The organism is Rhodococcus sp. 66b (genome assembly GCF_002076325.1).
In the GTDB taxonomy this organism is placed as follows: domain Bacteria; phylum Actinomycetota; class Actinomycetes; order Mycobacteriales; family Mycobacteriaceae; genus Rhodococcus_F; species Rhodococcus_F erythropolis.
Window position 1 is genome coordinate 1 of record NZ_MUZB01000015.1, and the last position, 57,671, is coordinate 57,671.

Consider the following 57,671-nt stretch of genomic DNA (forward strand, 5'->3'; position numbering starts at 1 on the left):
GGGTTGGTGTGGATGATGATTTCTTCGGGTTGGGTGGTAATTCGCTCAATGCGACCAGACTTGTCAGCCGCATCAACCAACACGCCGGTACCGCGTTGCCGCTTCGCACGTTGTTCGATCACCCTTCTGTGGCGGAACTTGCTATAGCACTGGACAATGCAGAGCGTGCCGACAGGCCTGCCCTCGAGATCCAGACACGCCCGGAGCGGATCCCGCTTTCACTTGCACAGAATCGGATGTGGTTCCTCAATCAGTACGATGTCGAATCTGCGGCATACAACATCCCGTTGGCCATCCGACTCGCCGGCACCGTTGACGTTCCGGCGCTTCGCCGCGCCTTCGGTGATGTTCTGACGCGCCATGAGTCGCTGCGAACAGTGTTCCCCGACAACGGCGACGGCCCCGTCCAGGTGATCCTGACACCCGAGGACGTCGAGTTCGATCTGAGCCCGATCGACGTCGACCGTGGCGACCTCGACACTCGCATACTCGAGGTCATGTCCGAAGGTTTCGACGTCACGGCTTCCGTGCCGATTCGCGTGAAGTTGTACCGCGTCGAGGAATTCGAGCATGTACTGGTGATGTCGGTGCATCACATCAGTGCGGACGGCGTGTCCATGACGCCGTTGGCTCGCGACGTCATGATCGCCTACTCGGCACGGTTGACCGGCCAGGCCCCCTTCTGGGCGCCGCTGGAGATCCAGTATGCCGACTTTGCGCTGTGGCAGCGGGCGCTCCTCGGTGACGAGGCGGACTCGAAGAGCATCGCATCGACTCAGATCGATTACTGGAAATCAACATTGGACGGTATTCCGGAACTACTGGAGCTTCCGGCCGATCGACCGCGACCGGCTGTGGCCACCCAGAACGGTGCGATGGTTCGATTCGACATCGCGTCCGAGATCATGGATCGCGTTCGTGAGATCGCCGATCACCACAACGCAAGTGTGTTCATGGTGATTCACGCTGCGTATGCGGCACTGTTGGCGAGAGTGTCGGCGAGCACCGACATCGTCGTCGGCACGCCTGTGTCCGGACGAGGCGAAGCGGCTCTCGAGGATCTCATCGGAATGTTCGTCGGGACGGTCGTCCTGCGAACGGATGCCGACCCCGCACTGACGTTCGCGCAGTTGGTCGACCAGGTGCGTGACCGAGATCTGAGTGCGTTCGGCAACGTCGATGTGCCTTTCGAGAGACTGGTGGACGCTCTGCAACCTGTTCGCTCACAGGCTCACACACCGCTGTTCCAAGTCACGTTTGCCTACGAGTATATCGAAGACGCCACGTTCGAGCTTCCTGATCTGCGGGTGTCCGCCGTCGAATTCGACGTCACTCCAGCTCAATTCGATCTTGCCTTGACGTTGTTCGAGACCACGGAATCAACCAGCGGCGCAGACACCGAGTCGGTAGCGGTGAGTGGCTCGCTGACCTACGCGACGGATTTGTTCGACCGTTCCACGGCTGCGTCGTTCGCCGACCGATTCGTCATGATGCTCGAGCAGCTGACGCGGGATCCCGCGAGAGTAATCGGGGATATCGACGTTCTGAATCGGGACGAGCAGAACCTACTGGTGCCGGTGCGAGGACTTACGGCGGCGCATCCCGCGACTCTGTCCGAGCTGATTTTTGCTGCGGTCTCGTCGAATCCAACGGGGATCGCCTTCCTGTGGAATGGCCGCGCCGTCACCTATACCGAGGCCGACGAACTCTCGACCCGCCTCGCTCACGTCCTGCTGCGACGCGACATCACACCGGAAACATTTGTGGCGCTGGCTCTTCCGCGATCGCTCGAATCCGTCCTCGCAGTCTGGGCGGTTGCCAAGACGGGTGCCGCATATCTGCCGGTCGACCCGAGTTATCCGGCCGATCGCATCGACCACATTCTCGAAGATTCTCGAGCGCGGTTGGGTGTGACGATCGCCGAGCAGCGTCAGTTCCTACCCGACGACGTCGAATGGTTGGTCCTCGAGGACATCGCCGAAGAACTGGCGGCAGCCCCGGCGAGCGCGAGCTGGCCGCCGGTGCGGATCGACAATCCGGCGTACATGATCTACACGTCGGGTTCGACGGGCAAGCCCAAGGGCGTGGTTGTCACTCATTCCGGTCTCGCCAACTTGGCGGCCGAACGGCGTGAGCACTACCAGATCACGTCCGACGCCCGGTTCCTGCACACCGCGTCACCCAGCTTCGACATGGCTGTCGGCGAAATGATCTCCGCGCTCTCTGCTGCAGCAACATTGGTGATCGTTCCGGTGACCACGATCGGTGGTGACGACTTGGCCGAGTTGTTGGACTCGCAACGAGTCACCCACGCTCTGATCACCCCGGCCGTTCTGAGCACGATCGCCCCCCACGACCACGAACATCTTCGCGTTCTCGGTGTGGGCGGTGAAGCGGTATCCGCTGAACTGGTCGATCGTTGGCAGCCAGGGCGAACGATGCTCAACGGCTACGGACCGACCGAGGCGACCGACATCTCCACAGTTGCAGACCTCGAAGCGGGACAACCTGTCACGGTCGGTAAACCTGTGCGCGGATTCCGGACCCTGATCCTGGACACTCGACTGCGACCGGTGCCGATCGGTACGCCTGGTGAACTGTACGTGGCGGGGCCCGCTTTGGCTCGCGGTTACCACAACCAACACATTCTCACCGCAACACGATTCATCGCCGATCCCCACGGTGATCCAGGACAGCGCATGTACCGGACCGGCGACATCGCTGCCTGGACGGCCGATCTCACCATCGAGTACCGCGGACGGATCGACAGTCAGGTCAAGATCCGAGGTCAACGCATCGAGCTCGGTGAAATCGAGACGGTAGCAACACAATGCGACGAGATCGCGCAATCCGTGGTGCTTGTCGTCGAGACTGCACTGGGCAAGCGGCTGGCGGCATACCTGGTGCCGCAAGCTGGGCGCGTGATCGATACCGAGTCCGTAAGGCGTTATCTGGAGTCCGCGCTGCCACGACCGATGGTGCCCGACGCGTATGTCGTGCTGGACGCTCTACCGGTGACCGTGAACGGAAAGCTCGACCGCAAGGCTCTTCCCGCTCCGACGTTCTCCGCGTCGAAGGTGCGCTATCGAGCACCCGCGTCCGAGACGGAAGAGATCCTCGCTTCGCTGTTCGCAGACCTGCTCGGTGTCGAGGCGGTGAGCGTCGACGATTCGTTCTTCGGGCTCGGCGGCGACAGCATCGCATCCATCCAACTGGTCTCCCGAGCGAAGGCTCGTGGTCTCGTGATGACCCCACGAGACGTCTTCGAACAGAAGACCGTTGCCGCGCTGGCACAGGTCGTTTTGCGATCTGACGCGCCGGCGCAGATGTTACTTGCCGAACTGCCGGGCAACGGTGTCGGAGAGTTGCCGCTGACGCCGGTGATGCGCATGGTGCTCGGCAGCACCGATCACTTCGATCGCTACTCACAGTCGATCGCACTGGATCTGCCAGTCGGCGTCGATCAGGCGGGGATCGTCGCCACGGTGGCCGCCGTCGTCGATCACCACGACATGCTTCGGTCGACCTTGCACAGCAAAGCTTTGCACGTGGCCGAGCCCGGAAGCGTGGACGTGGCCGCACGTGTGCGGAAGGTCGACTTCGATCCCGCTGCCGTCGACAGCGCGGAAAGCTTGACCGAATTGGCACGATCCCAAGTGGAACTGGCTCGACGAGAACTTGATCCGCGCGGCGGTGTGATGTTCGCGTGCGTCTGGCTCGCGCCGGTGGGTGACGCGGAAAAGGCGACCGGGCGACTGCTCGTCGTGATGCACCATCTGGTCGTCGACGGAGTGTCGTGGCGAATCCTGGTGCCGGACTTCATGACCGCGTGGGCACAGATCTCCAATGGTGCGCCGGCGCAGCTGGCACCTGTCGGCACGTCGATGCGTCGCTGGGCACATGCGCTGCAGGACAGTGCAGTTGGGGCGACGGCAGACCTGCCGACGTGGCGGGCAATCGTCGACGGCGAGGACCCGGATCTGGGATCGGCGCGCTTCGACCCCTCGCTCGATCTGGTCGCCACTGTCCGCGACATCGAGGTGCGCGTCGACGCGTCGACGACTCAGGCACTGCTGACCGAGCTTCCGGCCGCATTCCGTGGCGGCGTCAACGACGGTTTGCTGACAGCTCTGGCGCTTGCAGTCACTCGGTGGCGTCGCGAACGAGGCGTGCACACCACATCGACGCTCATCCAGATGGAAGGTCACGGGCGAGAAGAGCAGACTGCACCCGGTGCTGACCTCTCGCGTACCGTCGGTTGGTTCACCAGCGTCTATCCCGTGCGCCTCGAACTCGGTGCGCTCGACATCGACGACGCCATGCGCGGCGGCGTCGCGGCGGGTCGGGCCGTGAAGTCGGTCAAGGAACAACTGCTCGCCGTGCCCGGTCGTGGCATCGGCTACGGGGTCCTCCGATATCTGACCGGCAGTGACATGTCCGGCAGTGACATGACCGGCAGCGACCCGGGTACACCACTGCCGGACGGCATGCCGCAAATCAGTTTCAACTACCTCGGTCGCGTGTCTGCCGGCAGCGTCCCGGAGGAGTTCGCCGATTTGGGGTGGACTCCGTCCGTGGATGTCGGTGACATCGAAGGTCCCGGAAACCCCGACATGCCTGCCGCCGCAGTTCTCGACATCAACGCGATAGTCACAGACATTTCGGGTGATGCCGAGTTGTCCGCGACGTTCTCCTACGCCGGACGCCTCCTGACCGAAGCGGACGTCCGAGGCTTGGCGGAGTACTGGGCGAGCGCGCTGCGGAGCCTGGTCTCCCACGTCGGCAGAGGTGCTGGGGGAGGCCTGACGCCTTCCGACGTTCCGTTGGTGACGGTCTCTCAAGAGGACATCGATGTCTGGGAAGACCGGTATCCGCTGGTCAGTGACATTTGGCCACTGTCGCCGTTGCAGCACGGACTTGCCTTCCACTCGTTGCTCGCCGTCAACAGTGCCGACGTTTATCAGACCCAGATGGTTCTGGAGCTGACAGGAACTGTCGATCCGATACGAATGAACCGGGCCGTGACTGCTCTGCTGAACCGTCACGACAACCTACGGACCGCCTTTGTCGCCGATCTGTCCGGCGAACTCGCGCAAATCGTTCTCGGTGAGGTCGATGTCCCGTGGCGTGTGGTCGACCTCGGTGCCGAGCCTGCGAGTGAGCGCGAAGCTGTCTACGAGCGAACCCTCGCGCGCGATCGATCCGAGCGTTTCGATTTGGCAACACCGCCATTGCTTCGGTTCACGCTCATCACACGAGATCCCAGTCGACACGCGCTTGCAGTGACACTGCACCACATTCTTCTCGACGGGTGGTCGATGCCGCTTCTGATGAAGGACCTGATGGTTCTGTACGCAACGCACGGCGACGAGTCGGTGCTTCCCCGCGCAGCGTCCTATCGTAATTACCTGTCCTGGTTGAATTTTCGGGAAGCTGCGGAATCCGAGTTGGCGTGGGCCGAGGCGCTGTCCGGGCTCGAGCAGCCGACCCTGCTCGCCGGGGAAGGGTCTGCTGGTTCGAGTGCCGGCACCGTCGAGTCGGTTGTGACTCAGGTGGAGCCCGAACTCGCCGAGCAGCTCGGTGCCTTCAGCGCCGACAACGGCGTCACATTGAACACCATGATGCAGGCCGGTTGGGGAATTCTGCTGGCGCGCCAGCTGGGTCGAACGGATGTCGTGTTCGGTGCAACCGTGTCGGGTCGTCCTCCCGAGCTCGATCATGTCGAGTCGATGGTCGGCCTGTTCATCAACACGCTGCCCGTCCGGGTCACGATCGACCCCGCGGAGTCTTTGCGTTCCTTGCTCTCACGGCTGCAGGCAGAACAGGCGGCGCTTCTCGAGCACCACCAACTCGGACTGACGGAGATCGTCAAGAGCGTCGGAAATGCCGCTGACTTCGACACGTTGACCGTCTTCGAGTCGTACCCCGTCGATACGGAAGGTATCGCTGCAACGAGCTCGATCGACGGCATGACGGTTACTGCGATCACCGGTGACGATGCGACCCACTATCCGTTGACACTTACCGTTGTCGCTGATGACGGCATTTCATTCACGCTCAAGTATCAGCAGGATGTCTTCGATGCGCCGACGATCGAGGTTCTGCGCGAGAGGATGCTTCGGATCCTGCGTGCATTCGTGGAGTTGCCGGACACCGCTGCCGGAATCCTGGATGTTCTGGGGCCCGACGAGCGTCGCCTGCTTGTCCCGGTATCGGGCCTGCCGGCTGCGCCCAGCGCAACCCTGGCTGATCTCATCGCTTCCGCCGTCACACAGAACCCCGACGGAATCGCGATCTGGGCCGACGGGCGTGCGTGGACATACCGTGAGGCGGACGCCTGGTCGAACCGCCTTGCTTCCATCCTGCTCGATCACGGAGTCGGTCCGGAAACCTTTGTAGCCGTGGCACTCCGGCGATCGGCAGCGTCCGTGATGTCGGTGTGGGCAGTGACGAAGACGGGCGCCGCCTACTTGCCCGTCGATCCTGACTATCCGGTTGAGCGGATCGAGCACATGATCACAGACTCCGGTGCTGTCATCGGCATCAGCCGAGGTGGGAATCAACTTCCCGATTCGGTGCGCTGGCTCGATCTGGATGCACTCGAAACCGCGATCCAAGAGCTACCCGAGTCGAGTATCGCGGGAGCGGCTCGCATCGACAATCCGGCCTACATGATCTACACGTCCGGATCCACGGGCAAACCGAAGGGCGTCGTGGTCACGCATGGCGGTCTCGCGAACCTTGCCGCCGAGCGTCGTGAGCACTATCGCGTCGACTCGCACTCACGATTCCTGCACAACACCTCGCCGAGCTTCGACATGTCGGTGGGTGAAATGATGTCGGCGCTCTCCGCGGCGGCGACTCTGGTCGTCACACCGCCCACCATCCTAGGCGGAGAAGAGTTGTCCTGGTTCATGATCGGACGTCGGGTCACTCACGCACTGATCACTCCGGCGATGTTGACGTCGATGGAACCGGAAGGGCTCGAAGAGCTTCGGGTTCTCGGTGTGGGCGGGGAAGCGGTATCTGCCGAACTGGTGAACCGTTGGCAGCGTGGTCGAACCATGCTCAACGGGTACGGGCCTACCGAGGCAACCGACATCTCCACCGTCGGTGATCTCGTCGCGGGCAAACCAGTCACGATCGGATCACCCGTGCGTGGATTCGACACTCTGATCCTCGACTCGCGACTGCTCCCGGTGCCGATCGGGACGCCGGGCGAACTGTACGTGTCCGGGCCGGCTCTCGCCCGGGGATACCATGACCAGTCTGTGCTCACGGCAACCCGATTTGTTGCCAACCCGCACGGTCGGCCGGGTGATCGTCTGTATCGCACGGGCGACATTGCCGCCTGGACACCGGAACTCACCATCGAGTACCGGGGCAGGACCGACACTCAGGTCAAAATTCGTGGTCATCGCATCGAACTCGGGGAGATCGACGCGGCGCTGCACGCACACCCGGACGTGGATGTGGCAATGACCCGCGGCAAGAGGACACCGTCCGGGGACACCGCGTTGGTCGCATACGTCGTGCCGACGCCGGGGACTGCGCCGGAGGTGAGTCAGGTCGTCGCCTTTGTCTCCGAGTTCTTGCCACGTCACATGATCCCGAGTGCTGTCGTCTTCATCGACAAGGTGCCGACGACACCGACAGGAAAGGTCGACGAGAAGGCATTGCCGACCCCTGATTTTGCGTCGAAGATCGTGTATCGGGAGCCGAGCACGCCTACGGAAATCGCTGTGGCCACTGCCTTCTCGGAGGTCCTCGAGATTGCTGACGTCGGCGCCGACGACAACTTCTTCGAACTCGGTGGGAACTCACTGTCGGCGATGCGAGTAGTGACCAAACTGCGGATGTCGCTTGCTCGCGAGATCCCATTGCAGTGGTTGATGACCGAGCCGACTCCGGCGTCGATTGCGATTCGTGTCGAATCCGGACAAGAATCTTCCGGCGCGCTGGACGTAGTGTTCCCGATTCGGACGACCGGTGATCGGCCGCCTGTGTTCTTCGTCCATCCGATCGTCGGCCTGGCCTGGAGCTATGCCGGCTTGGCGCCGTACATCGATTCGGCGACTCCGATGTACGGGATCCAAACTCCAGCAGTCTCGTCCGCGGATCCGCTGCCGGAGTCCATCGAGTTCACCGCCGCCAGGTACCTCGAGGAAGTTCGAAAAATCCAGCCTGAAGGTCCGTATCACCTTGCCGGTTGGTCGCTCGGTGGCGTGATCGCACACTCGATGGCGGTGCTATTGCAGGCAGCGGGCGAGTCGGTCGATTCGTTGGTGATGCTGGACAGCTTCGCCCATGCCGCTGAAGACGGTGAAGGTTCGGACGCTGACGACGACGCGGACATGGGACTCGAGTTCGCGCGAGCCATGGGCGAGTTGACTTCGGAAGATGTCGGCAGGCTTGTCTTCGCGGCCCGGCACAACGACACGTTGATGCAGACTCACCAGCCGGGGATCTTCGATGGCGACGTGCTGTATTTCACTGCAGCGCTGGATGATCCATGGCTGAACCGTGGAGTCGATTCATGGCGTGCGTATGTCAGCGGGGATATCGTGAATCACCCCGTCGAGTGCACTCACTGGGATATCACCTCGCCCGCCGCTCTCGAGACCGTTGGTCCGTTGATGGCGCACAACTTGGAGAGGATTCGTCGGATGTCCTGAGTCGGGCGGGCGTGTTCTCGAGACACCACCTGTGTCAGGAATGGGTGCTTTCCCAGGCGAAACCGTCAGGATCCGCGAAGGGTTCGGACGCACCGGTGATGGTGATTCGGTGCGATCCGGTGCCCTCGGGAGCGAGCCCGGCGTCCTTTGCCAGGGCGCCTCGGCCGTACAGTGCCAGCGTGACATTGTTTGCTGCGCTGGTGAATTCGACGTACTTGCGGCCGAAGCTCTTCGACACCTCGAGTCCGTGGTCGAGGTAGAACTGCTTGCTGGCCTTGACGTCTTCGGCGCCGAGCAGCAGCACGAGGCTGTCGATTGTGCGGGTGGCGGGTTCATTGTTCTTCTTCGACGACGTGGCGATCTTCCAGATCGAACCGTCCGGAGCCTGAAGGACTCCGCCGTATCCCCAGAGGGATTTCTTCACCGGCTTCAAGACGGCGGCACCGGCTGCGAGTGCGGCGCCGACGAAGGCGTCGACGATGTTCGGTTGGGAGACGACGAGCGAAAGGGTGTACCCACGAAACCCGGTTGTCGGTTCGTTCGATTCGCGTAGCTGGATTCGATCTCCGACGCCGAGAGCGTTGTAGAAGGCTTCGGCTGCGACGAGGTCGGGTACGTCGAGGATCACGGATTGCGCGGTGGTCATCCGGGCGCTCCCTGCTGATGTGTGGATTGACGACGTGTGGTCGGAAGTGGACTTCTGTGGTGTGTTCATGTGTTTCAACGTAATTGCGGGCCCCTTGGCTGTGCTTCTCGATTTCTGATCGGTTTGCTGAGACTGCTTGCAAGGTGCAGCGCTCGAGCGGGCACTAGGTGGGCAATTTGTCGTGAATGTACTGTTCAGCCGATGTTTTCTCGATAGGCTGATGAGCGCTGATCGGACGTATCTCACGCCACCATGGAACGGGGAAACCAGTGATCGCACTGCGAGGAAAGTCGTTAGCCGCAGCAGTAGTGGTGTCCATGACGATGGCGTTGGCCGCGTGTACGTCCGCTGAATCGGCGCCCGAGGTGGGCGCGAACTACGGCTCGGACGGAACCGCCGTCGACTACCGGGAGCCGGTGAAACTGAGTAGCCGAGATGGTGTTCTCGAGGTGCGCTTGTCCGCTCATCAGGGAGTGATTCCGCTCGATACCGCTTCGGCGCCCGTGTCGAATTTTCTGCTCTTCGGGTACGAGGTCATCCGCGGTACGGCGTCGGACGGATCGACCTCGGCGAGTGACGTCTATCCGGCGCCGACTCTCCGCGTCAATCCCGGAGAGCGATTGATCATTCATTACGACAACGATTTGCAGGATCTCACGATCGAGGACTTCTACGATCCGGCATTCACACCGGCGGGCGGGGGCGTGCCGATCTATCCGCCGGCGCTGACGTCGGCTCCGCTGAATCTGCACACGCACGGAGTGCACGTGAGCCCGGACGGCAATGCGGACAACGTGTTGCTCAACATTCCCGCCGGCCAGGGAAACGTGTACGACTACGCGATTCCGGGGACGATGCCGAACGGTCTCTACTGGTACCACAGTCACCGGCACACCCTCACCGCCCAGCAGACGTACATGGGCTTGGCCGGGCTCCTTGAAATCGGCCGGCCGGACGGAAATTTGCCTGTCGTGACGGCAAACGACGTTCCGATTCGCGATATGGCACTGCAGTACAACTTCGTATTCGACCGCAAAGGAAAGGGCCGACAGCTCAACGACGCGAACTGGCCCCAATTCGTCAGTACGTTGACGCCACCCGGCGGTACGGAATTAGCCGACGGGACGTACCGTCCGAGCCTTGCTCCGGTGAATTTCTCGGACACTACCGAGGGCGCACAGTATTTCACCAACTGGTACGCGGGACCGTTGTCCCCGGCCAATCATCGTGGACAGAATCAATTCGTTCCAGGCAATCTGCAGAGCTTCGTGGGTGAATCGACGAGTGTTCCGGCCGATCCCTCACTGCCGGACAACCAACGCGATGTGCAGTACACCGTGAACGGTCAGTTCCAGCCATCGCTGAAACTGAAGCCGGGGCAGACCGAGATCTGGGTGCTTGCCAACATCAGCGACTTTGCCTACATGCCGGTTACGTTGACGGAAACCGCAACCGGCACCCATCCGAAGTTCGCAATCGTGGGGCAGGACGGAAACCCGTTCGACGAGGTCAGGCCACCCGTGGACGGGGACGGAACCAGGCTGGTGATTCCGCCGGCCTCGCGCTATGCAATCGCCGTGACGATGCCGGAGTCCGGCGATCTGGTGCTGGAGATGCCACCGCTGGAAGGTGCGAAACCGGTGAGCAATCCGGGCATTCTCTACACCAACAACGGTACCGACAATCCGCCCGCCGAACTCGGAACCGTCACCGTCGACCCGTCGGTGATCAGTTACGCGGACGGATTCTTCACGTTCCCGACTCAGCAGTTGATCCGTGCGACGCCAGACGAGGGTGAAGGAAAGACGACTCCCTTCGAGTTCGGACAGAAGCTCGATACCTATACCTCGTTCGTGGATACCGCAGCGATGACGCCCGACGTGACCCGCAATCTCACAGTGTCCGGTGGGTTCGGAAACGAGAAGGCCAGCAACAGCGATCCGAAGGCCTTCACCTACGAATTCGCCGACAACACGTTCCCCAACATTCCGCTGATTCAACCGCGACTGAATTCCGTTGAGGAATGGAAGATCACGAACCTCAACAACGACGAACACCCGATGCATATTCACGTCAACGACTTCCAGGTAACGGAAGTTGTGGATCCCGTCGCAGGTACCACGACGGGCGTTCAGCCCTGGGGAATCGACAACGTGAACGTGCCTGCGCCGGTGACGGACGAGAACGAGAATGCGCTGGAACCAGCATCGGTGACGTTGCGGACGAAGTTCACCGAGTACACCGGAACCTTTGTCATCCATTGCCACCGACTCAACCACGAGGACAACGGATTGATGGCGACTGTCAACGTGATTCCAGAGGTGTCGACATACGTAGTGGCGGTACCCGGTTCGGCGGGCGTGCCCGCCAAGGTGCAGATATTCGATGCTAACGGCGACAAACTGATCACCGCTGTGACGCCCTTCCCGTCGTTCGAAGGCACCCCGAGTGTTGCGATGGCGGACGTGAACGGAGACATGGTGCTTGATCTGGTCGCTGGAACAGGGGCAGGCTCGGCTCCGGAAGTGGTGGCGTACAACGCAGTCGGCGGCGTGCCGTTCACCGACGAGTTGGCAAGATTTGCGCCCTTCGATGTGGGTTTTCGTGGCGGAGTGAACGTCGGCGGTGTCGACATCGACGGAAATGCACTGGCAGACAACATCATCGTTGCATCAGGCCCGGGGATGGAATCGCAGGTCAAGATTTACTCCACCGACCTTCCGGCGGACAAGAGGTCCGCACCCGCAGAATTCGGTTCGTTCTCGCCGTACCCGGGATCGAGTAGCGGAGTCACGTTCGCAACCGGAATGGTTGACAGTCACTCCGGTCGAGCGAGCATCGTGACCGCACCGGGTGCGGGCGAGGAGTCGTTGATCAAGACGTTCCGCTACGACCTGTACGAACCGACTGCGGCTGCGCAGGGCGGTTCGGATGAACACGCAGGTCATACGAATGGTCCGGTGACGACATCGCAGTTCTTGGCATTCGATCAGGGCTACCGCGACGGGGTGTCTCTGTCGACGGGTTGGGTGGCCGGCGCCGAGGGTGGCGCAAAGTCGATAGTGGCAGGCATGCTCGGAGGAGAAGGATCAATCCGTGTCTTTTCGAGTGGATCCAGGCTCGACGGTGCACCCGAGATGTACCTCGAGAGTCCAGATCACCATTCGACGGACGTGGCATTTCGGGAGGTTGCAGCGTTCGACCCGTTCACCGCTCCAGGGTCGGGTGTGGGAGTGGCCACGACGAGCACGACTACCGGCGCGGATCTCCTCGTCAGCGGCAACAACGGAACGGGTGCCGAAGTTCGGAAATTCACTCTCGGTCGTGCCGATCCGTCTGCGACCACATTGACACCGACGCTTGTGGGAACGCTTCCGCCCTATCCCGTCGGCGGGGGAGTTCTGCCGCTCGGTGGTCGATGATCAGGTTTTGAGATTTTCTGAAAGTAGTTACATATCAACCGGTCTCGAGTTCGATGTTTCTTGAAACCTGTCCGTTATGTCTCTGGTTATCGAAAGTATGTTCGATTAAGCTTTGAGTATGGACAGTCGGGAAGCGTGGCAGCTGGATGGTGAGGACCTCAAGGGTGAGGTTCTCGATCTGGTGCGCGCCCGGCACGAGTTGCAGTCGCGGTTGGTATTGTTGATCGTGGAGATGTTTTCCCGTGAGGTTCTCGGCGGGAAGGGTTTTCGGGCGATCGCGCAGTGGTTGCATGGTTCGACGAATTTGGAGATCGGTGAGTGCAGTCTGCTGGTCGGGTTGGCGCGGTTGTTGATGCTCGAACCTGTTGTCGCGGATGCGTTTCATCGTGGTGATGTGGGTGCGTTGAAAGCCCGTCAGGTGGCGTCGTTTTGTCAGCATCCACCGAAGAACATGACCCTGGCGGATGTGGACAAGGCTCGCGGGATTCTGTTGGGGTTGGCGTCGAAGAACATCGCGGATTGTGATGCGGTGCGGGCAGCGATTCGGCGGATCGAGAAGCAGTACGGAAAACGCGAGGATGGCGTTCCGGTCGGCGAGGATTCGGAGCGTAGCGAGTTCTGCGCCTCGAAAGGCCTGTACGGGCGGGTCACGGTGAAGGGTGATTTAGATGCTGTGAACGGGGCCCGTCTGATCACCTTGTTGTCGAGGCTGTCGGCGCCGACGCCGGAGAAGGACGGCGTGAAGGACACGCGCACGCCTGCTTTACGACGGGCGGACGGGTTCTGCGAACTGTTGCGCCGGTACGAGCGGGCGGGGTTGGGTCCGATCGAGGGCGGCGTGAAACCACACATCACGGTCACTGCCAGTGCGAAAGACATGACCGATCTGCAAGCCTTGAAAGACCTCCTGCCGTCCACGGAGGAACTCGGGTTCGCGTGGACGGATTGGGTGGGCCCGATCAGTATCGACACTGCCCGGATGCTGGCGTGCGACTGCACCGTGACGCGGATCTTGTTGGATGAGAATGGTGTTCCGCTCGACTGCGGTAAGGAAGCGAGAACGGCGACGGTGCCGCAGCGGCGGGCTCTTGCGGTTCGGGATGGTGGGTGTGCGTTTCCGGGGTGTGGGACTCCGTCGGGGTGGTGCGATGCTCATCATATTGTTCACTGGAATGATGGTGGCCCAACAGATCTCGACAATCTGATCTTGTTGTGCGGTCATCATCATCGGACGCTGCACCACACGGAGTGGCGGGTGGAGATCGGTCCGGATCGGAAGTCGGTGTTCTATCCGCCGATGTCGGTTGATCCGTATCAACAGCCGATCGGCGGGAACAGCCCACCGACGGCCGCCTGAACGGGCATAACTGGAAATGCCAGCGTATGCACCGGGGAAGAATCATGCCCCGGTACATGCGCTGGCATTTCGCGTTCTGGAGAGTTCAGGGCAGCGACCAGAACTGAGTAGTCACCAGATAGAAGACGACCACCCAGAACAAGGTCACGGCAGCGACGATCGCCACCCCTTGCGCGTTGGTTTTTGCGACAGGAATCCCTGGAGGTGGACGCAGCCAACGGTGCAGGAGCCGATTCACGTAGTACGGCATCGTGAAGAAACTCATGATGAAGCTCGACAACAGGTTGCCGATCAACAATCCGAGCCAGAGTGGCAGCTTCAGCGGTGACAGCGCCAAAGTTAGCAAGACGACAGTCGGGTAGAGACCGACCCAGACCGCGATCGAGGTTTTTGTCTCCGAAGGTGGAGGGGCCTCGTTTCCGTTCTCGTCGAAGGCAAACCAACTGCCGAACGAATTGTCCACGGTTCGCAGTTCGAAGTCGTGGAACTTGCGACCCTCGGCGAGAAGCTGTTGTCGCTCAGGGGAAGTCAGCCACGTGTCGAGATGGGCAGCATTGTCGAAGCGATACAGCAGGGTCCACTCATCCTGCACACCGTCGACTGGGCGAAACAGTTCGGTGCCGCGGAATCCGTCGAAAGCACTCTCCACCTCCCGAAGGCGATCCTGCCAGGCAAGGAACTCGTCGATACTGTCGTCACCTACTCGGTGCGTCACTACGACAGTCAGCAGCGGGTCCGGAGGCCTGATCCCGCCGCTCACTACCTGCTGCGTGGCCGGGCCGTCGAAAAACTGACGACCGCTGTCGAGGTAGTCCTGCCTCGTCGCGCTGTTGATCCACGCCTGAACATGAGCGATGGAGTCGAATCGGTACACGATCACCCAATCAGGTTGGGTGGGCGTCGGAGCCGCGATTTCTGCCCCGAGGAAGCCTGCATAATCTGCGGCCGCCCGGTTGAGATCTTTCTGCCAGACCTCGAATTCTTTCTCCAGTCCGGCACGCACTCGCTGGCCGATGATGACCGTCGCGGCGCTGTCCGCCGACGTGTTCGCGGTCATCGGTTCAGGCCTGAGTAGATGCGTTCCGGGGTGAGCGGTAGTGACCGGAATCGTGACCCGGTGGCATCCTGCAGTGCGTTCGCCAAAGCAGGGGCAACCGGATTGATGCAGCACTCCGCCATGCCCTTGGAGCGGAGTGGGCCGACGGAGTCTGATGACTCGACGAGGATCACCTCGGTGCGTGGAACATCTGCATAGGTCGGGATCCGGTAGTTACGTAGATTCGGGTTCATCATCGCGCCGTGTTCGTCCACGTGAAAGTTCTCGGTGAGGGCAAAGCCGATGCCCTGGGCGACACCCCCTTCGATCTGCCCCCGCACCTGCGCCGGATTGATGATCATCCCGGCGTCGGTTGCCTGGACACTGTAGAGGATGCGGATCTCACCGGTGACGCGGTGGACGGCGATCCGAAAGCCGTGAGTATTGGACACCACGCTGCGCGGAGATCCGTAAGCCTTCCGCGCCTCGGTGAAGCGGATCCCGCGCGGACGTGCAGCCTCGAGTATCTCCTGAAGAGTCACACGGTTACTGCCGCACACGATCTTGTCGTCGTCCATCGAGCACTGGTCAATCGACACACCGGTGTGCTGCGCGGCGAAGGCCAGTAATCGATCACGGAGCGCATTCGACGCGCGAAGTACCGCGTTCCCCGCTACAAACAGGCCTGCGCTGGCGAAAGCGCCTGTATCGAAACCGGTTCGGTCGGTGTCCGACTGAATGATTCGTACGCGTGACGGTGTTGTGCCCAGCTGATTTGCGGCGATCTGTACGTGGGCCGTAGAAGTTCCCTCACCGAATTCGACTGTGCCGATGGCAAGTTCGTATACGCAGTCTTCGCCGAGGGTGAGCCAGGCCTCGGAAATGTGCTCGGTGGGTGGCGCGGTCTCATGTAGTGAACTGGCAGTACCGGTCCCGATGAGCCAATCGTCTCCGAGCGAGGGAACCGGTTGGCGCTTCAACGCGGCGTCGATCAAATCGATGCATTGACCCAGTCCGTCTTCGGTGAAGATCACGTCGTCGGGGCCGTCTTCGAGTGCGACGAGCGAATCGCCCGGTCGGACGATATTGCGTCGACGCAGTTCGAGCGGATCCATGTTCAGCGCGATGGCCAATTCGGTCATGGCCGATTCCACGGCAAAGGCCGGTTGAGTCATCCCGTACCCACGCAAAGCGCCGCTCGGGACGTTATTGGTGTACACGGAATACGCATCGAACTTCTTGTTCGCACAGCGATAGAGCGAGACTGCCGCGCCGCCGGCAAAGAGTGTCTCTCCGCCGTGGTTTCCGTATGCACCGGTGTTCGAGACGTTGCGATAGTGGAACGCGGTGAGTGTCCCGTCCGACTTTGCTCCGAGCTTGATTGTGAGTTTCATCGGATGACGCGGTGACGCGGTGGTGAACTCTTCTTCTCGGGTGAATTCGAGGCAGACGGGACGACCGGTGTCCAGGGTGGCGAGCGCCACCAGATCTTCGCTGATCACTTCCTGTTTTCCTCCGAACCCGCCGCCCACGCGTTTGCAGAACACGCGCAGCTGATCCGGGCGGAGGTCGAAGAGATGGGCGAGTTTGACCTTGGCGATGGAGGGGGACTGCGAACTCGTGCGAACGTGAAGGCGTCCGTCTTCCATCCATGAAATCGAACCGTGCGTCTCGAGATGTGCGTGCTGCACTCGCGGCGAGAAGTAGGTGCCTTCGTGGATGACGTCGGCCTCGGCGAACCCGGCCTCGACGTCGCCCACGTGACCGTGAAGTTCGAGCAGGATGTTGTGCTCGGGATCTCGAACAAAGGGATCGTCGGATCCGTGCAGGGCTGGAGCGCCGTCGGCCATGGCCTCTTCCGGATCGAACACGGAAGGCAGGATCTCGTAATCGACCTTCACCTTCCGACGGCCTTCTTCCGCAGCGACGACGGAGTCGGCGAGGACGGCCACCACCCGCTGACCCACGAACCGCACGACGTTGTCGAGGATGTACGTGTCGTCCGGATCAACAAGGTGGTCGGTATGAATTGCCGTTGTAAAGAGCTTGCGCGGCACGTCTTTCCAGGTGTACACGCGATGGACACCGGGGACGGCGAGCGCCTCGGTGGTGTCGATGGAGGTGATGCGTGCATGCGCGTGGGGCGAGTGCAGCACTTTCAGGTGCAGCATGCCGTCGATCGCGGTGTCCATAGTGTATTCGGCTCGGCCGGTCACGACGTCGGTGGCCGCCGGCGCCCCGACGCTGGTCCCGACCGCCTGTCCGGGGAGGGCAACTTCGACAGCGCCGACACCGTTGACCGCGTCTTCGATGGATCGGTAACCGGTGCAGCGGCACAGGTTTCCCTTGAGCGCTCGCGGCAAGTCTTCTTTCTGCGCGTCGGTGAGCGCCGCGGAGGTCATGATCATTCCGGCGGTGCAGAACCCACACTGAAAGCCGGGTGCATCCCGGAACTGTTGCTGAATCGGATGGAGATCTTCGGGCGTACCGAGTCCCTCGATCGTGGTCACCGCGCGACCGTCGGCGCGAAAGGCGGGCGTGATGCAGCTGTGTATCGGCGCTCCGTCGAGCCACACTGTGCACGCCCCGCAGTCCCCGCCGTCGCAACCCTTCTTCACCCCGTGGTGTCCGAGGTGTCGAAGAAACGTCCGGAGACACTGTCCCGGGAACGGTTCCTCGTCGAACTTCCGGTCGTTCACCGTGTAGCTCATGACTGGCTCCCCGTGAGTTCGATTCGGAGCTCGTCGGCGTAGTGGCGGGCGAGGTGCAGGCGGTGGTCGGGGGTTCCGTTGGGATCGTCGAACCAACTGTCGGCCGAAATGGAGTCGACAGCTCGTCGCAGAGAGTGCTCGTCCGGCATCGTGTCGAACGTCAGCCGGATCGGATGCGTAGTGCCGGCGGTGATGGTGAGGTGAAAGTCGTCGGCTCCCGGAGTCTGCGTCGCGATCATGAAGATCGTCGAACGGCCGAGGTGCGTGAGACTGAAGCGGCGGTGGGCGTGCCGTTTGGTGAGTGAGTGCACCGGGAACTCGATGCTCCGAAGAACTTCGCCCGGCTCCAGGACATTCTGATGGTCACCGGTCACGAAGTCGCACGCGTCGACGGTCCTCACTGTTCCGTCGGTAGCCCATAGTGTGAACGAAGCCTCGAGTGCAACTGCCAGGGTGATCATCGGTCCGGCTGGAAGTGACATACAGATGTTCCCGCCTACGGTGGCCGAATTCCACACCTTGAAAGACGAGAGGAAGTACTCGCAGCTGACGCGAATAAGTGGACTCGCACGCCAATTGTCCGGCGGGACAAACGCATACAGTTCGGCAACGGTGCACGTAGCTCCGACACGGAAATGAGTCGCGCCGACCTCCAGTGGTGTCCACCCGAGCGCGGTGAGGTCGACGAGTCGACGTGTGTCGGGTTGTTCCGCTGAGAACAGCCACGTTCCTCCCGCGAGCCAGGCGTCGCCGGGACGCCACACGTCCCCTGGGCGATCCGGTGGTCGGCGTATCACGTCGGTAATGGTGGTGATGTCCATGCGCCTGCTCCCCTCGGGGGATGTGTCGTCTCGGAGTGGGACATTACCGAGGTGACGGGACACATTCACACTTTTAGTACATATCGGGCACGCGAAACATGAGCGATACGTACGTGACATCGACTGGTGGGGCGGTGCATGCGCTTGCCGATTCTGGGTACGACTGCTTGAGAGGCGCGATCAGCCTCTTGCTTTCGCGCTGTTGATTCGGACGCGGCTACGCACTCGGCGGCCGCGGAGATCATGCGGGGCGGGGCGCTGTGAAACCCTTCGAGGTAAGTCGGACCGACCCTTCTGATGAGACGCTTTTTCCGCTCTCGGCCGCCCAACGGGCAACCTGGTTCGCTCAGCAATTCGATCCCGAAGTCCCGATTCTGATAGCGCACTACGTGGAGCTGCGCGGCGAACTCGACGTCGAACTGCTCGATCGCGAAACGCGAGCAGTGGCATACGAGTTTCAATCTCCTTTGCTCAAAGTGATCGAGGTCGATGGTCAGCCGATGCAGTACGTGGACGAGAAGGCCGAAATCTCGGTCGGTTTGGTCGACTTCCGCTGGACCGAGGATCCCTTCGAGGCTGCGCTCGAGTGGATGCGTCGAGATTGCCGGACGCAGCTCGACCTGGCAGTCGACGGAATCGTCGCGACCGCTGTGCTGCGCGTGGGTGACGCGCACTATCTGTGGTACAGCCGTATCCATCATGTCGCGCTCGACGGTTTCGGTGCCATGACCATGATGAACCGCATTGCGCATCGGTACTCGGCCTCGGCGGCGAGAAAAGATCTGCAGCCGAGTCGTGCCGCGACACTGCGCACGCTGTACGACATCGACGAGCGGTACAGACAGTCGGATCGATTCGCTGCCGACCGTGAGTACTGGGCAGGGCGCAATACAGTCGGTGCCGGATCCAGCTTGGCGGAGGCTTCTGGGCCCGCACACATCGAGAGCCGACTCGAAAGCACACTGATGTCGGACCGGAGCTGTGCCCTTCTCCACGAATCCGAGAACCACGCTGCAACGGTCATCGCTGCGCTCGCGTTGTACCTCTCGCGAATGACGGCGAAAGAGGCTGTCCAGATTCATGTTCCGATGTCCGGACGGACTACGGCGGTGTTGCGGGACTCGGGCGGCATGATGGTGAACGTCGCGCCGCTGCTCATCAGCATCGCAGCCGTCGACACCGTCGGTGAACTCTTCGCCCAGGTCCAGCATGAGCTCATGGGTGCATTGCGGCACCAGCGCTGCAGCCTCGACGACATCCGTCGGGACGCAGGCGTGACGAGCGGTCTGGAAGGCGAAGACTCATATGCCGGACCCATGGTCAACGTCATGCTGTTTCGCCAGGAGGTGCAGTTGGGCGAGGTGGTTGGGGAGTATCACATCGTCACCTCCGGGCCGGTGGAAGACCTTCTGGTCAACGTGTATCCGAGCGGCGACAGGCTGCGTGTCGACTTCCGGGCAAACCCGATCCGATACGAGGAGGCGGGTTTACGCGAGCACCACCGGAATTTTGTCGGCTTGTTGGAAGAGTTGATCGCGTCTGATTCCGGTGCCGAACTCGCAGAAATTCACAGCCCGACGGCACGGGAGGGCGAGCGACGACAACGCGAAGTGCGGCAACTCGAGTATTGGAGACATGAGCTCACCGGGGCGCCCGAACTGTTGCAACTTCCCTTCGATCGACCCAGGCCTGCAACGCAATCGCTGGACAGTGCACAGGTTGAGGTCGTGATCGCCGCCGACACCCACGCGCGGATTACAGAAATGGCAAGTGATCTCGGGACGGACACACGCGCGGTCCTACATACGGGCTTCGCGCTTGTGGTGAGCCGATTGTCCGGGGCTTCGGACGTGGTAATCGGTACGCCGACGGGATCCGACGCGAACATCGTTGCCATCCGGAGTCGCATCGATCTGGAGACGCCGTTCACGGCGCTCTTGGGCAGTGTCGTCGAGGTCCGAAGTAATGCGCTGCCGCACAGTGGGATACGGCTCGAGCAGGTGGCGCAGTCGCTCGAGGTGGAGGATGTACCTGCGTATGCGCCGGTGATACAGGTGACGTTCGAGTCCGTCGCCAGCGCTGACGAGCACCCTCCCGACCTCGGCCGCTTCGATCTCGGAGTGTCTGCAGTCGAACTGTTCGACGAGGTGGGTACGCCGTCCGGAATCACGGTGACGCTCGCGTTTGCCACCGACCTGTTCGACGCCGAGACGGTACGTAGCCTCGGTTTGCGGTTCGCGCGCGTCCTGGAATCCGTCACCACAGATCCGGCAATGATGGTCGGCGACATCGACATCTTGTCCGACGACGAGCGATCCGCGATGCAGCCTGTCCGCAGTGACCCTCGCGCTTCGCACCGCACCCTGGCCGAACTGTTCGACGGTGCGGCGCGCACACACCCCGACGGCGTGGCCCTGTCGTATCTCGATGGCGAGTTGACGTATCGAGAACTCGACGATCGTTCGTCGAAGTTGGCCCGAGTCTTGATCGACCGCGGTATCGGTCCGGAAAACAGTGTGGCGCTGGGTTTGACGCGTTCGATCGAATCGGTTGTCGCGATGTTGGCGGTGACCAAAGCCGGCGCGGCATTCGTGCCGGTGGATCCGACCTATCCGGGTGAACGTGTTCGCTTCATGCTGAACGATTCCGGCGCCGTACTGGGGCTCACGGTCGTTTCCGAACTTCATCGTTTGCCGGATTCGATTTCCTGGATAGCAATCGACGACGCTGAGTTCCGTGGCCGACTTGCACGGTTGTCCGTGCGCTCCATCTCCGATGTCGATCGGGTGCACCCGATCCGGCCCGACAATCCCGCATACGTGATCTACACTTCGGGTTCCACCGGACTCCCCAAGGGGGTGACGGTCTCGCATCGCGGACTGGAAGCGCTTGCTGCCGAACAGCGTTCGCGGTTCGGTGCGGCCCAGGCTGCGCGAACATTGCACTTCTCGACCCCGAGTTTCGACGCCTCGATTTTCGAATACCTGCTGGCTTTCGGTGCCGGAGCGACCATGGTGATTGCACCGAGCACGATCTACGGCGGTGACGAGCTGTCTCGCTTCCTCGAATCCCAGCGTGTCACGCATGGTTTTGTCACTACTGCGGCGCTCGGAACAGTTTCGCCCGAGGGCCTTTCGGACTTCGGCGACGTGGTGGTCGGTGGTGAGGCCTGTCCGCCGGATCTTGTGCAGCGGTGGGCTCCCGGCCGACGGCTGTGCAATGCCTACGGGCCGACCGAGACCACCGTCATGTCGAACATCGGCGAGCCGATGGTGTCGTCGGAGAACATCACAGTGGGCGGTCCGCTCCGCGGTTTCGAGGAGATCGTGCTCGATCAGCGATTGCACCCCGTCCCCGACGGGGTTGTGGGTGAGCTGTACATCTCGGGAGACGCGCTCGCACGTGGATATCACCGGAAGTATGCGTTGACCGCAGGACGATTCGTGGCCGACCCGTTCGGTCTCCCGGGCCGGCGGATGTATCGAACGGGGGACTTGGTGCGGCGGCGCCGTGGCCGTGCACTCGAGTACGTCGGTCGCAGCGATTTCCAGGTGAAAGTTCGCGGATTCCGTATCGAGCTCGGGGAAATCGACAGCGTCGTGCAGTCGTGTCCGCAGGTCGAGAATGCAGTTACCGTGGTGCGTGCGGCTCCTTCCGGTACAACGATGATTACCACGTACGTCGTGCCTGCCGGCGGAAGTGCGCTCTCGACGGCCGATCTGACGCAGTACGCCGCGAGCCGTGTGCCGTCGTACATGGTTCCTGCGGCCTTTGTTCTTCTCGACGAGTTGCCGGTAACTCCATCGGGAAAGGTCGATCGCGCTGCCTTACCGGCACCTCGGTTCGATGCTCGGTCGGACAACTTTCGACCGCCCGAGGGCGCCGAAGAACTACTGCTGGCCGAGATTTTTGCCGACGTTCTAGGTGCCGAGGCGGTGGGTGCGGGTGACGACTTCTTCGAGCTGGGTGGGAACTCACTGATCGCCACAAAGCTGATCGCACGAGTCAACGCAGCTGAAGCAATCGATTTCGGGGTGCGGACTTTGTTCGAAGCACCGACGATCGAATCACTGGCTCTCCACGTGCGTGACGCGAAGTCCTCCGGCGTTGATCCCTCGCATTCGAAGCGTCCAATCCTGCAGGCACATTCGTACAGGGACGAGATTCCGGTGTCTCTGGCGCAACAACGCCTGTGGTTTGTCAATCAGTTCGACACGTCGTCCCCGGCCTACAACATCCCGATGGTGGTCCGACTGTCAGGGGCGTTGGATGTGGCTGCGCTGAAACTCGCGATGGGAGATGTTGTCGATCGACATGAATCGCTTCGCACCGTCTACCCGGCGTCGGTCGACGGTCCACATCAGGTCGTGGTTCCTTCGGAACGTGTGACGTCGGAGATGGCGTGGGAAGTATCCGTTGACGAGGAAGCCTTGGACAGGCGCGTCGCCGATCTCGCTCGCGAGGGGTTCGACGTGAGCGCGAACGTGCCCGTGCGCGGCTCCCTTTTTCGAATCACTCCGGACGTTCATGTCCTCGCGTTGGTGGTTCACCATATTTCGGCGGATGGAGCATCTCTCGAGCCGCTGGCCCGCGACCTGACCCGCGCCTACGCGGCGCGGGCTGCCGGTCGGGCACCGGACTGGCCGCCTTTGCCTGTGCAGTACACCGACTACAGCCAATGGCAAATCGAACTGCTCGGCAGTGACGCCGATCCGGACACGCTCCAGGCGAAGCAGTTGGACTACTGGACGTCCACCCTGTCCGGTCTACCTGACGTGATCGACCTTCCGCTGGATCGACCGAGGCCGGCGGAACGATCCATGCGCGGTGAATCGGTCCGATTCTCGGTGCCCGCAGACGTGCACAGTGACCTCCTCGAACTCGCTCGGAATCACAACGCGACACCGTTCATGGTGATGCACGCAGTGCTGGCGGTTCTGTTGGCACGGCTGAGCGCCTCGCCGGACATAGCGATCGGCACTCCGGTGGGAGGGCGCGCCGAGCAAGTCCTCGACGATCTGGTCGGGATGTTCGTCAACACGGTCGTCCTGCGAACCGCCGTTGATTCCGCCGCGACTTTCGAGGAAATCCTTTCACGAACTCGCGAAGTTGACCTGGCAGCGTTCGGGCAAACCGAGGTGCCGTTCGAGCGAGTCGTCGATGCAGTTGCTCCGGAGCGTTCACCATCTCATTCACCGCTCTTCCAGGTTCTGGTGGAATTTCAGAACACCGCAGATCCTCACCTCGAACTACCAGGACTCGGTGTCGATGTTGTTTCAGTCGACATCGGTGTCGCCAAATTCGACTTGCAATTGTCGCTCTCCGAAAAGCGTGGCAGGGACGGAATCCCGGTGGGTTTCGACGCCGCCCTCACCTATGCCTCCGATATCTTCGAGCGCACCACAGTCACCGAATTCGGGGAGCGCTTCGTCCGCCTACTGCGGTCGGTCGTATCGGATCCAACTGCCCCAGTGGGTGATACGGAGATTCTGGGTGCGCCCGAGCGTGGGTTGGTGGTGGGTGGTTGGGATGGTGTGGGGGTTGCGGTGGGGGGTTTGACGTTGGTGGATGTGTTGGATGGGCGGTTTGCTGGTGTGGGTGGTGGGGGGTTGGTGTGTGGTGGGGTGGTGTTGTCGTGGGGTGAGTTTGATGTTCGGGTGAATCGTTTTGCGCGGTTGTTGATTTCGTTGGGGGTGGGTCCGGAGTCGCGGGTGTGTGTGGTGTTGTCGCGGTCGGTGGAGTTGTTGGTGGCGGTGTTTGCGGTGGTGCGGGCTGGTGGGGTGTTTGTTCCGGTGGATGTGGGTGCGCCGGTGGAGCGGGTGGGGTTTGTGGTGGGGGTGGTGGATCCGGTGGTGGTGTTGTCGCGGGTTGGTGATGGTGGGTGTTTGCCGGTGGGGGTGGGGTTTGTTGATGTGGGTTGTGTTGATGTTTCGGGGTTTTCGGGTGATCCGGTGGGGGTGGGGGATCGGTTGGGGGTGTTGTTGCCTGAGCATGCGGTGTATGTGATGTTCACGTCGGGGTCGACGGGTCGTCCGAAGGGGGTGGTGGTTTCGCATGCGGGGGTGGTGAATCGGTTGTTGTGGATGCAGGGGGAGTTTCCGTTGGGTGTGGGGGATGTGGTGTTGCAGAAGACGCCGGTGTCGTTCGATGTGTCGGTGTGGGAGTTGTTTTGGCCGTTGATGGTGGGTGCGCGGTTGGTGGTGGCGGATCCGGGTGGGCATCGTGATCCGGTGTATTTGGTGGGTGTGATCGAGCGGTGGGGGGTGTCGGTGGTGCATTTTGTGCCGTCGATGTTGGAGGTGTTCGTGGGGGAGCCTTCGGTGGTGGTGGGGTGTTCGAGTGTGCGTCGGGTGTTTGTGTCGGGTGAGGGTTTGTCGTCGGTGTTGGCGGGGCGGTTTGCGGGGGTGTGTGGTGCGGAGTTGGTGAATTTGTACGGGCCGACGGAGGCGTCGGTGGATGTGACGTTTCATGTGGTGGATGGTGTTGTGGGGGTGGGTGTTCCGATTGGTCGGCCGGTGTGGAATACGCGGGTGTTGGTGTTGGATTCGCGGTTGCGGCCGGTTCCGGTGGGTGTGGTGGGGGAGTTGTATGTGGGTGGGGTGCAGGTGGCTCGGGGGTATGAGGGTCGTGTGGATTTGACGGTGGGTCGGTTTGTGGCGGATCCGGTGTCGGGGGTGGTGGGTGCTCGGGTGTATCGGACGGGGGATGTGGTGCGGTGGGGGTGTGGTGGGGTGTTGGAGTTTGTGGGGCGCACGGATTTTCAGGTGAAGGTGCGGGGGCAGCGGGTGGAGTTGGGTGAGGTGGAGGCGGTGTTGGCTGCTCAGGTGGGGGTGGCTGGTGCGGTGGTGGTGTTGCGGTCGGGTGTGGGTGGGGATTTTTTGGTGGGGTTTGTGGTGGGTGAGGTGGGTGTGGTGGTCGATGAGGTGGTGGTGTTGGAGGGGGTGCGGAGGTCTCTTCCGGGGTTCATGGTGCCGTCGGTGGTTGTGGTGTTGGGGGAGTTTCCGGTGACGGTGCATGGGAAGTTGGACCGTAAAGCCCTCCCGGACGTCAACTTCGAACCTCGATCGCTGCAGTATGTTGCGCCGCGAACGCCGGTCGAGGAGACGGTTGCCGCAATCTTCGATGATCTGTTGGGAACGTCGATGGTGGGCGTGTACGACGACTTCTTTGCCCTTGGTGGGAACTCTCTGAGTTCAGTCAGGTTGGTTGCGCGAGTGAATTCTGTTCTCGGCGAACGGATCGACATCCGCGACGTCTTCGATGCTTCTACCGTTGCAGCGCTGGCCGAGTTGGCGCAGAGTCGCGGAGGAGAGGGGGCCAAGCCGGCGTTGAGGCCGCGGGGTACGACGACGGATATCCCACTTTCGCCGGCGCAGGAGCGAATGTGGTTTGCGAATCAGTTCGACCCCGAGTCCGCCGCCTACAACGTCGCGTGCGCGTTGAGGCTCGACGGCACAGTGAATCTGAGTGCACTTCACGCGGCATTTGTCGACGTCGTCGAGCGGCACGAGTCCTTGCGCACTGTTTTTCCTCTCACTGACGACGGCCCGCGTCAAGTGATCATGTCTACCTCACAGGTGGTATCGGATCTCGCACCGATACTTGTGCAGGGAGAGGAAGAGCTGCGCGAGCGTTGCCGGCAGATCGTTTCGGATGGTTTCGACGTCATGCAGCAGGTCCCGATGCGCGCCACCTTGTTGCGGCGAGACGACCAGGCCCACTCGCATGTCCTGGTGATCGTGATTCACCACATCGCCGCCGACGGATTCTCCACGGTACCGCTGGCCCGAGATCTCATGAGCGCGTACACCTCCCGTGTGAGCGGTGAGGCTCCTCGGTGGGCGCCGCTCGAGATCCAGTACGCCGACTATGCGTTGTGGCAACGTGGTTGGTTGGGTTCGGAATCCGACTCTCGGTCTTTGATCTCGAAACAGCTCGCCTATTGGGTCGAGAATCTTGCGGGTGCACCGGAAGTTCTCGACATTCCGACCGATCGACCGCGCGGTGATGTGCGTTCGCTTCGACGCGGACGGATTCGGTTCGCGTTCAGTCCGGAGGTTCATGCCGGTGTGGTTGCCCTGTCGCGCAAACACAACGCCACCGTCTTCATGGTTGTGCATGCAGCCTTGGCAGTGCTGCTGGCGAGGCTCAGCGATGAGGAGGACGTAGCCGTCGGAACTCCGATCGCCGGGCGTGGGGAGCGCGAACTCGACGACCTGGTGGGCATGTTCGTCAACACGTTGGTCTTGCGCACTGCAGTGGACCGCGGCGCGACTTTCGGGGAGTTCCTCGACCAGGTCCGAAACGTAGATCTGAGCGCCTTCACTCATGCGGACGTGCCGTTCGAACGAGTCGTCGAGATAGTGAATCCTTCACGTTCGACGGCATACTCGCCCCTGTTTCAAGTCATGTTGGAGTTCCAAGACATCGAGCGACCGACACTGGAACTTCCCGACCTGCAGGTGACCGACGTGGGTGTCGAGATCGACACCATCACCTTCGATCTGCAGTTGACGGTGGCGCAGAACACTGGCACCGCCGGTGAATCGGATGGTATTCGTGCTGAATTCGGATATGCCGCAGATATTTTCGGCGAGAAAACAGTACGGGGCTTCGTCGACCGCCTGCAACGGATTCTCGAGTACGTCACCACGGATCCGCAATCGCGGATCGGAGATATCGATATCCTCGACGCCCGTGAGTCAGCCGAACTGGTACCCGTGCGAGGTGTGATCTCCACCGCTGTTCAGACCCTTCCCGATTTGCTCACGACAGCAACAGATATGGCGACCGCCCAGGATCTCGGCGCCGTCGCGCTGGTGTTCGAGGAACGTGAAGTGACCTATCTCGAACTAGACGCACAGTCGAATCGATTGGCCCGCATGCTGATCGAATCCGGAGTGGGTCCCGAAACGGTGGTGGCGATGTGTCTCCCACGCTCCGTCGAGTCCGTTCTGGCGGTGTGGTCCATTGCCAAGACAGGTGCGGCATTCCTTCCCGTGGACCCGGGACTTCCTGCTGCACGTATCGAGTACATGCTGGGCGACTCCGGTGCAGCGTGGGGGATAACGACCCGAGCTCACCACGCAGCATTGTCCGGCCTCGTGCCGTGGCTGGTCCTCGACGATGCCGGTTTCGAGGAACGGCTGTGGGCGTACTCGCCATCGAAAGTCACTGACGAGGATCGGAAGGCACGGATTCGAATCGACAATCCGGCCTATCTGATCTACACCTCGGGATCAACGGGAACACCCAAGGGTGTGACGGTCACTCATCGCGGGTTGAGCAACTTTGCTCTCCAGGAGCGCGAGACATTCGCCGCCACGACCCGATCCAGAACTCTGCACTTCGCTTCGCCGAGTTTCGACGCTTCGGTTCTCGAACTCATGTTGGCCGTTGGTGCGGGATCCACGATGGTGATCGTGCCACCGACCGTCTACGGCGGGGCGGAACTGGCGGCGCTACTGGAGCGCGAGCGCGTCACCCATTGTTTTGTGACTCCGGCGGCTTTGGCATCCGTCGCCCCAGACGGACTCACCACTGTCGGTTGTGTCGTGACAGGTGGGGAGGCGTGCCCGCCGGAATTGGTGGCCCGCTGGGCGCCGGGCAGAAAGATGTTCAACGCCTACGGTCCTACCGAGGCAACTGTGGTGTCGAACATCAGTGCGGCACTGGCTCCGAACGACCCGGTCACCATCGGCGCACCTACTCGCGGATTCAGCGAGGTAGTGCTGGACTCGCGTCTGAGAGCGGTACCGGTAGGTGTCGCGGGAGAGTTGTATCTTGCCGGGCCGGCTCTCGCTCGCGGCTATCACCGGCGATCCCCGTTGACCGCCACGCAGTTTGTCGCAGATCCCTTCGGTGCGCCGGGAACGCGGATCTATCGCACGGGCGATCGCGTGCGGTGGACGCCCGACCGACAGCTGGAGTATCTCGGGCGCACCGATGCCCAAGTGAAGGTCCGTGGGTTCCGCATCGAACTCGGGGAAGTCGAGGTGGCACTGCAGACGCACCCGCGCGTGGCCCAGGCGGTGACGGGCGTCTGGAACGGCGACGGCAGGGATCGGTTGAACGGCAGGGATCGGTTGATCGGATACGTGGTTCCCGGTCGCGGAGCGAGTGTCGATCCGCGAGACGTCCTTGCGCATGCAGGCAAGCGTCTGCCGTCGTACATGGTGCCTGCGGCGGTGGTGGTGCTCGACGCACTTCCGCTGACGGTTCACGGAAAACTGGACCGCGCAGCGCTTCCCGCACCCGATTTCTCGTCCACGGCCACACCCGACCGGACACCGCGAACGGAAACCGAGAATCTTCTTGCCGCTGTGTTCGCGCAGGTTCTCGGCCTGGACACCGTAGGAGTGCACGATTCCTTCTTCGAGCTCGGCGGAGACAGCATCATGTCCATCCAATTGGTGGCCCGCGCTCGCGATGCTGGTGTGATCATCTCGCCCCGAGACGTATTCGACCACAAATCTGTTGCTGCGCTTGCCGAGTCGGCGCACGTGGAGCAGGACGGTCCTGATGTGCTCGTGGAGCTACCCGGATCCGCTGTCGGAACTATTCCACTGAGCCCGGTGGCGCAGTGGATGCTCGACCGCAGCAGTGGCGGGCTGCGTGGCGGCGAATTGAAACGGTTCTCCCAGGCGCTCTTGCTGACAGCTCCCGCTGATCTCACCCAGGATCTCCTTGTCCGTGGTCTCCAGGTGTTGCTGGACCGCCACGGAATGCTTCGAGCGCGCTTGGGCGAGAGTGACCGGGTCATGGAAGTCCTACCACCCGGCTCGATCTCGGCCGAAGGACTGATCCATCGAGTAGCTGTCGGTTCGGTGGACGACGAAGGTTTCAGGGCCTTGGCGTCGGGAGAGCTCGAGGCCGCTGCCGACAGCTTGGATCCCGCCGCGGCCGACATGGTGCGCGTGATCTGGTTCGACCTGGCCGACATCCCTGGCTTGCCGAACAAGCGGGGCCGACTACTTGTGGTGATTCATCACCTGGTTGTCGACGGCGTCTCGTGGCGCATTCTGGTCACCGACCTGGCGACGGTGACAGCACAACTCCAGGCCGGTGTCACGCCCGAACTGCCACAGATCGGAACGTCGTTCCGGCGATGGGCGCACGGGCTTGTCGAGCACGTGGGCGACCGGGGCGTCGAACGGGACATGTGGAAAACGATCCTTGACGGCGATGACCCGCTGATCGGTTCGCGCCCACTCGATCCCACGATCGACGTCGACGGCACGGTCGACACCGTCACAGTGGACATCCCGCCTCCGGTGACCACGAACCTACTCACCACGGTTCCTGCGGCATTCCACGCCGGCGTGAACGACGGACTCCTCACTGCTGTTGCGTTGGCCTCGATCGAGTGGCGACGACGCCGCGGTATGGATACCGCTGCCGCCCTGATCACGCTCGAAGGACACGGCCGCGAGGAAGGAGCGGTTCCTGGCGCAGACCTCGCGCGCACCGTTGGTTGGTTCACCACGCTCTACCCGGTGCGCGTGGACCTCGGCGGACTCGACGTCGACGACGCGCTGGCAGGTGGCGCCGACGCCGGACGGGCTCTCAAAGCCGTCAAGGAATACGTGCGTGCGATCCCCGATCATGGAATCGGATTCGGGATGTTGCGCTACCTGTCGGGTGGGAGCGAACCACTCGGCCGATTCCGTTCTCCTCAGATCAGTTTCAACTATCTGGGCCGGATCAGCTCCTCTGACGGAACACAGGACTGGCTGCCGGTGGAGGGCAATCGAAAGCTCGGCGGAACCCAGAATCGGTCCATGCCTGTGGCGTCCGTGATCGACATCAACGCGGCGGTTGAGGACCACGTCGACGGGCCCTGCCTGACAGCATCTTTCACCTTTCCCCGCGGAGTGCTCGACAGGTCTGACATCGCGGAGTTCGCGGAACTGTGGCGTCGTGCGCTCGACGGACTCACCGCGCACGCGTCGCGACCTGATGCGGGTGGTCTGACGCCGTCGGACATTCCCCTGGTCTCGGTCGACCAACAACAGATCGAACGCTGGGAGAACGACTTCCCCGGATTGCGTGATGTCTGGTCGGTGTCGCCCCTTCAGGCCGGGCTGATGTTCCATGCCTCACTGGCGGCGACGTCGACGGACGTCTACACAGCGCAGTTGTGCGTCGAGCTGGAAGGAGCGGTTGATTCCGAGCGTTTGCGCGGCGCTGCTGCCGGACTACTGGCAATCCACCCGAATCTGTGTGCAGCGTTCGTCTACGACGCACACGGCCTACCGGTGCAGTTGATTGTCGACGATGCAGTGATTCCCTGGACCGAGGTCGACCTGAGTGATTGCGGATCGGCAACCGAAGCAGAGCTGGAGCGCCGCCTCGACGAGGATCGCAGTGCACCCTTCGACCTCGCCTCGCCGCCGCTGCTTCGGCTGACGTTGCTGCGAACCTCGCCGGCGAGGTGTGTGTTGGTGGTGACAAACCATCACATCGTTCTCGACGGTTGGTCGATGCCGTTGTTGGTACGCGAACTGCTGATGAGATACGCGGACGACAGTCTCCCGGTCGAGAGCGTCCCGGCCGATCAGCCCCAGACTCCGTCGTACCGCACCTATCTGGAATGGTTGGCGCACCGCGACATCGAGACCTCGCTCGCGGTCTGGGAGGACGCCATGGAAGGCGTCGACGAGCCGACGTTGTTGGCGGCTTCGGCGCCGACCGCCGATCAGGTGGTACCCGAAGAGGTCACCGTGGATCTGCCCGATTCGGTGCTCGACGGACTCGGTGGGCTGGTTCAGCGGAGCGGGATCACGATGAACACGGTGATCCAAGCGGCGTGGGGTGTCCTGTTGTCTCGAATGCTTTCCCGTGAAGACGTAGTCTTCGGCGTCACAGTCTCGGGCCGCTCACCTGAATTGCCTGGTGTGGAAAACATGATGGGGCTGCTGATCAACACATTGCCTGTCCGGGTGCAACTGGATCCGGACGAGACGTGTGCACAGCTGTTCGCTCGACTACAGGGCGAGCAGACAGATCTGCTCGATCATCACTATGTCGGACTCGGCGCGATTCAATCTGCCGTAGGGACAGGCAATTTGTTCGACACACTGTCGGTCTTCGAGTCGTATCCGATCGATACCTCGGGGATGGACGGGAACACCGACATAGCCGGTATGCGCGTCACCGCTGTGAATGCCCGCGACGCCACGCATTACCCGCTCACCGTGCTGTCGGTCGCGGAACCGACGCTGCAGGTGAGCCTGCGGTATCAGCCGGCGGCATTCGACCGCGCCGCGGTCGGCACCATTGCACAGCGAATGTCGCGAATTCTTGCCGCCTTCGCAGCGAACGCGGATACACCGGTCGGTGAGGTCGACGTGTTTGTCGCGGGTGAGCGTGGGTTGGTGGTGGGTGGTTGGGATGGTGTGGGGGTTGCGGTGGGGGGTTTGACGTTGGTGGATGTGTTGGATGGGCGGTTTGCTGGTGTGGGTGGTGGGGGGTTGGTGTGTGGTGGGGTGGTGTTGTCGTGGGGTGAGTTTGATGTTCGGGTGAATCGTTTTGCGCGGTTGTTGATTTCGTTGGGGGTGGGTCCGGAGTCGCGGGTGTGTGTGGTGTTGTCGCGGTCGGTGGAGTTGTTGGTGGCGGTGTTTGCGGTGGTGCGGGCTGGTGGGGTGTTTGTTCCGGTGGATGTGGGTGCGCCGGTGGAGCGGGTGGGGTTTGTGGTGGGGGTGGTGGATCCGGTGGTGGTGTTGTCGCGGGTTGGTGATGGTGGGTGTTTGCCGGTGGGGGTGGGGTTTGTTGATGTGGGTTGTGTTGATGTTTCGGGGTTTTCGGGTGATCCGGTGGGGGTGGGGGATCGGTTGGGGGTGTTGTTGCCTGAGCATGCGGTGTATGTGATGTTCACGTCGGGGTCGACGGGTCGTCCGAAGGGGGTGGTGGTTTCGCATGCGGGGGTGGTGAATCGGTTGTTGTGGATGCAGGGGGAGTTTCCGTTGGGTGTGGGGGATGTGGTGTTGCAGAAGACGCCGGTGTCGTTCGATGTGTCGGTGTGGGAGTTGTTTTGGCCGTTGATGGTGGGTGCGCGGTTGGTGGTGGCGGATCCGGGTGGGCATCGTGATCCGGTGTATTTGGTGGGTGTGATCGAGCGGTGGGGGGTGTCGGTGGTGCATTTTGTGCCGTCGATGTTGGAGGTGTTCGTGGGGGAGCCTTCGGTGGTGGTGGGGTGTTCGAGTGTGCGTCGGGTGTTTGTGTCGGGTGAGGGTTTGTCGTCGGTGTTGGCGGGGCGGTTTGCGGGGGTGTGTGGTGCGGAGTTGGTGAATTTGTACGGGCCGACGGAGGCGTCGGTGGATGTGACGTTTCATGTGGTGGATGGTGTTGTGGGGGTGGGTGTTCCGATTGGTCGGCCGGTGTGGAATACGCGGGTGTTGGTGTTGGATTCGCGGTTGCGGCCGGTTCCGGTGGGTGTGGTGGGGGAGTTGTATGTGGGTGGGGTGCAGGTGGCTCGGGGGTATGAGGGTCGTGTGGATTTGACGGTGGGTCGGTTTGTGGCGGATCCGGTGTCGGGGGTGGTGGGTGCTCGGGTGTATCGGACGGGGGATGTGGTGCGGTGGGGGTGTGGTGGGGTGTTGGAGTTTGTGGGGCGCACGGATTTTCAGGTGAAGGTGCGGGGGCAGCGGGTGGAGTTGGGTGAGGTGGAGGCGGTGTTGGCTGCTCAGGTGGGGGTGGCTGGTGCGGTGGTGGTGTTGCGGTCGGGTGTGGGTGGGGATTTTTTGGTGGGGTTTGTGGTGGGTGAGGTGGGTGTGGTGGTCGATGAGGTGGTGGTGTTGGAGGGGGTGCGGAGGTCTCTTGCGGGGTTCATGGTGCCGTCGGTGGTTGTGGTGTTGGGGGAGTTTCCGGTGACGGTGCATGGGAAGTTGGACCGTAAAGCCCTCCCGGACACTACTTTTACAGCCGCGGACTATCGGACGCCGAGCACACGAGCCGAAGTTATGGTCGCTCGAGCCATCGCCGAGGTGCTCGATCTCGACCAGGTGGGCGCCGACGACAATTTCTTCGAATTGGGTGGAGACTCGCTCAGCGCCACTCGCGTCGCAGCGCGCATCAGATCCGAATCGAGCACGAATGTCGGTGTGAAGGCCTTGTTCGACACTCCCGTGGTCGCTGATCTGGCGGCATCGATCGATCAGCTACAAGCTGTGCTGCGAGGTTCGGGGCCGGAAGGTTCGGGGCCGGAAGGTTCGAGGATTTCAGAAATCGCGGGTAAGACCCGGCCAGAACACATTCCGCTATCGCTCTCACAGGCGCGCATGTGGTTCGTCAACCAGTTCGACACCTCGTCTCCGGTTTACAACATCCCCGTCGCACTACAACTGGACGGCTTCCTGGATTCGGGTGCGCTCCAAGCCGCACTGGGTGATGTGGTGGAACGGCACGAAACCCTTCGAACGATCTTCCCGACGTCCGCGAACGGGCCCCACCAGGTGATCGCCGAACCAGCGCTCGCTGCTCCTCGAATCCACCCCGTCCCGATTTCCGGCGAGCGGCTTTTTACGGATTTGCACGCGTTCTTCGACGTCGGATTCGATGTGGCCGAAGAGTTCCCGCTGCACGTGAGGTTACTCCGAATCGGGCCGGAGCAGCATGTTCTTGCGATCGTCGTCCACCACATCGCCGCGGACGGTTTCTCGATGGCGCCACTGGCACGTGACCTGATGCGCGCCTATACATCCCGTGCTCAGGAGCAGAATCCGGACTGGGAGCCACTGCCCATCCAGTATGCCGACTACAGCCTGTGGCAGCGGGAGATCCTCGACGCAGAAGTTGGTCCGGGAACGTCGACGTCGGATGAATTCGATTACTGGACAGCGAAGCTGTCGGATATTCCAGAAGTCTTGCCGCTCCCTCTCGATCGACCACGAACGCCGAAACGGTCTACCGAGGGCGCGGTGGTTTCGATGGACTTCTCACCCGAGATCCATCGAGTTTTGACCGACCTCGCACACCAGAATGGTGCGTCCCTGTTCATGGTGATGCATGCGGCGCTCGCGGTGTTGCTGGCACGGCTTTCGGCGTCGGACGACGTAGTGATCGGCACTCCGGTCGCAGGGCGCGGTGCCTCGGTGTTCGACGATGTGGTCGGGATGTTCGTCAACACGCTCGTGCTTCGCACACCCGTCGAATCCGGAGCAACCTTTGCCGAGGTGTTGGCCGCGGTGCGGTCAACGGATCTCGGTGCACTCGACCATGCAGACATTGCCTTCGAGAGGTTGGTGGATGACCTCTCGCCCGACCGTTCCACCGCGCATTCACCCCTCTTTCAAGTACTCCTCGAATTCCAGACCGATACGGGACTGCGCTTCGAATTGCCGGAACTGACGGCTCGCTCGCTCGACATCGATCTCGCGGTTGCAAAATTCGATCTACAACTGAGTGTGATGGAACACGTCGACGAGCACGCTGGGCCGGCCGGTATCAGCGCCGGTTTCCGTTATGCAACAGATATTTTCGATCGAGTATCGGTGACGCGCATCGCGGAGCGCTTCGAGAGAGTGATCGGCGCCGTGATCGAGGATCCGTCGGCAGTCGTCGGCGACATCGACATACTTCTGGCCGGCGAATACAGCGAGATGCTGGTTGCGCCATCGGCCTCGGCCTCGGGCTCGGCCTCGGTCTCGGGCGTCGGAACCCACGAGGATTCGCTGTCGGATCTCTTCGATCGTGCGGTGCTGACGTCCGGTGATGCCGTGGCGGTGCGCTGCGACGGATTGTCCGTCACCTACCGCGAACTCGACGAGCGAGCAAACCGCCTCGCTCGACTGTTGGTGGCTCAGGGTGTGGTGCCGGAAACCCTGGTGGCAGTCGCGATGACCCGCTCGATCGACCTGGTGGTGGCATTGCTGGCGGTGGTGAAGGCGGGTGGCGGATACCTACCGGTGGACCTGACTTCTCCGGTCGACCGGGTGGACTTCGTGCTGCGTGACTCCGCGCCGAAGTGTGTGCTGACCACTGGGGCCGACGGCGCCGACATACGAGACAGTGACGCAATCGCAGACAACGAGATTCCAGTGATTGCCGTGGACGACCCGGCGATTCTCGACGCGCTGCTTAGGAGTTCTCCGTTTCCGGTGACCGACCAAGACCGGCTGCTACCGCTCCGACCCGATTCGGTGGCCTACGTGATTTACACCTCGGGGTCTACTGGGCGTCCGAAGGGGGCGCAGGTTTCCCACCGCAGCGTCGTGACGTTGCTGGCAAACACCCGAGCGCTCTTCGGCTTCGGCAGCGGCGATGTGTGGACGATGTTCCATTCCGAGGCATTCGACTTCTCGGTCTGGGAAATGTGGGGCGCACTCGCACACGGTGGCCGGCTCGTACTGGTCGACTACTTCACGGCCCGTTCACCAGAGGCATTCCTCGAATTGCTACGGCACGAACGTGTCACGGTGCTCAATCAAACTCCCACTGCCTTCTATCAATTGGCGGAAGCCGACCGGCGTATCGGGAGCGCGGCCCTGTCATTGCGCTACGTGATCTTCGGTGGAGAAGCCCTCGACTTCGGACAGTTGACGCGCTGGTACGCCCGCCGCGGGACGTCGTCACCAGATCTGGTCAACATGTACGGCATCACGGAGACCACGGTGCACGTCAGCCACCTACCGCTCGATCGTGAGCTGGCGCGTGACGGATCGGCCTCGGTGATCGGTCGGGCGTTGCCCGGATTGCGTGTGTATGTGTTGGATCAGCGGTTGCACCCGGTGCCGCCCGGTGTGGTGGGTGAACTGTATGTCTGCGGCGATCAGGTTTCACGCGGATACCTCGGCCGGTCCGGTCTGACCTCCGCGCGGTTCATTCCCGACCTCACCGTCAGTGGGGCGCGTATGTATCGATCCGGTGACCTGGGGCGCTGGAACGACAGCGGGCAGCTGGAGTACCTCGGACGAAACGATCTGCAGGTGCAGGTAAAGGGGTACCGAATCGAACTCGGCGAGGTGGAGGCTGCGCTGCTCTCCGGAGTGGGCGTGTCTCAGGCGGCGGTCGTGGCCCGCAGAGACCGGTTGGTGGGCTACGTGGTGCCGGAGGCCGTTGCCACTGTCTCTCCGGCGGCGTTGCTCGAGTATCTCTCACAGAGGTTGGCGGCACACATGGTCCCCGCTGTCGTGACGGTTCTCGAGGCGTTGCCGCTGACGGTGAACGGCAAACTCGACCGGAAAGCGTTGCCTGAACCTGACTTCGGGCTACAGACAACCGTGAGTCGTGGCCCCGCCTCCGAGACGGAAAGCATCCTTGCGGGCCTGTTCGCCGAGGTTCTGGGACTCGGCGAGGTGGGGGTCGACGATTCGTTCTTCACTCTCGGCGGTGACTCGATCATGTCCATCCAGTTGGTGACGCGAGCCAAGTCTGCGGGAGTTTTGATCTCACCGCGCGAGGTATTCGAACGCAAAACCGTTGCGGCGCTGTCCGAGACGGCCGGTACGTCTGGCGGTCACGCTGTTCTCGACGAGTTGCCCGGTGGCGGCGTCGGGGAGATCGAGTTGACACCGATCGCGGCGTGGATGCTCGATCGCGGCGGAGATTTTCGGCGGTACTCACAATCTGTTCTCCTCGCGGTTCCTGCCACGCTCGACGAGGTCACGCTGACACAGGCGATGCAGGCCGTGCTGGACCACCACGACATCCTCCGCGCGGGCATCCGGGCGACGCTGCATCCTGAATCCGCTCGGCGGATGGACGTTGCGCCAGCAGGTACGGTGCGGGCGGAGACCGTCGTACGCCACGTGGGCCTAGAGGGTGCTGCCGCGGAGACGGTCTCGGCAGAACTCGACGCAGCTCTGGGGCGGCTCGACCCGGAGACAGGTGTGATGGTGCAGGCAGTCCTGCTCGACACCGACGGACAGATTCAAAAGGAAGGACAGCGCCAGAAACGGTTGCTACTGGTAGCGCACCATCTGGTGACGGACGGTGTTTCCTGGCGAATCCTGATCCCCGATCTTGCACTTGCTTGTGCGCAGGTGCAATCAGGCGTCGACCCGTCACTGGCTCCGGTCGGGACCTCGATGCGTCGATGGGCACGTGGCCTCGTCGACGCCGCGCGCGAGCCGGATCGGGTTGCTGAACTCGACTATTGGCGAGAGGTGCTCGAGGGTCCCGATCCGACTCTGGGTGTGCGCGCCCTGACGAAGAGGGACACCGCCTCGGTCACCACCGACATCGAAGTACGAGTTCCCACGGCATTGACCGAGGCCGTGTCGACGACAGTGCCGCAGGCGATTCACGGGAGCGTCGAGGACGGGTTGTTGACGGCTTTGGCACTTGCGATGGTCCGCTGGCGCATGGACCGCGGGATCGACAATCCGGAGACATTGATCAGTCTCGAGGGGCACGGACGCGAGGAACAGGTGGTTCCCGGGGCAGATCTTGCTCGCACGGTGGGATGGTTCACGTCGATCTTCCCGGTGCGGATCGATCTGAGCGGAGTGGATCCGAGCGACGCCTTCGCCGGCGGCCCGGCTGCGGGCGTCGCTGCCAAGGCCGTCAAGGAACAACTCCGGGCGGTGCCGGACCGCGGCATCGGCTTCGGGCTGCTGCGCTATCTGAACCGCGAAACGGCACACACTTTTTCGCAACTTCCGGTGCCTCAGATCAGTTTCAATTATCTCGGACGCGTCGGTGGATCCGAGGCCGACGCTTCAGCGGGATGGGTACCGATCCGTGACGAGGACCTGCGGACGGTTGCGGCCGTCGATCTTCCGCTCGCCGGTGTTCTCGAGGTCAACGTGATGACCGTCGACAACAGTGACCCCGAGGACGGCCCGCAGCTCGTTGCCAGCTGGACGTTCCCACCGGACATTCTGGGCGCGGACGACGCTCGGCACCTGGCGCAGTGGTGGCTCGACGCATTGGTCGGGCTCGGAGAGTACGCGACGGACAGCGGCGGATTCACACCCTCGGACTTCGATCTGGTCGATCTTCGACAGGACGCGGTCGACGACCTCGAAAGCCGGTGCCCCGACCTGAGCGACGTCTGGTCGCTCTCTCCATTGCAAGCGGGGTTGTTGTTCCATGCCGAACTTGCCGAACGATCGGTCGACGCATACCTCGTACAAGTGGCTCTCGATCTAGCCGGCGCAGTCGATTCGGAGCGCCTGCATCGCGCCGCCGACGCGCTGCTCGACAGGCATGAGAACCTGCGTACCGCCTTCCTTCACGGCGCGGACGGCCGTGCCGTCCAGGTGGTCCGAAGCACCGTGGCAGCGCCGTGGCAGGAAATCGACCTCACTGGTGCAACAGATCAGGATCTTGATCGAGCACTGGCGGAGGACCGAGCGCGCCCGTTCGACATGGCGCAGGCGCCGTTGATCAGATTCACGCTGATTGCTCTCGCCCCCGAAAAGTTCACGCTGGTGCTCACCAACCATCACATCCTTCTGGACGGCTGGTCCATGCCACTGCTGATCCGGGAGTTGGCGACGCTCTATGCCGCTGACGGTGAAGTGGCGGCCTTGCCTCACGCGCGCGCGTATCGCGACTATCTGACCTGGATGAGCCGCCGCGATCAGCAAGCTTCTCGAGCTGTATGGGCGAGGACGCTGAGCGGAGTCGAAGGACCGACGCTGTTGGCTCCGGCGGTTCGATCTCGTCGACTCTCCACCATGGCGGCCGAGTGGGTGTTCGATCTGGACGAGGAGTTCACAACCTCACTTCGCGGGATGGCGCGTGAACTCGGGCTGACGATCAACACAATTGTTCAGGCATCGTGGGGGATCGTCCTCGCTGCACTGACCGGGAGAGACGATGTGGTGTTCGGAGCGACGGTGTCGGGTCGACCTCCCGAGCTGACCGGGATCGAAACCATGATCGGGCTTTTCATCAACACAATTCCGGTCCGAATCACTCTGCGCCCGAGAGAAAGTATCGGCACACTCCTCGCGCGGATCCAGGCCGAGCAAGCAGAGCTGTCGGATCATCACTATCTCGGGCTTTCCGAGATCCAACTAGCCACGGGGCCGGAGACCGGATTCGATACGTTGACTGTCTTCGAATCGTATCCCGCTGACCGTCAGGGCCTTTCGTCCGATACCGATATCGCGGGGATCCGGATCATCGATGTCGAAGCCAAGGACGCTGCCCACTACCCGCTCAGCCTGGTGGCATCGGTCGACACCAGACTCCGCCTGAAATTCGAGTACCTACCCGAGGTTTTCGGTGCCGCCGACATCGAAGAGATCGCCGGACGACTGCATCGTGTACTCGAAGCGTGTGCCCAGCCGGATCGCCCCTTGGCTGTGGTGTCGGTGCTCGCCCCGTCCGAACGTGCCGAATTGGTGCCGGCCCGTGGCACGGCTGGTGGGTCGTCGCGCGTCTTCCCGGAGATCTTCGATGCGGCAGCCCAGCGTGATCCGAACGCGCTCGCCGTGGAATCGGCGGACGGCAGCCTGACCTACGGCGAGCTGGACATCCTCTCCAATCGCATTGCTCGCGTGCTGGTCTCGCGAGGACTGGGAACCGAGGACTACGTAGCAGTCGGTGTCCCACGTTCTCTCACGTCCGTGGTGTCGATACTTGCCGTCGCCAAGACGGGCGCTGCATTCGTGCCGATCGATCCCGCCTATCCCGACGAGCGGATCAATCACATGCTGATCGATTCGATGGTCAGCTTCGGATTGACCACCACCGCGGGCCGAGATCGATTGCCCGATATCGCGGAGTGGCTGATTCTCGACGATCCGCATTTCACGAAGAAGTGCGAGGAATTCTCGGGGAGCCCGTTGACCGACAACGACCGACTCCGTCCGATCGGGTTGGATTCAGCTGCTTACGTGGTCTACACCTCGGGGTCGACCGGCGTGCCCAAGGGAGTCGTGGTCACACAGCGAGGGCTCGACAACTTCGCCCGAGACCAACGCGAACGCTACGGCGCAACTCCACAATCACGCACGCTGCACTTCTCCACTCCGAGTTTCGACGGGTCGCTCTTCGAATATCTGCAGGCTTTCGGCGCCGGGGCGACGATGGTTATCGCTCCACCCGGGATCTACGGGGGCGAGGACCTGGCGCAGCTTCTGGCCGAGCACTCCGTCACGCACGCGTTCATCACCACGGCGGCATTGGCAACGGTGGACCCGGCTGGGCTGGAACAACTTTCGGAAGTCGTATTCGGGGGCGAGGCGTGCCCACCCGATCTCGTCGCTCGCTGGGGACCTGGCCGCCGCCTGTACAACGCGTACGGACCGACCGAAGCAACGATCATGTCCAACGTCAGTCCGCCCATGACCGCCGGGGAACGCATCACGATCGGTGGACCTGTCAGTGGCGTCAGTGAACTGGTGCTCGACGCTCGACTTCAAGCGGTTCCCGTCGGGGTCCCCGGCGAGCTGTATCTGGCCGGACCAGGCGTGGCGCGGGGATATCACCGAAGGCCGGGGTTGACGGCAGAGCGCTTTGTTGCCAATCCGGCCGACCCAGGAACGCGGATGTACCGCACCGGCGACATCGTGCGATGGACGGCGGACATGTGTGTCGAGTACGTCGGGCGAAGCGACTTCCAGGTCAAGGTTCGAGGCTTCCGTGTCGAACTCGGTGAGATCGACAGTGTGCTGATGTCGGAGCCCAACGTCGGATTTGCCGTTACGGTTGCCGATTCCGCCCCCACCGGAGACACCCGACTCGTGTCGTACGTCGTGCCCACCGCGGGTCGACTGGACACCAGGCTCCTGATTCGCGCCGTGGCCCGGCGCTTGCCTTCGCACATGGTGCCTGCCGTTCTCACGGTGCTGGAGAACATACCATTGACCGCTGTCGGAAAAGTTGACCGTTCGGCATTGCCCAGACCCGAAATCGAGACGACCACAGGGGATTTCCGTCTCCCTGTCGGCCCGGTCGAACAGGCAGTGTCGGACGTGTTCGCCGAGGTGCTCGGCCTCGAACGAGTCGGTACCGACATCAGTTTCTTCGAGCTCGGTGGAAATTCTCTGAGCGCCACTTCGGTCGCGGCGAGGCTACGTGCGGTGCTCGGAGCTACCGTCGGCGTGCGGGACCTGTTCGAGATGCCGACGGTGGCCGAGTTGGCCACGGTGATCGACCAGTCGGTCGCCGAACGGTCGGAGCGACTGGAACCGCGCCCCCGACCCGACAACATCCCCTTGTCGTTTGCTCAGCAGCGGATGTGGTTCGTCAATCAACTCGACACCAGTTCTCCTGCTTACAACATTCCGCTCGTGGTGCGGTTGAGCGGTGAACTCGACAAACCGGCCTTGAGATCAGCGATGTCCGATGTCATCGCCCGCCACGAATCGCTGCGAACGATGTTCCCGGTCCACGGCGACGGACCGGTCCAGCACATCGTGCCCACCGAAAGCGCCGCGCTCCCACAACTGGCCGAGACATCGGTGACCGACGAACATCATCTCCGTGACGAGCTTGCCCGAATGGTCTCGGCCGGTTTCGACGTCGCCGCACGAATTCCCCTGCGGGCAGCGTTGTTCACCATCGATGAGCGCGAACACGTACTTGCCGTAGTGGTGCACCACATCTCGGCTGACGGCTTCTCGATGTCTCCACTGACCCGAGACGTGATGATTGCATACGAGGCCCACGCGTACGGCGGGGAACCCCAGTGGACGCCGCTTCCAGTCCAGTACGCCGACTTTGCGCTCTGGCAACGGGAGATTCTCGGCTCCGGCGACGACCCTGGGTCGGTGATCACCGAGCAGTTGGCTTACTGGCGACGCGCACTGTCAGGCGCTCCCGACCTCTTGGAACTTCCCCTCGATCGAGACAGGCCGACACAACAGAGTTTTCACGGCTCGCGGATTCACTTCTCGATCAGCAGTGATCTTCACCGCCGTATCCGAGACGTGTCGAGGCAGCAAGAGTCCACTGCATTCATGACTGTGCATGCAGCGCTCGCGCTCTTGCTGGCACGTTTGGGCAGCACCGACGACATCGTGATCGGAACGCCGATCGCCGGCAGGGGAGATCGTGCCCTCGATGATCTGGTCGGCATGTTCGTCGGCACGCTCGCACTGCGCACACAGGTCGACCCGGCTCAATCGTTCCGGGAGTTGGTTGCGCATTGCCGCGAAGTCGACCTCGCCGCGTTCGCGCACTCCGACGTTCCCTTCGAGCGGGTAGTGGACGCGGTCGGGCCGAAACGGTCGAGCGCCTATGCACCGATTTCCTCGGTGTCGCTGGAATTCCAGAACAACGATCGGCCGATTCTGAAGCTGGCAGGACTGGAAGTCCGCGGGATCGACCCAGAACTCGAGGTAGTGAAGGTAGACCTGGAATTCCTCCTCGCCGAAGAGTACGACGATCGCGGTGCACCGGGAGGAATGAGCGGAGCCGTCGACTTTGCCACCGATCTCTTCGACCCCGGTACGGTCAGCGGGTTTGCCGACATGTTCGTTCGTGTACTCGAGGCCGTGACCCGGAATCCGCAGGTACCGATCGGTGACATCGATCTACTCGGCGATCTTGAACGTCGCGAGTTGACGCCGGCGCATGGGCTCCCAGAAGTAGCTCCGAAATTGTGGCCTGAGTTGTTGGCGGACGCCGTGGCGATCGATCCGGACTCGGTGGCCCTGTCGCTCGAGAACCGGCAGCTCAGTTATCGCGACCTGGACGAGTGGTCGAATCGTGTTGCCCGGGAGTTGTGCGGTCGCGGTGTGGGCCCGGAGACCTTCGTGGCACTGGGAATGCCTCGCTCGATCGAATCGGTGGTGGCGATCTGGTCGGTGACCAAAGCCGGAGCGGCTTTTGTGCCTGTCGATCCAGCCTATCCGCGCGAGCGCGTCGAATACATGCTCGCCGATTGCCGAGCCTCGCTCGGTTTGACCGTTCAGTCCAGCCGAACTCACCTACCCGACGTTGTTCCCTGGCTGGAACTCGACGACCCACACTTCGCCCGGCGGGTAGCCGCGCTGTCGCCGGAACCGATCACCGATGACGATCGAACCGGTGAACTGAACCTCGATCATCCGGCCTACCTGATCTACACCTCGGGATCTACGGGGAAACCCAAGGGAGTGAACATTACTCATCGAGGTTTGGCGAGCTTCACGGCCGAAACTCGTGAGAGGTTCGAGGTCACTCACGACTCTCATGTCTCACAGTTGGCATCGCCGAGTTTCGACGCTTCCATCTTCGAGTTGACGATGGCATTCAGCGCCTCGGCGCAAGTCGTGATCGTTCCGCCTGCTGTGTACGGTGGCGCCGAATTGGCCGATGTTTTCCGGCGCGAGCAGGTCACTCATGCCACCATTACACCGACCGCGCTGGCGGCGTTGGGGGACAACGGTTTCGAGGCGCTCCGTGTTCTCGATCTGGTGGGCGAGGCCTGCCCGCCGGAGGTCGTCGCGCAATGGGCGCCGGGTCGGAGGCTGCACAACGGCTACGGCCCGACTGAAACCACCGTGCAGGCGAGTGTCAGCGATTCGATGAAACCCGGTGCGGGAGTGAACATCGGCTCGCCGGCAGTGGGCTTCGGCTTCCTGGTGCTGGACGAGCGTTTGCAGCCCGTCCCGGTGGGCGTGCCGGGGGAGTTGTACATCATCGGCCCAGGTATGGCACGTGGGTACCATAATCGGGCGTCGCTCACCTCGGAACGATTTGTCGCTTGCTTGTACGGATCGCCGGGGCGCCGGATGTACCGCACCGGAGATGTCGTGCGTTGGCGTGAATCCGGCGGTGACAGTGCCAAAATCGTTGGGTCCGGCGATGGAGTGCATCACACACTCGAATACATCGGGCGCAGCGACTTCCAGGTCAAGGTCCGTGGTTTTCGGATCGAACTCGGGGAAATCGATGCAGTTCTCTCACGCCATCCGTCGGTGGACTTCGCCGCGACTGTCGGCTACACGGGACCGTCGGGTGAAACGGTCCTGGTGTCGTACGTGCGTACGTCAGCTGCCGACGCCTCCGACAGCGACGAGATACGGGCGTACGCAGCCGACCGACTTCCCTCGCACATGGTTCCATCGGCAGTGGTACTTCTCGAGCGGATTCCGATGACACCGGTGGGCAAGCTCGACCGAAAGGCTCTACCGGAACCCGAATTCAGTTCGGCTGCAGCCGAGTTCCGCGAGCCGGTCACCGACACCGAGCGCGCCGTGGTCGACTCGTTTGTCGAGATTCTGGGTGTCAGCCGGGTGAGCACTACCGACAGCTTCTTCGACCTGGGCGGGTCCTCCCTGGTAGCCACCCGAATCGTCAGCGCACTGCACTCCCGTTTCCAACGCAGAATTCCGCTTCAGTGGATGTTCCTCGACCCGACACCCGCTGGAATCGCTCGACGCCTCGACATGCCGACAGTGGACGCCGGCATGGAAGAGCTTCTCGCCGTGGTTGTTCCGCTGCGGACAGAAGGAAGTGGGCGACCGCTGTTCTGCGTGCACCCTGGTATCGGCCTGTCCTGGGGGTACGCCGGCTTGGTGCGGTATCTGCCCGAGGACCGACCGGTGTACGGACTTCAGCTACCCGCACTCAGCGACGACGGTGACTATCAGTCGATCGAACAGTTGGCGCATCGCTACGTCGAAGAGATGGAAGCCGTTTCGCCGGACGGGCCGTACGACTTGCTCGGTTGGTCCCTCGGCGGAGTCATCGCGCACGCCATGGCCGTCGAACTGCAATCGTCCGGCCGCGAAGTTGCCACACTGACGATGATGGACAGCTACCCCGACAACGGCGATGCCCCTGCGTCAGCCGCACTCGACGTCCGAGACCTACTGCGAGGACTCGGCCTCGAGATCGAGACCGACCGAGATCTGACCTTCGACGAGGCGGCGGCCGTGCTGGCCCGGAGGCTCGGGCCCGAGACGGGAGTCGACGGTCGGGACCTCGAGCGGATTGCCAGAGGGTACGAGACTTCGCAGAGAATCACGCACCAGTTCGTTCCCCAGATCTACGAGGGAGACCTGCTGATCTTCCCGGCTGACGGAAAAGACGACACGATTCCGCGGGAGAGGTCGCCACAGGAATGGCGTCCGCTCGTGACGGGCCGGATCGTGGAGGTACCGGTGCGATGCGGACACAACGAGATGATCGAGGCACCGGCCATGGCGGTCATCGGACCGGAGATGGCTCGGGTGCTCTCGATGTTTTCCGGATACTCCGAACGGGCATGACAACTTGAAGCCACCGAGCCGCACGCCCGTGAAGCGAGCGCCACCGAGCTGTTGCCGGGCACCGCAATCGAGCACGAGGAGCGGCAATGAGAAGGATCGGACGTACTCGGGCGATACTGGTCGTCGCCCTCGTCGCATGGACGGGATTGTTCGGTGAAGCGGCGCTTGCCTCGGCCGATCAGGCGCGAACATCCCCTCCAGACAGTTCAGCTCTCGATCACGTCGAGGAAATCAACGCCCGTCAGCTGACGATGTACGTCTACTCCGCTGCAATGGACAAGGTGATTCCGCTCGAGGTGATTCGGCCGGCAGACACGAGTGCGCCCCGGCCGACTCTCTACCTGCTCAACGGCGCGGGCGGAGGCGAGGACACGGCGACGTGGCAGACACGCACAGACGTCGTCGACTTCTTCGGCGACAAGAACGTCAACGTCGTCAACCCGATCGGCGGTGCCTACAGCTACTACACCGACTGGGAGAAGCCCGATCCTGTTCTCGGGCTGAACAAGTGGACCACGTTCCTCACCGAGGAGTTGCCACCGATCGTCGATGCCACGCTCGGGACTACGGGTGTGAATGCCGTCGCCGGATTGTCGATGGCAGGAACCTCCGTTCTGAGCCTGGCCGAGGCGGCGCCATCCGTTTACCGTGCCGTCGGCGCCTTCAGCGGGTGCGCCGAGACGAGTACTCAACCCGGTCAGGACTACGTGAGATTCGTCGTCGGATTCCGCGGCGGCAACGTGGACAACATGTGGGGTCCGCCCGGCGGTCCGGGCTGGGTAGCCAACGATCCTGTGGTCAACGCCGAGAGATTGCGGGGGGTCGACCTCTACATCAGCAATGGATCGGGCCTGCCCGGCCCACACGAGAATCTGGGCGGACCGATGGTCAACGGCGACCTCGGCGTTCTGGCGAACCAGGTGATCGTGGGTGGAGTCATCGAGGCCGGGACGAACCAGTGCACCCAGCGTTTGGCCGAGCGGCTCGATTCCCTGGGCATCCCGGCCACCTATGATTTCCGGGCAACTGGCACTCACTCCTGGGGTTATTGGCAGGACGATCTTCACAACTCGTGGTCGATGATTGCCGAGTCGATCGGTGCGCGTTAGCCGGTGAACCCGAGGATCGGCGGCTGAGTTGTTTCTCACTTCGGGGCCCGCTCGCCCCACCTAGCCGACCGAACTGCAGGTCAGCGGCGTTATAGTCGCCCTATGAGTTCAGAAACACTCGCGCCCCTCGACACCGATGTACTTGCGCGCAGGTTTGCGTGCCTTGGTGATCCGACGCGGCTGCGAGTGCTCCGACTCGCTGCCGGCGGTCCGATCGACGTCGACACGATTGCACACTCCGCATCACTCGAGCCGTCGGCGCTGAGTGCTCACCTCGAGGCCTTGATCGAGGTCGGTTTTGTCGAGGCTTCGGTGCGTGAAGGCACTTCGGTTGTCAGTGTTGCCGGAACGGCATACTCCGATCTGATGGCAGCGGCCGCCGTCGTGGCTGCGCGTGGCCCGGTCGAAGACACACTGGGAGTTCTTCCCGACGATGTGGTGCTGCGCCGCATGGAATCCGGCGACTGGGATGCCGTGCGCTCGATCTACCGAGAAGGAATCGACACCGGAACCGCGACGTTCACCACGTCGGTGCCGTCAGCCGAGAAGCTCGACGCGCAATGGTTGCCCGATCATCGATGGGTCGCCGAGATCGACGGCCGAGTCGAAGGCTGGGCGAGCCTGAGCCCGGTGTCCTCGCGTGATTGCTACCGAGGGGTCGCCGAGAACTCCATCTACATCGGTAGCGGTGCTCGCGGGCGCGGCGTAGGCAAGCTGCTGCTTCGCCGACAGGTGCAAGCCGCCGACGCCAGTGAGATCTGGACGGTGCAGTCGTCGATCTTCCCGGAGAACCGGGCGAGTGTCGCCTTGCATCAGGCCGTCGGATTCCGAATCGTCGGCACTCGCTCGCGTATCGCTCAACTCGGTGGCAGGTGGCGTGACACGTTGTTCCTCGAACGTCGCAGCGAGGATGCTGACATTGAGGATGCTGACATTTGATAAGAGACGCTCAGCCCTTGGCAGCGCTGATTCCCGCGCGTCGCCCGTAGAAGCTGCCGTCACCGAGGGACGTTCCGGAGGCGTATCCACCGGCGCAGACGCCGGCGGTGCAGCGTCCAGCGGCAAACAAACCCGGGATCGGTTCGCCGGAGACGTGGATGACCTCCGAGTTGATCGACGTGCGCAGGCCGCCGAGCGTGAATCCGGCGGTGAAATTGCGAAGATCGAGCGCAGCGACGGGTGAGCCGATCGGCTTGACCCACTCCTTCTTCTTACCGAGTACCGGGTCTTCACCACGGGCGGCGTGCCGGTTGTAGACCTCGACCGTCGACTGAAGGGTGCCTTCCGGCAGGCCCATGTCGGATTCGAGTTCCTCGACGGTCTCGGCCACCCACTTGGGCTGGAATCTGAAGAACGGTGTGGAACTGTCGGCGGCGCAGCCCTCTTCGTAGGAAGCTTCGTCGATGATCAGGTAGGCCTGATTCTCGTTGCGCAGCAGCGTCTCCTGGCCGATTCTTCCCGGATACGTGTCTTCGTTGACGTAGCGCTGGCCGCGTCCGTTGACGAGAATGCCGCGGATCATCAACTGGGGGTCGCCGAAGAATGCGACCTCGGTTGCGTCCATGTGTGCGAGGTCGGCCCCGAGTGCCTGCGCCATCTGGATGGCCTTGCCGTCGTGCTCTTCGATAGCCGCACCGGGGCGCCCGATCAGCCGTGGGGCGTACGACTGGATCATCGCTTCGTTGTAGGCGAAGCTTCCCGTCGCCAATACGACACCCGTGCGTGCTCGAACTGCCACTTCCTTGCCGTACTGCTTGGCGATGATGCCGACTACTCGATCTCCGTCGACGACCAGGCGCTGGACTCGCATGTCGTATTCTGCTCGTACGCCGAGGATTTCGGCCGTCTCGATCAGTGGCTTCATCAACATGAAACCACCGCCCTTCTCCCCGGTGCGCTTGCCGCTCATCTGCGGCACGTGCCCGCGAGGGGCCGGTGTCGCGATCGTGTTGAACGGTGCCGAGTTCTCGCCGCCGGAATACATGAGTCCGTCGTCGAAGGGTGTTTCCCAGCCGGGTTGGCCGTAGAAACTTTCCTTGAACGGCACACCGTTGTCGACGAGCCAGTTGTAGTGCTCGACGCTGCCTTCGCAGTAGTCGGTGATCTTCTCCTCGTCGGCGCCGGGCCCGAGTGCGGCCATCATGAATGATTTCATGTTGGCGGGGGAGTCCTCGAACCCGAGTGCCTGCTGCAACGGGGTCCCGCCGCCCAGATAGATGAATCCACCTGCCAGCGCCGCAGCGCCGCCCCAGCCGCTCGTGCGCTCGAGCACCAATACGTCGGCGCCCGCTCGCGCGGCCTCGATCGAAGCACTCACTCCGGCAATGCCGTAGCCGGCGACGACGACGTCAGCCTCGAAGTCCCACTGCTCGATGCTTGCGGCGGACTGCGGACGGATTGAGCTGGCCTCGGCCATGAATTCGGATCCTTCGTTCTTCTGGTTGGTTGGTGGGGGAATCGGTGGGTGTGATTGATGCCCTGATGGCAGTATCTCGACCGAAAGTCAGTCGGTGTCCGTTTTCGCGGAATCGGCCGCGGCCTTCTCCTTGGCGCGCGCGGCTTTACGTCTGTCGGCCTTCACGGCGATCAGCGCATTGTTGAGTCCGGTGGCCAGTGGCCAGCCGACGTAGTGGCACAGGAAGATCGCGGCCTCTTCGAACTGCTGCTCGGTCAACTCCTCGTTGTGGAGAGCAGCGTTGATCTGGATCTTTGCCACATCGTTCTGCCCCTGGGCGGTGATGGCACCGATCAGGAGTAGTCGTCGGTCACGCACCGACAGTCCCGGTCGCGTCCAGATGTCGGCAAAGAGGTGGTCGGCGGTGACCGCGAAGAAGTCGCCGGGAACGTCGGCGGGAAGCTCCCAGCCGTACACCTCGTTCATCTTCGCGACGCCACGAGCGCGGGCCTCGGAGATGCGGCTTTCGTCGGTTCCACCGGCATCGGTCATGTGAGTGGTGTCGGTCATGCGTGCTCCCGAGTAGTAGATGCCGAAGACGCCGTTGAAGGTTCGGCCAGCCTGTCTTCGCTGTCATTCCCGACGCCCAGACCGGCACCGAGTCCGGCGAGCGCAAGGTGCGCGAGCGGCAGGTCGAGATTCAGCCGATCACCGAGGTTGATGGCCAAGGCCAAGTCCTTCTCCCCGAGATTGCGAACATGCCGCAGTATCGAGAACCACGGGTCGTCCTCCGAGACCGGTGCGGTGGTGTCACGGAGCATGATCGCGCCCGCGCCACCAGTGATCGCATCGGTGTGCCTGACGACCTTTCCGAGCGTGCGGAGATCGAGTCCTGCTGCTTCGGCGAGTCGCGCGGCCTCGGTCGTGGCGGTGAACGAGACGAAGTGAAGAAGGTTGCGTGCGAGCTTCATTCGCGTTCCCGCGCCGACGTCACCGGCGTGAACCACCAGCTCGGCCCAGGATCCGAAGGGCTCGCGGACGGCTTCGAACGCAGCGTCGGAGCCGCCGATCATCACTGCCAGCCTGCCCTGCGCTGCGCCGCCGGCACCGCCACTGATCGGCGCGTCGACCAGCAGAACACCACGCTGTTGACAGATGTCAGCGAGTTCCACCGCCGTGGTGTCCGAGATAGTGGAGTGAATCGCGACGACAGTGCCTGGCTGTGCGGTCGACAGGATCCCGTGCGGCCCGCACACAACCTCGCGTACCTGCGCGTCGTCGAGCACCGTGACGGAGATGATGCTCGCCTGCGCTGCAACGTCGGCGGGCGTCGATGCCGCGCTCGCGCCCGCAGTGGTGAACGGTTCGAGCGCTTCTGCGCGGGCATCACACACCACCAGTCCGCCCGGCCAGTCCAGGAGGCGCTGCGCCATCGGCGCGCCCATGTTGCCTAGGCCGATGTATCCCAGTCTGGTTTTCGAAGCGCTGGCTTTCGGCGCCGATTCCGTCATGACCGGTACACCTGGCCTCCGTCGACGTTGAAGATCTGCCCGGTCACCCAGCCTGCGTCGTCGGAGAGAAGGAACAGGCACATGCCGACGAGATCCTCCGGCGTTCCCATGCGCTGCAACGGGATTCGCTTCACCATGTCCTTGACGATGTTGCCGGGGGTGACGGTTCGAGTCGCCTCCGTGTCGATGGGACCGGGAGCGATGGCGTTGATCCGGATGTTCGACCAGCCGAGTTCGGTCGCGAGTTGTTGTGTCAGGCTGTTGACGCCGGCTTTCGCGAGTCCGTAGTAATTCGAGTACAGCCATGCTGCTGTGGAGGACTGGTTGACGATCGAACCGCCCTTCGCGCGCATATGAGGTACGACCGCCCGGCACACGTGCAATGCGCCGTCCATGTTGACGCTCATGAACTTTCGGTAGTAGTCCCAGTCCACCGTCAACAGGGAATCGATCTTCATTCCGCCGTAGATGGCAGCGTTGTTCACCAGATGCTCGATGCTACCGAACTGCTCGATCGTGAAGTCGGCAAGTGCCGCAGTCGACTCCCCGTCGGCGACGTCGACGTCCTTGAACACGGCACTTCCACCGTCCGCCGTGATCTGCTTGGCGACAGCTTCACCGAGTTCGCGATTGAGGTCCGCCACGACCACGTTGGCCCCCTCTTCAGCCAGAGCGCGGGCATACGCCTCTCCGATACCCTGCGCTGCTCCGGTGACTATCGCGGTGCGACCGTCGAAACGTCCCATGTCGACCTACTTTCGTGGTGATGATTCTGTGGTGAGGGTGTGGGGTGAGGGTGTGGAATGTCAGGAAGGTGAAGCGACGAGCTTGGTTTCGAGGTATTCCTCGAAACCGGCGAGGCCCATTTCGCGGCCGATCCCGGATTGTTTGTAGCCGCCGAACGGTGCGTCGGCCGAATACCAGACGCCGCCGTTGACGCTCAGCGTTCCGGTTCTGACACCGGCAACGACGTGCGCGACGCGATCGGGATCGGCGCCCCACACCGACCCGGACAGGCCGTAGGGGGAATCGTTGGCAATCCGGATAGCGTCGTCGTCGTTGTCGTACGGAATGATCACGAGAACGGGCCCGAAAATCTCCTCCTGCGCTACGCGAGACGAGTTGTCCAGCCCGGCAATGAGAGTGGGTTCGACGAAGAAGCCGCTCTGGTGATCGTCGGGTCGGCCTCCACCCGTCACGATCGTGCCGCCCTCTTCGACCGCGAGGGCGAGGTAGCTCTCCACCCTGGCGCGCTGGCGCGCGGAGATAACCGGACCACACACCGTTCCGCGCGCGCTGGGGTCACCGGCTCGGATACCCGCCATCGCGGCGCAGGCCGCGGCCAGAGCATCTTCGTACCGAGCGCGCGGCACAAGAAGTCTGGTACTGAGTGCGCATCCCTGACCGGCATGAACGCACACGGAGAACGCGGCAACCGAGCATGCACCCTTGATGTCCGCGTCGTCGAGGACGATGAATGCGGACTTGCCCCCGAGTTCGAGGAAGACCTTCTTGAGGGTTTGCGCGGCCGCGGCCATCACCGTGCGTCCGGTGGCGGTGGAACCGGTGAAGGACACGAGATCGACGCGCGGATCGCTGCACAGCTGCGCGCCGAGAGAGTGATCTGTCGACGTCACCACGTTGACGACGCCCGCCGGGATCTCGGTTTCTTCTGCAATCACCTTGGCGACCAGCGCGGCGCACCAGGGCGTGTCCGGCGCGGGTTTGAGAACGATGGTGTTGCCGGCCGCGAGGGCGGGGCCGAGTTTGGCGAAATTGATCTGGTGCGGGAAGTTCCACGGTGTGATTGCGCCGACGACGCCGACCGCTTCCTTGAGCACGCGGCGATGGGTCGGAATCCCCATGGGTGACGCGTGCCCGAGATCTTGTTCCCACGAATAGGTTTCGATCAGATCGGCCCAGTATCGAAGATCTTCGATCGGGCCTTCGAGTTGCGGACCGCTCGTCAGCATGACGGGTGCGCCGACCTCGGCGACGGTGATCTCACGCAACTCCTCGATGTGGGACTGGAGTGCGTCGCACAGTTGGCGCAGGCAGCGAGCGCGAAACCCGTGATCGCGTGCCCATTCGGTCTCGTCGAACGCACGGCGCGCCGCGGCAATGGCCGCATCCATGTCCGCGGTGGTGCCTTCGGCCGCACGGCCGATCAGTTCCTCGGTGGCCGGGTTGAAAACTTCGAAGGTTCCACCCGATCCGGGAACCAGCTTTCCGTCGACGAGAAGTGCAGAACTGTCTGCGGGTCGAAGCGTCATAACGCGAACCCTCTCTTTCTGGACATGTGTCTGGACTCTAGTTCACACTCGTGGTTGAGGCAATGGTTTCTGGGGCATAAGAGATTTCGAGAGCGTCTCGGGATCTGCTTCGGTGAAAAGCGCCTCGTGTCCGGGGCGGCGCGGCTACGGTTCACCGCACATTCACAACCACGCTTTCACATGCACGCTTTCACATGCACGCCTTCACGTACACGCCTTCACATACACGGGAGAGAGGTCGAAATGAACAGAGTTGACGGAAAAGTGGTGCTGGTGACCGGTGCTGCTCGAGGTCAGGGGCGCAGTCATGCCGTTCATCTCGCACGGGAGGGCGCGCACATCATCGCCTTCGATCTGTGCGCAGACATCGCCAGCAACGAATACCCGCTCGCCAGTCCTGCCGATCTCGAGGAAACGGCTCGACTGGTGAAAGAGGCCGGACAGCAGGTGGTGACGGCCCGTGTCGACGTCCGCGATCGCGCCGGACTCGAAACGGCACTTGCCGAGGCGGTAGGTCAGTTGGGCGGATTGCATGTCGTCGTGGCGAACGCCGGTATCTGTCCGCTCGGCAAGCACGTGTCGACTGCCGGTTTCGTCGACGCGTTCGATGTGAACTTTCTCGGTGTCGTCAATACAGTGCACGCGTCGATGGAATACCTCGGCGAAGGGGGTTCGATCATCGCGATCGGCTCTGTTGCCGGTCTGGTGCCACAGACCGGATTCAACGGGCAGCAGGCGCTCCAGGGTCCGGGTGGCGACGGATACGGACTGGCCAAGAAGCTGATTCAGGCATATACCAGTTCGTTGGCACTGACTCTCGGGCCGAGTTCCATTCGCGTCAACGCGATTCATCCGACCAACGTGAACACCGACATGTTGCAGAGCATGCCGATGTACCGGACGTTCCGTCCCGACCTCGAGAATCCGACCGCCGAGGATGCGGCAGTGACGTTCCCGTTCATGCAGGCGATGCCGACCCCGTGGGTCGAGCCCGCGGACATCTCGCATGCGGTCGTGTACCTGTCCTCGGACGAGTCGCGATTCGTCACCGGCCAGCAACTGCGCGTGGACGCTGGTGCCGGGATGAAGATCGGTCTGTAGTAGAACTTTTCGCTTCGTGGCTGCCTGTGAGTGGTGAATTTTCGAAGTTTCCCCATTTCGTTGCCCTGGACAGGGTGCTGTAGTAACGTCCAGACACGTGTCCAGCAAACGGGGCGATTCAAGTGGCGGGGGATCGATTGTCTATGAATCCACTCGCAGGCGCCTCACGGGCAAACAGGCGGAAACTGTGGCCAGGCTTGCCGAAGCAACAGTGAAAGTTCTACGCAAACAGGAGTTTTCCGGACTGACTGTCCGTTCGGTTGCGGCCGAAGCGGGTGTAGGAACTGCGACCGCCTACACGTATTTCGCGTCCAAAGAGCATCTGGTCGCAGAGGTTTTCTGGCGAAGACTTCAGAACTCGTCGGCGCCTGATGGCTCAGGGTTGGATCGCACCGCGCACGTGCTGTCTGTACTTCGAAACATCGCGCTGCTTCTCGCGGACGAACCGGAGGTATCGGCCGCCGTGACCAATGCACTGCTCGGATCCGATCCTGAAGTGGAACATCTTCGCGGGCGGATCGGACTCGAGATCCATCAACGACTCGCTTCGGCGTTGGATCCGAATGGCGAACCCGAAGTGTTGGAAGCGCTCGAAATGCTTTATGCCGGGGCGCTTCTGCGAGCAGGGATCGGCTACGGAACCTACGCGCAAATCGCTGGACGCCTCGAGGCCTCAGCTCTACTGATCCTGGAGAAATCATGACAGAAGCTTTGATCGATCCGGTGGTCTTCAATCCGTACGACTACCACTTTCACGACGATCCGTATCCGACGTACAAGCGTCTGCGCGAAGAATCACCGTTGTATCACAATCCGGACGTTGGCTTTTGGGCGTTGTCGCGATATGCGGACGTGGTCGACGGGTTCAAGGACAACAAGCGTCTCTCGAGCGCCAACGGGGTATCGCTCGACCCCGCAGCCTACGGTCCACACGCGCATTATGTGATGTCGTTTCTCGCGATGGACGATCCCCGCCATATGCGGTTGCGCCAGTTGGTTTCTCGCGGATTCACACCGCGACGGGTTGCGGAGCTCGACGGCCGGATCCTCGAACTCACGAAGCAACATCTGGTACCTGCGTTGGGCGCGGGGGAGTTCGACTGGATTACGGAGGTGGCGGGAAAGCTGCCGATGGACGTCATCTCCGAACTCATGGGGGTTCCCGAATCCGACAGGGCCGAACTGCGGCGCAAGGCGGATCTGGTGGTGCACCGAGAGGCGGGTGTTCTCGACGTGCCGCAACCTGCGGTGGAGGCTTCGATCAGTTTGATGGGCTACTACAAGGAGATGATCGCGCAGCGTCGCCGATCGCGGACGGACGATCTGACCTCGGCCTTGCTCGATGCCGAGATCGACGGAGACAAACTCTCGGACCAGGAGATCCTCGGATTCATGTTTCTGATGGTCGTGGCCGGAAACGAGACCACGACCAAGCTTCTCGGAAACGCTCTGTACTGGGGTTCGCACCACCGGGAGCAGATCACACCGGTTCTCGACGATCCCGAACGAGCCTCGGAATGGGTGGAAGAGACTCTTCGCTACGACACGTCGAGCCAGATCGTGGCTCGGACTTCGGTTGTCGACCTCGAATATCACGGACGCACCATTCCGGCGGGGGAGAAGGTCCTGCTCCTGATCGGATCGGCCAACCGAGACGCCGACGTCTTCGAGGATGCCGACAGCTTCCAGATCGGCCGGAGTTCGTCGGGAAAACTCGCGAGTTTCGGTGGTGGCGTGCACTTCTGTCTCGGTGCCCACCTTGCCAAGCTCGAAGCCAAGATCGCCCTCGCAGAGTTCGGGCGTCGGGTCAGCGACTACGAAGTCGACGAGTCCGGAATCGAGCGTGTTCATTCGACAAACGTCCGGGGCTTTGCGGCCCTGCCGGTGAAAGTGCAGGTGCGCTGATGCCTCGTTTCGAACCTAATCCAGTTCGCCGGCCGGCATTGATCAGTGGTGCATCGTCGGGAATCGGCACCGCTACTGCGTATGCCCTGGCCGAACTCGGCCATCCGGTTGCGCTCGGTGCGCGTCGAGTCACCGAATGTGAAGCCATCGCCGAGAAGATCCGCAGCAATGGTGGTGAAGCGTTCGCCCACTTCCTCGACGTCACGGACGGTGATTCGGTCGACGGATTCGTCTCGGCCGCAGAGGCAGTCCACGGTCCCACCGAAATGGTCGTCTCCGGTGCCGGTGACCTCGAATTCGGGGCTGCGGACGAGATGGATCCAGAGGCGTTCTCACGGCAGATCCAAGTCCACCTCGTTGGTGCGCAGCGATTGGCGCATCGCGTACTCCCCGGCATGAGGCAACGACAGCGCGGTGACTTCGTACTGATCGGCTCGGATTGTGCCGAGCGCCAGCGTCCACTCATGGGTGCTTACGACGCGGCCAAGGCCGGGCTCGAAGCAATGGGGCGCCAGATGCGAATGGAGCTCGAAGGAACAGGCATTCGCGCGTCGATCGTGCGACCCGGGCCGACACTGACCGGCATGGGGATGGACACGACGCCGGAGATCATCGGACCGGTTGGGGAATCGTGGAGTAAGTGGGGGTTCGCCCGCCATGGTTACTTTCTGCGCGCCTCGGACATCGCCAATGCCATCGTCGCCGTTGTGTCGGCGCCGCGAGGAGCACACATCGTGCTCGTCGAAGTTCAGCCCGAGGCACCACTGGACAAACTTCCCACTGCGAACTCACAGGAGACGACATGACGCACGGAGTGCAGGAGACGTCGCGAACACTGCCCGAGCCGCCGCGGGTGTCCGGCGGGGATCTCCCGCACGGGCATCTCGAGGAACTGCGAACCGACCCGATAGCGCTCATGCGCCGGGTGCGTGAGGAATGTGGTGACGTCGGCGCCTTTCAACTTGCCGACCGCACAGTGATCCTGCTGTCCGGAGCTGAGGCAAACGAGTTCTTCTTCCGCTCCACCGACGAGGATCTCGACCAACAAGCGGCTTACCCCTTCATGAAGCCGATATTCGGTGAAGGCGTCGTCTTCGATGCCAGCCCGGAGCGGCGTAAGGAGATGCTCCACAACTCGGCTCTGCGCGGCGAACAGATGCGCGGGCACGCCGCCACGATCGGCCGCGAGGTCGAGGCGATGGTCGCGCAGTGGGGAGACGAAGGCGAGATCGATCTGCTCGACTTCTTCGCCGAGCTGACCATCTACACCTCGTCGGCGTGCCTGATCGGCAAGAAGTTCCGCGACGAACTGGACGATAGCTTCGCCAAGCTGTATCACGAACTCGAACAGGGAACGGATGCATTGGCTTTCGTGGATCCGTACGCGCCGATCGAGAGTTTCCGCCGCCGCGACGAGGCCCGGTTGGCGTTGGTCGCTCTGGTACAGGACATCATGAACGGGCGCATCGCGAATCCTCCGCAGGGCAAGGAGGACCGCGACATGTTGGACGTGTTGGTCTCGGTCAAGGACGAGAACGGCGACCTCCGGTTCAGTGCCGACGAGATCACCGGCATCTTCATCTCGATGATGTTCGCCGGCCACCACACGACTTC

20 protein-coding genes (1 of these 20 running past the window's edge) are annotated in these 57,671 nt (G+C 62.3%); 11 read left to right on the plus strand and 9 right to left on the minus strand.

Going from position 1 to position 57,671, the window contains the following annotated elements:
• Window positions 1-8: 8 nt before the first annotated feature.
• Window positions 9-8,675, plus strand: coding sequence for a non-ribosomal peptide synthetase (locus tag B0E55_RS24955; protein ID WP_274534458.1), 8,667 nt, complete (start codon window positions 9-11; stop codon window positions 8,673-8,675).
• A 34-nt stretch (window positions 8,676-8,709) separates the two neighbouring features.
• Here B0E55_RS24955 and B0E55_RS24960 read toward each other — a convergent pair whose 3' ends face one another.
• Window positions 8,710-9,321, minus strand: coding sequence for a glyoxalase (locus tag B0E55_RS24960; protein ID WP_029255497.1), 612 nt, complete (start codon window positions 9,319-9,321; stop codon window positions 8,710-8,712).
• 317 nt (window positions 9,322-9,638) lie between these two features.
• Here B0E55_RS24960 and B0E55_RS24965 point away from each other — a divergent pair, with 317 nt between their 5' ends.
• Together B0E55_RS24965 and B0E55_RS24970 are read left to right on the plus strand one after the other, a co-directional pair.
• Complete coding sequence (locus tag B0E55_RS24965) at window positions 9,639-12,743, plus strand: multicopper oxidase family protein (RefSeq protein WP_241896147.1); 3,105 nt, start codon at window positions 9,639-9,641, stop codon at window positions 12,741-12,743.
• A 118-nt stretch (window positions 12,744-12,861) separates the two neighbouring features.
• The gene (locus B0E55_RS24970) at window positions 12,862-14,100 is read left to right on the plus strand and encodes an HNH endonuclease signature motif containing protein (protein ID WP_080910672.1); all 1,239 of its coding nucleotides are present in this window, start codon (window positions 12,862-12,864) and stop codon (window positions 14,098-14,100) included.
• An 85-nt stretch (window positions 14,101-14,185) separates the two neighbouring features.
• On the opposite strand, the gene B0E55_RS24975 is transcribed toward B0E55_RS24970, so the two are convergent.
• The 3 genes from B0E55_RS24975 to B0E55_RS24985 are packed head-to-tail and all read right to left on the minus strand — an operon-like array spanning window position 14,186 to window position 18,668.
• A complete protein-coding gene (locus tag B0E55_RS24975; protein ID WP_029255495.1) occupies window positions 14,186-15,157 on the minus strand; it encodes an antibiotic biosynthesis monooxygenase in 972 nt (323 codons plus the stop codon).
• Window positions 15,154-17,847: a molybdopterin-dependent oxidoreductase gene (locus tag B0E55_RS24980; protein ID WP_080910673.1), complete on the minus strand. Its 2,694-nt coding sequence runs from the start codon at window positions 17,845-17,847 to the stop codon at window positions 15,154-15,156. Before B0E55_RS24980 ends, B0E55_RS24975 begins: the two co-directional genes overlap by 4 nt.
• Window positions 17,844-18,668 (minus strand): FAD binding domain-containing protein, encoded by an 825-nt coding sequence (locus B0E55_RS24985; RefSeq protein ID WP_080910674.1) that lies wholly within the window; start codon window positions 18,666-18,668, stop codon window positions 17,844-17,846. Before B0E55_RS24985 ends, B0E55_RS24980 begins: the two co-directional genes overlap by 4 nt.
• A 260-nt stretch (window positions 18,669-18,928) precedes the next feature.
• On the opposite strand from B0E55_RS24985, the gene B0E55_RS24990 reads away from it, so the two are divergent.
• The 3 genes from B0E55_RS24990 to B0E55_RS25000 all read left to right on the plus strand — a co-directional run bounded on the left by B0E55_RS24990 (window position 18,929) and on the right by B0E55_RS25000 (window position 47,811).
• Window positions 18,929-45,763: a non-ribosomal peptide synthase/polyketide synthase gene (locus tag B0E55_RS24990; RefSeq protein WP_080910675.1), complete on the plus strand. Its 26,835-nt coding sequence runs from the start codon at window positions 18,929-18,931 to the stop codon at window positions 45,761-45,763.
• 86 nt (window positions 45,764-45,849) lie between these two features.
• Window positions 45,850-46,872, plus strand: a complete 1,023-nt coding sequence (locus B0E55_RS24995; RefSeq protein WP_046378652.1) for an alpha/beta hydrolase — start codon at window positions 45,850-45,852, stop codon at window positions 46,870-46,872.
• 102 nt (window positions 46,873-46,974) lie between these two features.
• Window positions 46,975-47,811 (plus strand): helix-turn-helix domain-containing GNAT family N-acetyltransferase, encoded by an 837-nt coding sequence (locus tag B0E55_RS25000; RefSeq protein WP_021344432.1) that lies wholly within the window; start codon window positions 46,975-46,977, stop codon window positions 47,809-47,811.
• Window positions 47,812-47,821: 10 nt separating this feature from the next.
• On the opposite strand, the gene B0E55_RS25005 is transcribed toward B0E55_RS25000, so the two are convergent.
• From B0E55_RS25005 to B0E55_RS25025, 5 genes are all read right to left on the minus strand, one after another.
• Window positions 47,822-49,288, minus strand: a complete 1,467-nt coding sequence (locus tag B0E55_RS25005; RefSeq protein WP_069147166.1) for an FAD-dependent oxidoreductase — start codon at window positions 49,286-49,288, stop codon at window positions 47,822-47,824.
• An 87-nt stretch (window positions 49,289-49,375) separates the two neighbouring features.
• Complete coding sequence (locus B0E55_RS25010; protein WP_003944075.1) at window positions 49,376-49,837, minus strand: carboxymuconolactone decarboxylase family protein; 462 nt, start codon at window positions 49,835-49,837, stop codon at window positions 49,376-49,378.
• Window positions 49,834-50,778, minus strand: a complete 945-nt coding sequence (locus B0E55_RS25015) for an NAD(P)-dependent oxidoreductase (RefSeq protein ID WP_080910676.1) — start codon at window positions 50,776-50,778, stop codon at window positions 49,834-49,836. Before B0E55_RS25015 ends, B0E55_RS25010 begins: the two co-directional genes overlap by 4 nt.
• Window positions 50,775-51,524 (minus strand): SDR family oxidoreductase, encoded by a 750-nt coding sequence (locus tag B0E55_RS25020; protein ID WP_021344429.1) that lies wholly within the window; start codon window positions 51,522-51,524, stop codon window positions 50,775-50,777. Before B0E55_RS25020 ends, B0E55_RS25015 begins: the two co-directional genes overlap by 4 nt.
• Window positions 51,525-51,584: 60 nt before the next feature.
• Window positions 51,585-53,051: an aldehyde dehydrogenase gene (locus B0E55_RS25025; protein ID WP_080910677.1), complete on the minus strand. Its 1,467-nt coding sequence runs from the start codon at window positions 53,049-53,051 to the stop codon at window positions 51,585-51,587.
• Between the two features lie 243 nt (window positions 53,052-53,294).
• Here B0E55_RS25025 and B0E55_RS25030 point away from each other — a divergent pair, with 243 nt between their 5' ends.
• The 5 genes from B0E55_RS25030 to B0E55_RS25050 form a co-directional block, all read left to right on the plus strand.
• Window positions 53,295-54,152 (plus strand): mycofactocin-coupled SDR family oxidoreductase, encoded by an 858-nt coding sequence (locus tag B0E55_RS25030; protein ID WP_080910678.1) that lies wholly within the window; start codon window positions 53,295-53,297, stop codon window positions 54,150-54,152.
• A gap of 136 nt (window positions 54,153-54,288) precedes the next feature.
• The gene (locus B0E55_RS25035; protein WP_024487471.1) at window positions 54,289-54,855 is read left to right on the plus strand and encodes a TetR/AcrR family transcriptional regulator; all 567 of its coding nucleotides are present in this window, start codon (window positions 54,289-54,291) and stop codon (window positions 54,853-54,855) included.
• On the plus strand, window positions 54,852-56,057 hold the full coding sequence (locus B0E55_RS25040) for a cytochrome P450 (protein ID WP_029255488.1): 1,206 nt from the start codon (window positions 54,852-54,854) through the stop codon (window positions 56,055-56,057). Before B0E55_RS25035 ends, B0E55_RS25040 begins: the two co-directional genes overlap by 4 nt.
• Window positions 56,057-56,863, plus strand: coding sequence for an SDR family oxidoreductase (locus B0E55_RS25045; protein WP_020907946.1), 807 nt, complete (start codon window positions 56,057-56,059; stop codon window positions 56,861-56,863). The genes B0E55_RS25040 and B0E55_RS25045 overlap by 1 nt, the downstream gene beginning before the upstream one ends.
• Window positions 56,860-57,671, plus strand: the 5' portion of a protein-coding gene (locus B0E55_RS25050) for a cytochrome P450 (RefSeq protein ID WP_080910679.1). 583 nt of this gene lie beyond the right edge of the window; the window shows 812 of its 1,395 coding nt (coding positions 1-812); the start codon lies at window positions 56,860-56,862; its stop codon lies off the right edge, out of view. The genes B0E55_RS25045 and B0E55_RS25050 overlap by 4 nt, the downstream gene beginning before the upstream one ends.

What these genes read in the sequence shown, in the direction of transcription:
- B0E55_RS24960 (WP_029255497.1), bottom strand. Translation starts at nt 9,321, where the DNA reads ATGACCACCGCGCAATCCGTGATCCTCGACGTACCCGACCTCGTCGCA.
- B0E55_RS24965 (WP_241896147.1), top strand. Translation starts at nt 9,639, where the DNA reads ATGACGATGGCGTTGGCCGCGTGTACGTCCGCTGAATCGGCGCCCGAG.
- B0E55_RS24970 (WP_080910672.1), top strand. Translation starts at nt 12,862, where the DNA reads ATGGACAGTCGGGAAGCGTGGCAGCTGGATGGTGAGGACCTCAAGGGT.
- B0E55_RS24975 (WP_029255495.1), bottom strand. Translation starts at nt 15,157, where the DNA reads ATGACCGCGAACACGTCGGCGGACAGCGCCGCGACGGTCATCATCGGC.
- B0E55_RS24980 (WP_080910673.1), bottom strand. Translation starts at nt 17,847, where the DNA reads ATGAGCTACACGGTGAACGACCGGAAGTTCGACGAGGAACCGTTCCCG.
- B0E55_RS24985 (WP_080910674.1), bottom strand. Translation starts at nt 18,668, where the DNA reads ATGGACATCACCACCATTACCGACGTGATACGCCGACCACCGGATCGC.
- B0E55_RS24995 (WP_046378652.1), top strand. Translation starts at nt 45,850, where the DNA reads ATGAGAAGGATCGGACGTACTCGGGCGATACTGGTCGTCGCCCTCGTC.
- B0E55_RS25000 (WP_021344432.1), top strand. Translation starts at nt 46,975, where the DNA reads ATGAGTTCAGAAACACTCGCGCCCCTCGACACCGATGTACTTGCGCGC.
- B0E55_RS25005 (WP_069147166.1), bottom strand. Translation starts at nt 49,288, where the DNA reads ATGGCCGAGGCCAGCTCAATCCGTCCGCAGTCCGCCGCAAGCATCGAG.
- B0E55_RS25010 (WP_003944075.1), bottom strand. Translation starts at nt 49,837, where the DNA reads ATGACCGACACCACTCACATGACCGATGCCGGTGGAACCGACGAAAGC.
- B0E55_RS25015 (WP_080910676.1), bottom strand. Translation starts at nt 50,778, where the DNA reads ATGACGGAATCGGCGCCGAAAGCCAGCGCTTCGAAAACCAGACTGGGA.
- B0E55_RS25020 (WP_021344429.1), bottom strand. Translation starts at nt 51,524, where the DNA reads ATGGGACGTTTCGACGGTCGCACCGCGATAGTCACCGGAGCAGCGCAG.
- B0E55_RS25025 (WP_080910677.1), bottom strand. Translation starts at nt 53,051, where the DNA reads ATGACGCTTCGACCCGCAGACAGTTCTGCACTTCTCGTCGACGGAAAG.
- B0E55_RS25030 (WP_080910678.1), top strand. Translation starts at nt 53,295, where the DNA reads ATGAACAGAGTTGACGGAAAAGTGGTGCTGGTGACCGGTGCTGCTCGA.
- B0E55_RS25040 (WP_029255488.1), top strand. Translation starts at nt 54,852, where the DNA reads ATGACAGAAGCTTTGATCGATCCGGTGGTCTTCAATCCGTACGACTAC.
- B0E55_RS25045 (WP_020907946.1), top strand. Translation starts at nt 56,057, where the DNA reads ATGCCTCGTTTCGAACCTAATCCAGTTCGCCGGCCGGCATTGATCAGT.